Below are 57,671 nucleotides of genomic sequence, written 5' to 3'. Positions count from 1 at the left end.
GCCGTGCCTCGCTCTCGCGCAAGGCCGCCAGGGCGCGGTGGCGCTCGGTGACGTCGGCGAGATAGACCACCAGATATTCGGAATCACGAAAGCGCAGAAAACTCAGCGACAGCTCCACCGGCAGCACGCTGTGATCGGCCCGCCGGCACTGCGCCTCGAACTGGCCGGTACCCCCTGCCCCCGTACGCGCGCCCTTCCACAGCTCCAGCCAGCGGTCCATGTTCAGGCTTGGTTCGAAGGTACTCAGCGGCCGCTCCAGCAGCTCGCCCTCGGCATAACCCAGCATGCGCTCGGCAGCGTGGTTGGCGTAGCGCACGTGGCTGTCCCAATTGACCCAAAGGATACCCACCGTACTCTGGTCGATGGCGAACTGGCTCAAGCGCAACGCCTCTTCGCGCACCTGCCGTTCCACAAGGCTTTCTCGCGTGGCCAACAGGCTACGCTCCAGCTGGCGCTGCTGCCGGCGTTGCCATAGCAATGTGGCCAACGCGCACAGCAGCAGCATGCCGAACAACAAGGCCAGGTTCTGCCAGAAGCCCGGCGATTCACTCAGCCGTGGGTATTTGGGCTGTAACCAACGCTGGTGCAGTTGTTCCAGCTCCTTGGCTGGCAGCGCTTGCAAGCCACGCTCCAATACATCGGCCAACAGTGGCCAGTCGCGCCGTGAACCAATGCGCAGCAATTGCGGCAGGCCGATATCGCCGACCACTGCCAGCTCACTGAACTCGCTTTCGCGTGACAGACGGCTGAGCTGCGCTTCATCCAGCACCGCAAAGGCGGCCTGGCCGCCTACCACCAGTTGCAGGGCCTCACGCTCGTTGGGCACCCCCTGCAGGTTGAGGTTGCTGTAGTTGGCGCGCAGGTAGTCCGCCAGCTGGCTGGGCATGCGCACGGCCACCCGCTGTTCGGCTTCGAGTTTTTCCAGCTCCACGGCCATGGCCCCGGTGCGCGGCCCCACCACCAGTTGCGGCACACGCATGTATGGGTCGCTGAACAACCACAGGCGCAGGCTGGCCGGCGTCTGCGTAAGCCCAGGGGCGAAGTCGATTTCGCCGCTCTGCAGGGCATGTTCCAGGCTGGCCTGGTCGCTGAAGTTGCGCCAGGTGAGGTCCAGCCGCAGCGCCTGCGCCAGGCTGCTCACCAGCTCTACGTTGGCCCCGTACAGTTGCTGCAAGCGCCGGTCGAACTGGGCGTACGGCACCTGCAGCACCAGGCCCACCCGCAGGCTGCGGTGGGTATCCAGCCACTGCTGCTGAGCGGGTTCCAATACCACGGCGGGCGGCGCCTCGGGCCTGGCCAATGCAATCAAGGGCAGCCACAAACAGCCGATAACCAACAGGCGACGCACTCGCTTCATCTACACGCTCGTCTTGGCAAAGGCGGCCATGCAGCATGGCCGTCACGGGCAAATACTATTAGGCTGCCGGTATCATTCTGGCCTTGGGTTGACGCATGTCCACACTTTATCGCACGGGGCTGGCAGTGTGCTGCCTGGCTTCGCTCCTTCCACTCGGGGCCTTGGCCGCCGACGCCGAAAAACCACGCGCGACTACCGCGACGCCTGCTGCCGAGCCCCCACGCCCGCCCTTGCTGGAGCGCAGCCAGGAGGATGCCCAGGCGCTCGAAAGGCTGGTGCCCAAGGCCGAACAGCAGACCCTGCAGGCGGGCGCCGACAGCTTCCTGGCCCTGTGGAAGCCGGCCAACGACAGCGACCCGCAAGGGGCGGTGATCATTGTTCCCGGTGCTGGCGAAACGGCCGACTGGCCCAATGCAGTTGGCCCGCTGCGGCAAAAATTCCCTGATGTCGGCTGGCACAGCCTGAGCGTCAGCCTGCCAGATCTGCTCGCCGACAGCCCCCAGGCGAGGGTCGAAGCCAAACCCGCTGCCGAGCCAGAAAAAGCCAAGGGCGAAAGTGCGCCGGCCAAGGATGTACCTGCCGACGCCAATGCCAATATCGCCCAAGCCACCGCGGCCGATGCCGACGCGGCGCAATACACTGACGCCGAACAGGCCAGCGAACAGGCCGACCCAGCCGACGCCGAGCGCATTTTCGCCCGCCTGGACGCCGCAGTGGCGTTTGCCCAGCAGCACAACGCACGCAGCATCGCGCTGATCGGCCATGGCAGCGGCGCGTACTGGGCGGCCCGCTACCTGAGCGAGAAGCAACCGCCGCAGGTACAGAAACTGGTGATGGTCGCCGCACAGACACCGGCTCGCGTGGAGCATGACCTGGAGAGCCTGGCGCCAACCTTGAAGGTGCCGACTGCCGATATCTACTACGTTACCCGCAGCCAGGACCGCAATGCAGCCGAGCAGCGCCTGCAGGCCAGCAAACGGCAGAAAGACAGCCAGTACCGGCAGTTGTCGCTGATTGCCATGCCGGGCAACAAGGCTGCGGAGCAAGAGCAGTTGTTCCGCCGCGTGCGAGGATGGATGAGCCCGCAGGGTTGAGCTGAAATCGACGGGGGTGCTTCGCCCCCCTTTCGCGGCGCGAGGCCGCACAAGTGTGGGAGCGGCCTTGTGTCGCGATGGGCGGCAAAGCGGCCCCGTTTTTACAGCCCCCGCCGCTTGCGGATCATGGCATACGCCTGATGCAACTCACGGGTACGCTCGGTCGCTTCACGCACCTGCGCGTCGCTGGCACCGGTACCCGCCAGTTTGTCCGGGTGATGCCGACTGACAAGCCGACGATACGCCTGCTTGACCTTGTCACTATCGGTATCCGCCTCCACCGCCAGCAAGCGCAACGCTGCCGCATAGGTCATGGGGACGCCTTCGGCTGCCGTCGCCTTGCGCGGCTCGTACTCCAGCGACATGGCCTGCACCTGGCGCCTGCTCATGCCCAGCTTCTGCCCCCAGTCCAGCAACAACTCACGCTCCTTGTTGCCCATCTTGCCGTCGGCCCAAACCATGCGCCAACAGGCACGCAAGGTGCCTTCCGCGGCATGCGGCTGCTGGCGGATACGCCGCAGGTGCCCGCCCAGCCGGTCCTTGCCTGCCTTGCCGCGGTTGAACGCATTGATAGCGCGCAGCCGGGCTGCCTCGGCCAGGTCCAGGCGCACCATTTCCTGACGCGCCTGCTGGATATGCAGCTCACCCACCCGACCATCGCACTTGGCCAGGCGCCCGAGCATCACGAACAGCAACTCGTCGTCGCGCAAGGCCGAGCGCCCGCCCAAGCGTTCGCGCATATCGTCCCAGCCTTGCAAGCGCAGCCGGCGGTCCATGGCCTGCCCAAGCAGCGCACCGAGCAAGGCACCCGGTATGCTCGCAACAGCAAAGCCGGCACCCACACCAATCACCGTGCCTGGCCACCACATGTCAGGCGCGCTCGCCAATCAAACGCTCAACCTCGGCCAGGCGTTCGAGCGTACCGACATCCACCCAGTGCCCACGGTAGTGTTCGCCAGAGACCTTGCCGGCCGTCATGGCCTGGCGCAGCAACGGTGCCAGCTTGAAGGCGCCCGCCTGGCAACCATCGAACAACGCCGGGTGCAGCAGCGAAATGCCACTGAACGTCAAGGTGCCCGGCGCGTCGTCACCATCGACCACCCGCTCACCCACCAGACGGAAGTCACCGCGCCCGTGATGGCCAGGGTTGTCGACCAGCACCAGGTGAGCCAGGCCTTGCAGGGGAGCCTGCAGACGCGCGAAATCGTAATCGGTCCAGACATCACCGTTCACCAACAGGAAAGGCGCATCACCCAGCAAAGGCAGTGCCTTGAAGATACCGCCGCCGGTTTCCAGCGGCTCACCTTCAGGTGAATAGCGGATGTTCAGGCCGAAGCGGCTGCCGTCACCCAGATGGTCTTCGATCTGCTGGCCGAGCCAGGCGTGGTTTATCACCACGTCAGTGACGCCCGCTGCCGCCAGGGCGCGCAGGTGGTATTCGATCAGCGGCTGGCCGGCGACCGGGACCAACGGTTTGGGGGTGTGCAGGGTCAGCGGGCGCATGCGCTCGCCCTTGCCCGCTGCCAGGATCATTGCCTTCATGCACGCGCTCCGGCCTGCAACTGCGCAATCAGCTCACCCAGCTCCGCCAATTCGGGCCGGCGACCGATCACTTCATTTATATAGGCGAAGAAACGCGGCACGTCGCCCAGGTAACGCGGTTTGCCGTCGCGGTGGCAGATACGGGCGAAGATGCCGATCACCTTCAGGTGGCGCTGCACGCCCATCAGGTCACTGGCGCGCTGGAAAGCTTCGAACTCAGCGTGCACCGGGATGCCGGCAACCTGCGCCTGCTGCCAGTAGTCACGCAGCCAGGTCTCGACCCGCGCCTGCGGCCAACTGACAAAGGCGTCCTTGAACAGGCAGGTGATGTCGTAGGTGACCGGGCCATACACCGCATCCTGGAAATCCAGCACACCGGGGTTTGGGGTGCTCTGCATCAGGTTGCGCGGCATGTAGTCACGGTGCACCAGCACCTTGGGCTGGGCCAGGGCACTGTCGATCAGCAGCTGGCTGACGCGCTGCCAGGTGGCTTTCTGCGCTTCGCTCAAGGCCAGGCCAAGCTCACGCCCCACGTACCATTCGGGGAACAGCTCCACTTCGCGGCGCAGCAGGGCATCGTCGTAGCTGGGCAGCGGGGCGTCCATCGGCAAACGCTGGAATTTCAAAAGCGCATCGATGGCATCGGCGAACAGGCCATCGGCGTTGTCGGCATTGATGATGTCAAGGTATGTCTGAGTGCCGAGATCCCCAAGCAGCAGGAAGCCACGTTCCAGGTCCTGGGCGTGGATCAGCGGCACATGCACGTCGGCGCTGGCCAGCAGGTGGTCAATGGCGACGAACGGTCGGCAGTTTTCCTGCGGGGGTGGCGCATCCATGATCACGAAACTGTGGCCAGCCCCCTGCCAGCGGAAGTAGCGGCGAAAGCTCGCGTCGCTGCTGGCAGACGTCAAGCTGCCTGCAGGCACTTCGCCCCAGGCATTGTTGCGGAAAAGTTCATTGAGCTGCTCTTCGAGCCAGACCGTCAGTTGTTGCAGGCGTACATCGTGTTCAGGCATTACAAGGGTCTCCGACGGCCCTAGCCGTCAAGCGGGTCATGCTTTATTATCCAGCATCTTTTTCAGACCATCGAGAGGCGTGCGGCCCCACACGCGGGCAGATGGCACGCAGGAAGCCCGGACTAATAAGATGGCATTGAAATCCCCCGCGTTTCGTAGAAAGTTTCCGTTGCTGGTAACCGGCGGTCTGCTGGCCCTGCAACCTCTGGCCACCTCATATGCAGTGGCAGCCGAACAGTTCGACTGCCAAGTGTCCGCCGCCGGTGGCTGGGACTGCAAGCCCAAGGCCCCAGTCAACAACCTGCCGCCACGCCCGGTGCACGAAGGTGCGGCCGTCAGCTCCGGCACTGAAGCCGCCAGCGAAGGCGAAACCGCGGACCGGCCGATGCTGGTTACCGAGGCCAAGGGCCGTGCCCTGAAGTCGCGCAGCGAAGACTACAGCCACCTGGACTGGGTGCCGCGTGAAAAGCTCACCGCCGCGCAGCTGGCCGAAACCGGCCCGTACTGCGGTGGCGCCTATGTCGAGCCAACCCGCCCGGGCATGGCCGACACCACGCCGAAGGATGAGTCGCCGACCTACATCAACGCCAAGGTATCCAAGTACCAGCAGGAGCAGCAGATCGCTACCCTCGCCGGTGACGTGGTGATGCGCCAGGGCAGCATGCAGGCCGAGGCCGACGAGGCCAACCTCTACCAGACCGAAAACCGTGGCGAGCTCAAAGGCAACGTCAAGATCCGTGACAACGGGTCGTTGGTGGTCGGTGACGAGGCGCAAATCCAGCTCGACACCGGCGAAGCCCAGGTAGACAACGCCGAATACGTGATGCACAAGTCGCACATCCGCGGCAGTGCCCTGTACGCCAAGCGTGGCGAAAACGCCATCATCCGCCTCAAGGACGGTACGTACACCACCTGCGAACCGGGCAGCAACGCCTGGCAGCTGAAGGGCAACAACATCACCCTGAACCCGGCCACCGGCTTCGGTACCGCGACCAACGTTACGCTGCGGGTCAAGGATTTCCCGGTGTTCTACACACCGTACATCTACTTCCCGATCGACGACCGTCGCCAGTCCGGCTTCCTGCCGCCATCGTTCAGCACCAGCAGCGACACCGGCTTCATGCTGGTCACGCCGTACTACTTCAACCTGGCGCCGAACTACGACGCCACGTTGTACCCGCGTTACATGGCCAAGCGCGGCCTGCTGATGGAAGGCGAATTCCGCTACCTGACGCCTTCGAGCGAAGGCCAGTTCGGCGGTGCGTACCTGAACGACAAGGACGATGATCGTAAACTCCAGACGGATTACGAAGATCAGCGCTGGATGGTCAACTGGCAGCACAAGGGTGGCCTGGACGAGCGCCTGATGGCCGAGGTCGACTACACCGACATCAGCGACCCGTTCTACTTCCAGGACCTGGAGTCTGATCAGATCGGTGTGGAAAGCCGTGACCTGCTGAACCAGCAGGGTGCTTTGACCTATCGTGGCGACAGCTACACCGCGCGTTTGAACGTGCATGCCTACGAAATGGCCACTATCTCGCAGATCACGCCGTATGATCGTCTGCCGCAAGTCACCCTCAACGGTATGCTGCCGTACCACCCGGGTGGTTTCGACTTCAGTTACGACACCGAAGCCGTGCGCTTTGATCGCGACTTGAAGACTGGTCCGGTCTTCAACAAGGATGGGGTGCTTGACACCACCGCTGGTACCAATGGCCAACGTCTTGATGAGAACATCTTCGGTCTCGCAAGGGCTAACGGTACCCGCCTCAACGTTGCACCTTCCATCAGCTTACCGATGGATGCCAGCTATGGTTACCTCAAGCCTAAGCTGACTTACATGTACACCCATTACGATCTGGACCTGGATAGCGAAGGCAAAAGCGACCTGGCCAATGCCTCGCAAGCCACCCGCGACCTACGCGGTGATTTCTCGAGCACCCAGAACCGCGATATCCCGATCTTCAGTGTCGACAGCGGCTTGTACTTTGACCGCAACACATCTCTGTTCGGTACGAACTACAAGCAGACCCTCGAACCGCGCCTGTTCTATCTCTATGTTCCGTACAAGGATCAGATGGACATTCCGCTGTTCGACTCAGGCGAAAGTCTGTTCAGCTATGACTCGTTGTTCCGCGAGAACCGCTTCAGTGGCACAGACCGCATCGGGGACGAGAACAAACTTTCGCTGGGGGTAACCACCCGCTGGATCGAAGAAAACGGCTTCGAACGCCAGAACTTCAGCATTGGCCAGGCGTACTACTTCAAGGACCGCAAGGTCCAGCTGCCAGGTATCGACTACCGTACCCGCAAAGACTCGCAGTCCGACGTTTCTCCATACGCGCTGATGTACAACTACTTCTTCAACCGCGACTGGCGCTTCAACTCGGACTTCAACTGGGACCCAGACAGCCGCAGCACCCGCTCGGGCAGCGCGATGTTCCACTACCAGCCTGAAGACAACCCGAACAAGGTGGTCAACCTCGGTTATCGCTACCGTAACGACACCATTGCCTACGACTCCCAGACCGGTACTTGGAAAGTGGGCGGTGGCGACTACGGCACCCCAGGTAGCCCGAACTACATCAAGGACTACTACAAGATCCAGCAGCATGACTTCTCGGTCATCTGGCCGATCGTTCCGCAGTGGAGCGTCATCGCTCGCTGGCAGCATGACTACAACCGCAACCGCACCCTGGAAGCCATGGGCGGTTTCGAGTACGACAACTGCTGCTGGAAGCTGCGCCTGATCAACCGCTACTGGATCGATTACGACGACTTCAGCCAAGCCCTCCCGGCGAACGAAAAAGGCGACCACGGTGTCTTCCTTCAGATCGTCCTGAAAGGCCTCGGTGGCGTAGTTGGCAACAAGGTCGAGTCTTTCCTCGACCAAGGCATTCAAGGTTACCGTGAACGTGAAGACCAAGCTTATTGATCGTCTGCGCCCAGTGTTGCTGGGCGCCGCTTTGCTGAGTGGCGCGGTGCATGCCGCGGTACAACCTCTTGATCGCGTGGTGGCCATCGTCGACAACGACGTGGTCATGCAAAGCCAGCTGGACCAGCGCGTCCACGAGGTGCAGCAAACCATCGCCAAGCGTGGCGGCGGCGTGCCACCCACTGGCGCCCTGGAACAGCAGGTACTGGAACGCCTGATCGTCGAGAACCTGCAACTGCAGATCGGCGAGCGCTCCGGTATCCGCATCACCGACGAGGAACTGAACCAGGCCATCGGCACCATCGCCCAGCGCAATGGCATGTCGCTGGACCAGTTCCGCGCCGCCCTGGCCCATGACGGCCTGTCGTTCGACGACGCTCGCGAGCAGGTCAAGCGCGAGATGATCATCAGCCGTGTACGCCAGCGCCGCGTGGCCGAGCGTATCCAGGTGTCGGAGCAGGAAGTGAAGAACTTCCTCAACTCCGACATGGGCAAGATGCAGATGTCGGAAGAGTACCGCCTGGCGAACATCCTCATCCCTACCCCGGAAGCCGCCAACTCGGATGATATCCAGAAGGCTGCGCGCAAGGTCGGTGACGTGTACCAGCAGCTGCGCCAGGGCGCTGACTTCGGCCAGATGGCGATTGCCAACTCGGCCAGCGAAAACGCCCTGGAAGGCGGCGAGATGGGCTGGCGTAAAGCCGGCCAGCTGCCACCTGACTTCGCCAAGATGCTCAGCAGCATGCCGGTGGGTGAGATCACCCAGCCCATTCGTATCCCCAACGGCTTCATCATCCTCAAGCTGGAGGAGAAGCGCGGTGGCAGCGAGAACGTGCTGCGTGACGAAGTGCATGTACGCCACATCCTGATCAAGCCAAGCGAGATCCGCAGCGAAGCAGCCACCGAGCAACTGGCCGAGCGCCTGTACGACCGCATCAAGAACGGCGAAGATTTCGGCGAGCTGGCCAAGAGCTTCTCGGAAGACCCAGGTTCTGCGCTCAACGGCGGCGACCTCAACTGGGTAGACCCGAACAGCCTGGTACCGGAGTTCCGTGAACAGATGGCCAACGCCCAGCAAGGCGTCGTGACCAAACCGTTCAAAACCCAGTACGGCTGGCACGTTCTGGAAGTGCTGGGCCGCCGCGCCACCGACAGCACTGAGCAGGCACGTGAGCAACAGGCCCTGAGCGTACTGCGCAACCGCAAGTACGACGAAGAGCTGCAAACCTGGCTGCGCCAGATTCGCGACGAAGCCTACGTTGAAATCAAGCTGCCTGGCGCTGACCAGGCCGCCCAGTGAAGCCCCTGCGCTTCGCCGTCACGCCCGGCGAGCCGGCCGGCATAGGTCCCGACCTGTGCCTGCTGCTCGCCGCAGACGCCCAGCCTCATCCCCTGATCGCCATCACCAGCCGTGACCTGCTCGCCGAGCGGGCCACGCAGCTGGGGCTGGCCGTCAACCTGCTGTCAGTAGCCCCAGGCCAATGGCCTGAGCAGCCGGCGCCAGCCGGTAGCCTGTACGTTTGGGATACCCCCCTGGCAGCGCCCGTAACATCAGGCCAGCTCGACAAAGCCAACGCCGCGTTCGTGCTGGAAACCCTGACCCGCGCGGGCCAAGGCTGCCTGGACGGGCACTTCGCCGGGATGATCACCGCCCCGGTGCACAAGGGTGTGATCAATGAAAGCGGTATCGCCTTTTCCGGGCATACCGAGTTCCTTGCCGAACTGACCCATACCGCGCAAGTGGTGATGATGCTGGCGACCCGTGGCCTGCGCGTGGCGCTTGTAACCACGCACCTGCCGCTGCGTGATATTGCCGACGCCATCACAGCCGAGCGCATCGAACGTGTAACCCGTATCCTGCATGCCGACATGCGCGACAAGTTCGGCATTGCCAACCCGCGTATTCTGGTGTGTGGCCTCAACCCGCATGCGGGCGAGGGCGGCCACCTGGGCCGCGAGGAAATCGACATCATCGAGCCGACCCTGGCCCGCCTGCGCACCGAAGGCATGGACCTGCGCGGGCCGCTGCCGGCCGATACCCTGTTTACCCCCAAATATCTGGAGCACTGCGATGCGGTGCTGGCGATGTACCACGACCAGGGCCTGCCCGTACTCAAGTACAAAGGCTTCGGCGCTGCAGTGAACGTGACCCTGGGCCTGCCGATCATCCGTACATCGGTCGATCACGGCACCGCCCTGGACCTGGCCGGCACCGGCAAGGTCGACACCGGCAGCCTTCGCGTCGCGCTGGAAACCGCCTACCAGATGGCCGAGAACCGACCATGAACGAGCAATACCAACACCGGGCGCGCAAGCGCTTCGGCCAGAACTTCCTGCACGACGCCGGCGTCATCGACCGCATCCTGCGTGCCATCAACGCCAAGGCCGGCGAACACCTGCTGGAAATCGGCCCAGGCCAGGGCGCCCTGACCGAAGGCCTGCTGGGCAGCGGCGCACAACTGGACGTGGTGGAGCTGGACAAGGACCTGGTACCGATCCTGCAGCACAAGTTCGCTGATCGCGGCAACTTCCGCCTGCACCAGGGCGACGCCCTGAAGTTCGACTTCAACCAGCTGGGCGTGCCGCCACGCAGCCTCAAGGTAGTGGGCAACCTGCCCTACAACATCTCCACCCCGCTGATCTTCCACCTGCTCAGCCATGCCGGGCTTATCCGCGACATGCACTTCATGCTGCAGAAGGAAGTGGTCGAGCGCATGGCAGCCGGCCCTGGCGGGGGTGACTGGGGGCGCCTGTCGATCATGGTGCAGTACCACTGCCGCGTGGAGCACCTGTTCAATGTCGGCCCTGGCGCCTTCAACCCACCGCCAAAAGTCGATTCAGCCATCGTCCGCCTGGTGCCGCACGAAGTGCTGCCCCACCCGGCCAAGGATGCGAAGCTGCTGGAGCAGGTGGTACGCGAGGCGTTCAACCAGCGTCGCAAAACCCTGCGCAACACCATGAAGGGCCTGCTCGACAGCGCGGCCATCGAGGCCGCTGGTGTGGATGGCAGCCTGCGTCCTGAACAGCTGGACCTGGCAGCCTTCGTGCGCCTGGCCGACCAACTGGCTGATCAGCAAGCCTGATATCACCTGTACCGAGCTCTTCGCGGTTAAACCCGCGAAGAGACCGGCACCGACAACAGAAAACCCCAAGCCCCTGCACCGCTGGCCCTCGCCCCTCCCAATGGCCTAGACTGCGTTATTGCGTCAGTTCGCCCAAGGCCCTTGCATGTCCGACCCCCGCTATCAAATCGACGTCAGCGTCGTGACCCGCTACCTGAAAGAACAATCCGACCCCGAAAACAGTCGTTTCGCTTTCGCCTACACCATTACCGTGCAGAACAACGGCTCGCTCAAAGCCAAGCTGCTGTCACGCCACTGGCTGATCACCAACGGTGACGGCGAAGTCGAGGAAGTGCGCGGTGCCGGCGTGGTCGGCCAACAGCCCAACATCGACCCGGGCCAGAGCCACACCTACAGCAGCGGCGCCGTCATCAGTACCCGCGTGGGCACCATGCAGGGCAGCTACCAGATGTTTGCCGAAGACGGTAAACGCTTCGACGCCGAGATCGCCCCGTTCCGCCTGGCGGTACCGGGGGCGCTGCACTGATGGCCACTTACGCCGTCGGCGACCTGCAGGGCTGCCTGCAGCCACTCAAGTGCCTGCTCGAGCGCGTCAGCTTCAACCCCGCCGTCGACCGCCTGTGGCTGGTCGGCGACCTGGTCAACCGCGGCCCTGAGTCACTGGAAACCCTGCGCTTCCTCTACTCGATCCGCCAGTCACTGGTCTGCGTGCTGGGCAACCATGACCTGCATCTGCTGGCCGCCTGGCACAACGTAGAGCGCCTCAAGAAAAGCGACACCCTGCGCGAAATCATCGAAGCGCCGGACGCCGACCCGCTGTTCGACTGGCTGCGCCAGCAGAAGCTGCTGCATTACGACGAGGCACGCGGCATCGCCATGGCCCACGCCGGCATTCCACCACAGTGGACGCTCGGCCAGGCCCTTGGCTATGCGGCCGAGGTGGAAGAAGCGCTACGCGATGATAGCCGCCTGAAGCTCTACCTGGACGGCATGTACGGTAACGAGCCGAACAAGTGGAGCAAGAACCTCACCGGTGTCGAGCGCCTGCGGGTCATCACCAACTACCTCACGCGCATGCGCTTCTGCACCGCCGAGGGCAAGCTTGACCTCAAGAGCAAGGAAGGCCTGGGTACCGCGCCCAAGGGTTACAAGCCCTGGTTTGCACACAAGGGCCGTCGCTCGCGGCACGTGACAATCATCTTCGGCCACTGGGCCGCCCTCGAAGGCCGCGTCGACGAACCGGGCATCATTGCCCTGGACACCGGCTGCGTGTGGGGCGGCGCCATGACCCTGTACAACGTCGACAGTGGCGAATACCACCGCTGCGATTGCGCCGACGACGGCACCCTGCGCCAACCGGCACAACCCACTACACTCAACGACCACACCTGAAGGAAGTAGTACCCATGAGCGAATTCAAGCGCATCCCTCCCGAGCAGGCCTTGGAGCTTCGCAAGCAAGAAGGTGCGGTTGTCGTCGACATTCGCGACGCACAAGCCTTCGCTGCCGGCCATATCACCGGTGCCCGGCACCTGGATAACCATTCGGTCGCCGATTTCATCCGCGGCGCCGACCTCGACGCCCCGACCCTGGTGGTCTGCTATCACGGCAATTCCAGCCAGAGCGCTGCCGCCTACCTGGTCGGCCAGGGCTTCTCCGACGTTTACAGCGTGGACGGCGGCTTCGAACTGTGGCGCGCCACCTACCCGGCCGAGACCGCCCAAGGCGCCGCCGAATAATTTTTTCATTTTTCCCGCAGCCCGCGCCCCGTGCGGGCTGGCGGGTTATCTGACGAACGGTAGTTGGTAACTTCTGCCCTCCTCGCCCCTTGACCTTGCAGATAACCAACTACGCTTAAGCTCAGGCCATCCAAAAAAGGGGAGAGCCGGTACACCGGCGTGCGGGTCATCGGTAGCGTTACAGGGTGTTCTGGGGGGTATACAGCAATCGGCGAACCCGGTTGCATGCCAGCATCAGCTGACTGATCCGGCGTCGTCTCCACGTATCGAGCGAGGTGACGTCATGAGTATTTTTAGCCACTTCCAACAACGTTTCGAGTCTACGCGCCAGGAAGAACTCTCGCTGCAGGAGTACCTCGAGCTGTGCAAAGGGGATCGCAGTGCCTACGCATCGGCGGCCGAACGGCTGTTGCTGGCCATCGGTGAGCCAGAGCTGATCGACACCTCTACCAACTCCAGGCTGTCGCGAATCTTCTCCAACAAGGTTATCCGCCGCTATCCGGCCTTTGCCGACTTCCATGGCATGGAAGAGTGCATCGACCAGATCGTGTCGTACTTCCGCCACGCCGCCCAAGGCCTGGAAGAGAAGAAACAAATCCTCTATCTGCTGGGCCCGGTAGGCGGCGGCAAGTCGTCGCTGGCGGAAAAGCTCAAGCAGCTGATGGAAAAGGTGCCGTTCTATGCGATCAAGGGCTCGCCGGTATTCGAGTCACCGCTGGGACTGTTCAACGCTACCGAAGATGGGGCCATTCTCGAGGAAGAGTTCGGTATCCCACGGCGCTACCTGAATACCATCATGTCGCCTTGGGCCACCAAGCGCCTGCAGGAGTTCGGCGGCGATATCTCCAAGTTCAAGGTGGTGAAACTCTACCCGTCGATTCTCAACCAGATCGCCATTGCCAAGACCGAACCCGGCGACGAGAACAACCAGGACATCTCTGCCCTGGTCGGTAAGGTGGATATCCGCAAGCTTGAAGAATACCCACAGAACGACGCCGATGCTTACAGCTACTCGGGCGCACTGTGCCGGGCCAACCAGGGCCTGATGGAATTCGTCGAAATGTTCAAGGCGCCGATCAAGGTGCTGCACCCCTTGCTCACCGCTACCCAGGAAGGCAACTACAACAGCACCGAGGGCCTGGGGGCGATTCCCTATACCGGCATCCTGTTGGCGCACTCCAACGAATCGGAGTGGCATACCTTCCGCAACAACAAGAACAACGAAGCGTTCATCGACCGTATCTACATCGTCAAGGTGCCGTACTGCCTGCGCGTCAGCGATGAAATCAAGATCTACGACAAACTGCTGGTCAACAGCTCGCTGTCCAAGGCTCATTGCGCACCGGATACGCTCAAGATGCTGGCCCAGTTCACGGTGCTTTCACGCCTGAAAGAGCCAGAGAACTCCAACATCTACTCGAAGATGCGTGTCTACGACGGAGAAAACCTCAAGGATACCGATCCGAAGGCCAAGTCGATCCAGGAATACCGCGACTCGGCAGGCGTTGACGAGGGCATGAACGGCCTTTCCACTCGCTTCGCCTTCAAGATCCTCTCCAAGGTGTTCAACTTCGACCCACACGAAATTGCCGCCAACCCAGTGCACCTGCTGTACGTGCTGGAGCAGCAGATCGAGCAGGAACAGTTCCCGGCCGAGGTGCGCGAACGCTACCTGCGCTACCTGAAGGAATACCTGGCGCCGCGCTACATCGAGTTTATCGGCAAGGAAATCCAGACAGCCTACCTGGAGTCCTACAGCGAATACGGCCAGAACATCTTCGACCGCTACGTGCTGTATGCCGACTTCTGGATCCAGGACCAGGAATACCGCGACCCGGAAACCGGCGAGATCCTCAACCGTATCGCCCTCAACGAGGAGCTGGAGAAGATCGAGAAACCGGCCGGCATCAGCAACCCGAAAGACTTCCGCAACGAGATCGTCAACTTCGTACTGCGCGCACGCGCCAACAACAACGGCAAGAATCCAAGCTGGCTGAGCTATGAAAAGCTGCGGGTGGTGATCGAGAAGAAAATGTTCTCCAACACCGAAGACCTGCTGCCTGTCATCAGCTTCAACGCCAAGGCCAGCAAAGAGGATCAGAAGAAACACAACGACTTCGTCACCCGGATGGTGGAGCGTGGTTACACCGACAAACAGGTACGTCTGCTGTCGGAATGGTACCTGCGGGTCAGGAAATCGCAATAAAGCGGCAAGCTACAAGCCGCAAGCTTCAAGCTGCCTAGCGCCGAGCGCAAGCCCGGCGCTGTAGCTTGCAGCAGCGGTGGCTGCTCTTTCCTGCAGCCAGAAGCTTGTGGCTTGCAGCTGCTCCCAGCTACCGGAGGGACCATGAGCTACGTTATAGACCGACGCCTGAACGGCAAGAACAAGAGCACGGTCAACCGCCAACGCTTCCTGCGGCGGTACCGCGAACACATCAAGAAAGCCGTCGAAGAGGCGGTGAGCCGCCGTTCCATCATGGACATGGAACACGGCGAGCAAATCAGCATTCCCGGCCGCGACATCGACGAGCCGGTGCTGCACCATGGTCGCGGGGGCAAACAGACCATCGTGCACCCTGGCAACAAGGAATTCACCGCCGGTGAACACATCCCGCGCCCGCAAGGCGGTGGAGGTGGCGGCGGCGGTCGCGGTAAAGCGGGCAACTCCGGCGAGGGCATGGACGAATTCGTCTTCCAGATCACTCAGGAAGAGTTTCTCGAATTCATGTTCGAGGACCTCGAGCTGCCCAACCTGGTCAAGCGTCACCTGACGGGCGCCGACACCTTCAAGACCGTGCGCGCCGGTATCGCCAACGAAGGCAACCCGTCGCGTATCAACATCGTGCGCACCCTGCGTTCGGCCCACGCCCGGCGCATCGCCCTGACCGGCAGCAGCCGCGCCCTGTTGCGTGAAGCGCAAAAGGAACTGGACCGCCTGCGGGTCGAAGAGCCAGACAACTTCACCGATATCCAGGAAGTCGAACAGGAAATCGAACGCTTGAAGGCGCGCATCAACCGCCTGCCCTTCCTCGATACCTTCGACCTCAAGTACAACCTGCTGGTCAAACAACCCAACCCCAGCTCGAAGGCGGTGATGTTCTGCCTGATGGACGTATCCGGCTCGATGACCCAGGCCACCAAGGACATCGCCAAGCGCTTCTTCATCCTGCTGTACCTGTTCCTCAAGCGTAACTACGACCGCATCGAAGTGGTGTTCATTCGCCATCACACCAGTGCCCGTGAAGTCGATGAGGAAGAGTTCTTCTACTCGCGGGAAACCGGCGGCACCATCGTCTCCAGCGCCCTGAAGTTGATGCAGGAGATCATGGCCGAACGCTACCCGGCCAGCGACTGGAACATCTACGCCGCACAAGCCTCCGACGGCGACAACTGGAACGACGACTCGCCGATCTGCCGCGACATCCTCTCCAAGCAGATCATGCCGCATGTGCAGTACTACACTTACGTTGAGATCACCCCCCGTGAACACCAGGCGCTGTGGTATGAATACGAGCGCATCGGCGAAGCCTACCCCGACACGTTCGCCCAGCAGCAGCTGGTATCGGCCGGCGACATCTACCCGGTCTTCCGTGAACTCTTCCAGCGCAGGTTAGCCACATGACCGCCAGAGCACAGAGACGCCAACCCATTTCCACCGGGTCCGAGTGGACGTTCGAGCTGATCCAGACCTACGACCGGGAAATCAGCCGCCTGGCCGAGCGTTACGCCCTGGACACCTACCCCAACCAGATCGAGGTCATCACTGCCGAGCAGATGATGGACGCCTACGCCTCGGTCGGCATGCCGCTGGGCTATCACCACTGGTCCTACGGCAAGCAGTTCCTCAGTACCGAAAAGTCCTACAGTCGCGGCCAGATGGGCCTGGCCTACGAGATCGTGATCAACTCCGACCCGTGCATCGCCTACCTGATGGAAGAAAACACCATGTGCATGCAAGCACTGGTGATCGCTCACGCCTGCTATGGCCACAACAGTTTTTTCAAAGGCAATTACCTGTTCCGCACCTGGACTGACGCCAGTTCGATCATCGACTACCTGGTGTTCGCCAAGCAGTACATCGCCCAATGCGAAGAGCGCCACGGCATCGATGCGGTGGAAGACCTGATTGACTCCTGCCACGCGCTGATGAACTACGGCGTCGACCGCTACAAGCGGCCTTACCCTATTTCCGCCGAGGAGGAGCGGCGCCGGCAACAGGAGCGCGAAGAACACCTTCAGCGCCAGATCAACGACCTGTGGCGGACGATTCCGAAAAGCGCGGAAAAGGGCAACGACCGCGATGATGGGCGCTTCCCCGCCGAACCGCAGGAAAACATCCTGTACTTCATCGAAAAGAACGCGCCGTTGCTCGAACCTTGGCAGCGTGAAGTGGTGCGCATCGTGCGCAAGATCGCCCAGTACTTCTACCCGCAGCGCCAGACCCAGGTGATGAACGAAGGCTGGGCAACCTTCTGGCATTACACCCTGATGAACGACCTGTACGACGAGGGGCTTATCACCGAAGGCTTCATGATGGAGTTTTTGCAGTCGCACACCAGCGTGGTGTTCCAGCCCGGTTTCGACAGCCCCTACTACAGCGGCATCAACCCCTATGCGCTGGGATTCGCGATGTACACCGACATCCGCCGCATGTGCGAAAACCCGACCGAGGAAGATCGCCACTGGTTCCCCGACATTGCCGGCAGTGACTGGCTTTCTACCATCAAGTTCGCCATGAGCAGCTTCAAGGACGAGAGCTTCATCCTGCAGTACCTGTCGCCCAAGGTAATGCGCGACCTGAAGCTGTTCAGCATCCTCGATGACGACCAGCGCGACGACCTACTGGTGCCTGCCATTCATGACGAAGCCGGCTACCGGGTGATTCGTGAGCAGCTGGCAGCACAATACAACCTAGGCAACCGTGAGCCGAACGTGCAGATCTGGAGCGTCGACCGTCGCGGCGACCGCTCACTGACCCTGCGCCACCAGCAACATAACCGCAAACCACTGGGCGACTCGACCGATGAAGTGCTCAAGCACCTGCATCGCTTGTGGGGCTTCGATATTCACCTGGAGACCGTACAGGGCGAGCAAGTGATGAAAACCCACCACATGCCCCCGCGCGGCGAGCACGGCGAAAGCGCCGACTATGGCCGCATGGACCTGGCCGTTATCCACCATCTCTGATGCAACCCCATAACTGCCGACAGGTTATCCTGTCGGCAGTTATGGAGAGCTGCACATGCACATCTACAAAGTCGGCGGCGCCGTGCGCGACCGCCTGCTCGGCCGCCCGGTCAGCGATATCGACTGGCTGGTGGTTGGCGCTACCGTCGAAGAAATGCTTGCCAAGGGCTACCGGCCGGTCGGTGCCGATTTCCCGGTGTTCCTGCACCCGAAAACCGGCGAGGAGTACGCCCTGGCGCGCACCGAGCGCAAGAGTGGGCGCGGCTACGGTGGGTTTACCTTTCATGCCAGTCCCGACGTCACCCTGGAAGAAGACCTGATCCGCCGCGACCTCACCATCAATGCGATGGCTGAAGATGAAGCGGGCACGGTGTACGACCCCTACCATGGCAAGGACGATCTCGATCAACGCCTTTTGCGCCATGTTTCCCGGCATTCGCCGAAGATCCTCTGCGCGTACTACGCGTCGCGCGCTTTGCTGCTCGTTATGCGCCTCTGGGTTTCCGGGTTGCCGACGAGACCCTGGAACTGATGCGCCAGATCAGTGCCTCAGGCGAACTGCAGGCACTGACCGCCGAGCGCAGCTGGAAGGAAATCGAGCGCGCGCTGATGGAGGCTCGCCCCCAGGTGTTCTTCCAAGTGCTGGGCGCTTGCGGCGCCCTGCACGAGCTACTGCCTGAGCTTGTCGACGATACACAGGCCCTGGCGGCGCTGGAGCAAGCCGCAGCGCACGAACAACCGCTGCACGTGCGCTGGGCCTGCCTGTTGCGAGGGCTGGCACCGGCGCCGATCAAAACCGTCAACCAGCGCCTCAAGGCACCACGGGAATGCCAGGAACTGGCCTTACTTACCGGAGAGTGCCTGGCGCAGGGTAACCAGGCGCAGGAGCTACCAGCCACGGCACTGCTGGAGCTGTTGCAGAAATTCGATGTGTACCGGCGACCGCAGCGGTTCGAGGATTTCATTGTCGTGTGCGAGATGGCGGCGCTGGGCGATGGCAAGTCGAGTTATCCACAAGCCGATTATCTGCGTGGCGCAGCAGCGGCGCGAGCGGTGGATGTGAAGCCGCTGGTGCAAGCCGGGCTGACGGGCCAGGCGCTGGGCGAAGCGCTCAAGCGTGAGCGGCTGAAGGCTGTCGAGGCTTACAAACGCAGTTGACCAGCGCGGTACCTGTGGGAGCGGGCGCGCCCGCGAAGAACCCAATGCGGTGGATGGCACCGGCTATGCCGGTGTTCGCGGGCACGCCCGCTCTCACAATGACCGCGAAAGCCGTTAGTTAGATAGGCGTCAGCTGCAACCCGCGCCACTCGAAGGCTACCGGAGCCAGCACCTGATCGATCTGCGCCTCCTGCCATAACTGCGCCATGCCCTTGCCCGCCCCCGGATGTACCAGTTCGGGGGCCAGCAGCGACAGCGGCCACAACACAAAAGCGTTTTTCAAGATCTCGGCGCGAGGCAGCACCAGTCCGTCGAAAGTACCGTGCAAATCGTCATACATCAGCACGTCGATATCCAGTGGCAAGCCTTTGCGGTCCGGGGCATAGCGGCCGTTGTCGGCCTCGATGAACTTCAGTCGACGGTCCAGCTCGATCAACGGCAACGCGGTTTTGCCGGTCACCACGAAGTTGATGAACGGCCCGCTCTTGATCCCCACCGCCTGGCTTTCGAACGCCGGCGAGCAATGCATGTCCGTCAGGATACCGGCCAACGCATCGAGCCCGGCGCACAAATGCGCTTCACGGTCGATGTTGCTGCCGAGCCCCAGGTAAACCGTGCTCAGAGACATCCGCGCTCGATCTCCACGCCTACACCACCACGGGCCGCCGGCACCGCACCCGGTTTGGTCAGCTTCAACCGTACCCAAGGGATGTGGAATTCCTCCATCAGCGTTGCCACCAGGCGCTCGGCAAAGGTTTCCACCAGCTCGAAACGGGCCTGCTCGGCGAACGCCTGGATGCGTGCCGAGACACTGGCGTAGTCCAGCGCCAGGTTCAGGTCGTCACCGGCGGCAGCCGGGCGGTTGTCCCAGGCAAAGCTCAGGTCCAGGCGCAAGCACTGGCGAATATCCCGCTCCCAGTCATAGGCACCGATGACGGTATCGACTTCCAGGCCTTCGATGAACACTCTGTCCAAGCACTTCTCTCCACAGCACGACAAGGGCGACTGGCGCCGTTAGAATCAGGGCGTCCTCGCCCGGAATAGTTAGCATGTTTTGGTTACTGGCGTTGCTCGCCTACCTGCTCGGCTCGCTGTCCTTCGCCATTGTCCTCAGCCGCCTTTCAGGCAGCCCGGACCCGCGTTCCAGCGGCTCAGGCAATGCCGGCGCCACCAATATGCTACGCCTGGCAGGCCGTAAACTGGCGATCCTGACCCTGCTTGGCGACCTGTGCAAGGGCCTTTTGCCGGTATTGCTCGCCCGCGCTGCCGGGCTGGACCTGCATGCGCAGGCCTGGGTGGGCGCGTGCGCGGTGCTGGGCCATCTGTTCCCCCTGTACTTCCGTTTCCAGGGCGGCAAAGGCGTGGCGACAGCTGCCGGCATGCTCATGGGCCTGTATTTCCCGGCCGCACTGCTGGCTATCGGTGCCTGGCTGCTGACCTTCTACCTCACCCGCACCAGCTCGCTGGCGGCACTGATCGCCACACCACTGACGTTGCCATTGCTGGCCTGGCGCGAGCCCGAGGCCCTGCTGCCGATCACCGTGCTGACAGCGATGATCGTGTGGCGCCACCGTAAAAATCTGCGCGACCTGTTTGCAGGGCGCGAACGGCACTTCTGAACCTTCGGCGGTAAACCTTACAGTGGTGGCAACTGCTCCATCGGCCAGCGTGCCTGCACGCTGATCGCCAGGTCCTGCTGCTGCCCGGCCAACAGTCGCTGGCAACCGGCATAGGCGATCATCGCGCCATTGTCGGTACAGAACTGTGGGCGCGCGTAGTACACATTGCCCTTCATTCCGGCCAGCATCTCTTCCAGCGAGGCACGCAGCGCTTTGTTGGCACTCACGCCACCAGCGATGACCAGGCGCTTGAGGCCAGTCTGCTTGAGGGCTCGCTTGCACTTGATGGTCAAAGTTTCCACCACCGCCTGCTGGAATGCCAGGGACACGTCGCAACGGGTTTGCTCACCGTCGTCGCCAGCATTCTTGCATTGCTGCCAGGTGTTGAGGGCGAAGGTCTTGAGGCCGCTGAAGCTGAACTCAAGACCCGGACGATCGGTCATCGGCCTTGGGAAAACGAAGCGGCCAGGTACGCCCTGCTCTGCGAGGCGCGCGATTTCCGGGCCGCCTGGGTAATTGAGGCCGATCAACTTGGCGGTCTTGTCGAACGCCTCGCCGGCAGCGTCGTCCAGGCTCTCGCCCAGCAGTTCGTACTGGCCGATGCCATCGACCCGAACCAACTGCGTGTGACCACCGGAAACCAACAAAGCGACGAACGGAAACTCGGGTGGGTTTTCTTCCAGCATGGGCGCCAGCAGGTGGCCTTCCATGTGGTGCACACCTATCGCCGGGATGTCCCAGGCAAAGGCCAACGCCTGGGCGCAGGAAGCCCCGACCAGCAAGGCACCGACCAGGCCAGGGCCCGCGGTATAGGCGATGGCGTCGATCTCGGTGGCGACGCAGCCAGCCTCGTCCAGCACCTGGCGAATGAGCGGCAGCATGCGCTTGACGTGATCACGCGAGGCAAGCTCGGGCACTACGCCGCCGAACACGCGGTGCAGGTCGATCTGGCTGAACAGTGCGTCGGCCAACAAACCGCGTTCACTGTCGTATAATGCGACGCCAGTTTCGTCGCAGGATGTTTCCAATCCCAGTACTAGCATGGGTTCGTCCCTTGTGGGGGCTGAATTCGAAGCCGCGCATGATAGTCCCGTGTCGGATGCCGACCAGCGGTTTTCGATCAGAGGCTTTGCATTCCTGCTTGCTAAGGGTTAACATCCGCAACCCTTGAAAACCGACGTTCTCCAGCACACCTTTGTTTTGCCAGGAGCACGTCTACCCCGGTAATGAATTAAGGTAGCCCTGGATGCCAGCCGTCAAAGTTAAAGAGAACGAACCCTTCGACGTAGCTCTGCGTCGTTTCAAGCGCTCCTGCGAAAAAGCCGGTGTACTGGCTGAAGTTCGTAGCCGCGAGTTTTACGAGAAGCCGACCGCCGAGCGTAAGCGTAAAGCAGCTGCTGCTGTTAAGCGTCACGCCAAGAAAGTTCAGCGCGAACAGCGCCGCGCCGTTCGTCTGTACTAATACAGGCGTTCAACGCAAAGCTTCTGCCCTGCCCGGCTAACCGCCGGGCGATGGCAGTGGTCGCTTCACACTTGAGCAGCTAGCTCAAGGCCCTGCACAAGCTTCATGCGAACTGCTCATGGGCAACCTGCCTGAAACGTCAGAGCTGGTCCTTCTTGCTGTATGACCAGACGTGCACGTCCGACTGACGGGCCCTTAGGGGCTGGCGACGAGCACACACCCCCTCGCACTTCCCCAAGCAACACTCGCCCCATTCGGCGCGTGAGCGATTAGACTTGCCAGTTGCCAGATGACGAGACTGCCATGGCCGGGCTGATTCCCCAGAGCTTCATTGACGACCTTATCAACCGCCTCGACATTGTCGACGTGGTGAGTTCGCGCGTCCAACTGAAAAAAACCGGCAAGAACTACTCCGCCTGCTGCCCGTTCCACAAGGAAAAGACCCCTTCCTTCACGGTCAGCCCCGACAAGCAGTTCTACTACTGCTTCGGCTGCGGCGCCGGTGGCAACGCCCTGGGTTTCGTCATGGACCACGACAACCTGGACTTCCCGCAGGCCGTCGAGGAGCTGGCCCGCGCCGCTGGCATGGAAGTGCCCCGCGAACAAGGCCGCCGCGACCAGAAGCCGCGCCAGCCCACCGATTCGCCGCTGTACCCGCTGCTGGACGCCGCCTCGGAGTTCTACCGCCAGGCCCTGCGCAACCACCCGACCCGCAAGGCGGCGGTGGATTACCTCAAGGGCCGCGGCCTGTCCGGCGAGATTGCCCGCGATTTCGGCCTGGGTTTTGCCCCGCCCGGCTGGGACAACCTGCTCAAGCACCTGGGTGCCGACACCCTGCAGCAGAAAGTGATGATCGATGCCGGCCTGCTGATCGAGAACGCCGAAAGCGGCAAGCGCTACGACCGTTTCCGCGACCGGGTGATGTTCCCGATCCGCGACAGCCGCGGGCGCATCATCGCCTTCGGCGGCCGGGTACTCGGCGACGACAAGCCCAAGTACTTGAACTCCCCTGAAACCCCGGTGTTCCACAAGGGCCAGGAGCTGTACGGGCTGTACGAGGCACGCAAGCACAACCGCAACCTCGACGAGATCATCGTCGTCGAGGGCTACATGGACGTCATCGCCCTGGCCCAGCAAGGCCTGCGCAATGCCGTGGCCACCCTCGGCACCGCCACCAGCGAAGAGCACCTCAAGCGCCTGTTCCGCGTGGTGCCCAGCGTGTTGTTCTGCTTCGACGGCGACCAGGCCGGGCGCAAGGCCGCCTGGCGCGCACTGGAATCGGCCTTGCCGAACCTGCAAGATGGCCGCCGCGCACGTTTTCTGTTCCTGCCCGAAGGCGAGGACCCGGACAGCCTGGTACGCGCCGAAGGCACCGACGCTTTCATGGCCCGTATCAACCAGCACGCCCAGCCGCTGGCCGATTACTTCTTCGAGCAACTGAGCGTCGAAGCCGACCCACGCTCGCTGGAAGGCAAGGCACACATGGCGACCCTGGCGGCACCGTTGATCGAAAAGATCCCTGGCGCCAACCTGCGCCAGCTCATGCGCAACCGCCTGAAGGAAATCACCGGCCTCGACCCGCAGCAGGTCGAGCAACTGGCGCAACAAGCACCCACGGTTAGCAGCGTGCCGGACTACGGCCCTGGCTACGACTACGACGCCATGGCCAGCTACACCCCCGATTACGGCGACATGCCGCAACACGACTTCGCCCCCGTTCATCAGGAGCAGGCCTGGAAGCCCAACAAGAACGGCGGTAAGAAGCCATGGAGCGACAAGCCCTGGGACAAGAACCGCAAGGGTGGCAAGCCGTGGCAACAACGTGACGAAGCGCCACCCCGCGTGCCGGCGCCGGTCGAGCCACCAACCCTGGCCGCCCTGCGCACCCTGCTGCACCACCCGCTGCTGGCCGGCAGGGTAGAAGATGCCAGCCACTTCGCCGACGAAGAACACCTGTACAGCCAGCTGCTGGTGGCATTGATCGAAGCCGCACAGAAAAATCCTGGGCTAAGCTCAATGCAGTTGATCGCACGCTGGCATGGCACCGAGCAGGGTCGCCTGTTGCGGGCCCTGGCGGAAAAGGAATGGCTGATCGTGGCCGACAACCTTGAACAACAGTTTTTCGACACTATAACTAGCTTGTCCGCCCGCCAACGCGAGCGCAGCCTGGAACAACTGCTCAGGAAATCACGTCAAAGCGAATTGACCAGCGAGGAAAAAACCCAGCTCCTCGCCCTGCTGAGCCGGAATGTTCCCGCACAAACGCCGACCTCATCTGGCGCGTGAGGCCCATGCTCGGGTATAATCCTCGGCTTGTTTTTTGCCCGCCAAGACCTTCAGTGGATAGGGTGTTATGTCCGGAAAAGCGCAACAGCAGTCTCGTATCAAAGAGTTGATCACCCGCGGTCGTGAGCAGGGCTACCTGACTTACGCGGAGGTCAACGACCACCTGCCTGAGGATATTTCAGATCCGGAACAGGTGGAAGACATCATCCGCATGATCAACGACATGGGGATCAACGTATTCGAGAGTGCTCCGGATGCGGATGCCCTTCTGTTGGCGGAAGCCGACACCGACGAAGCCGCGGCCGAAGAAGCCGCTGCTGCGTTGGCGGCCGTTGAAACCGATATCGGCCGCACGACCGACCCGGTGCGCATGTACATGCGCGAAATGGGTACTGTCGAACTGCTGACCCGTGAAGGCGAGATCGAAATCGCCAAGCGTATCGAGGAAGGCATTCGTGAAGTCATGGGCGCCATCGCCCACTTCCCGGGCACTGTCGATTACATTCTCGGCGAATATGACCGCGTCACCACCGAGGGTGGCCGCCTGTCGGACGTACTCAGCGGCTACATCGACCCTGACGACAACATTGCCGCGCCGACCGAAGAAGTGCCGATCCCAGGCACCAAGGCCGCTGCTGCGAAGGAAGAGTCCGACGACGAAGAGGAAGAGTCCGAAAGCGGTGACGACGAGGAAGAGGCCGAGAGCGGCCCGGACCCGGTAGTCGCGGCTCAACGCTTCGGTGCGGTATCCGATCAACTTCAGGCAACCTCCAAGGTCCTGAAGAAAAACGGTCGTGGCCACAAGGAAAGCATCGAGGCCCTTCAGGCCCTGGCTGACCTGTTCATGCCGATCAAGCTTGTACCGAAGCAGTTCGAGGTACTGGTCGAGCGTGTACGTGACGCCCTGAACCGTCTGCGCCAGCAAGAACGCGCCATCATGCAGCTGTGCGTCCGTGACGCCCGCATGCCGCGTGCCGACTTCCTGCGCATGTTCCCGAGCAACGAAACCGACCAGACCTGGAGCGGTGACCTGGCCAAGCGCAACACCAAGTGGGCTGCTGCCCTGGGTGAAAAGGACGCTGCCATTGTCGCTTGCCAGCAGAAACTGATCGACCTTGAGACCGAAACCGGCTTGACCGTTGCCGAGATCAAGGAAATCAACCGTCGCATGTCGATCGGTGAAGCCAAGGCCCGCCGCGCCAAGAAAGAAATGGTCGAGGCGAACCTGCGTCTGGTGATCTCCATCGCCAAGAAGTACACCAACCGTGGCCTGCAGTTCCTCGACCTGATCCAGGAAGGCAACATCGGCTTGATGAAAGCGGTGGACAAGTTCGAATACCGCCGCGGCTACAAGTTCTCGACCTATGCCACCTGGTGGATCCGTCAGGCGATCACCCGCTCGATCGCCGACCAGGCACGCACCATCCGTATTCCGGTGCACATGATCGAGACGATCAACAAGCTCAACCGTATTTCCCGCCAGATGCTGCAGGAAATGGGTCGCGAACCGACCCGGAAGAGCTGGGCGAGCGCATGGAAATGCCTGAGGACAAGATCCGCAAGGTACTGAAGATCGCCAAAGAGCCGATCTCCATGGAAACCCCGATCGGTGACGACGAAGATTCGCACCTGGGCGACTTCATCGAGGACTCGACCATGCAGTCCCCGATTGACGTGGCCACGGTCGAAAGCCTCAAGGAAGCCACCCGCGACGTGCTCTCGGGCCTGACCGCACGCGAAGCCAAGGTGCTGCGCATGCGTTTCGGTATCGACATGAACACCGACCACACCCTCGAAGAGGTGGGCAAGCAGTTTGACGTAACCCGTGAGCGGATTCGTCAGATCGAAGCGAAGGCGTTGCGCAAACTGCGCCACCCGACTCGCAGCGAGCACCTGCGCTCCTTCCTCGACGAGTGATGACAAAACCCCGGCCCAGGCCGGGTTTTTTCTTTAGCGGCCCGTAACATAAAGCCCGCCTTCCACAGCACACCTGCCGCAATGCCCGTCTACACTCGACTTCAGACCACCTGAATGCGAGGCTGCCATGCCCTTGAAGCCGGCCATTCTGTTGCTGCTCCTGATTTTATGGAACACAACGGCCGGCGCCCTGACCCTGACAGATGAGGAGAAAGCCTGGCTGGCTGCTCACCCGCAGTTGAGCCTGGGCGTAGACGCCTCTTGGCCACCGTTCGAGTTTCGCGACCAGGAGGGCCGGTACCAGGGATTGGCCGCCGATTACATCGCCACGATCCAGCAGCGCCTGGGCGTGACACTCAAACCGGTCGAACCCAGCAGCTGGACCGAGGTACTGGCACAGGCACGGGAAAGCCGCATCGACCTGCTGCCCGGCATCATGTCCACCCCCGAACGCCAGGGCTATCTGGCCTTCACCCGCCCGTACCTCGACTTCCCCATTGTCATCCTGGCCCACAAAGGCGGCGCACAACCACGCAAGCTGGATGACCTGTACGGCCTGAAAATCGCCGTGGTCGAGAACTACGCCCCGCACGAGCTGCTGCGCACCCACCACCCCGACCTCAACCTGGTGGCGCTGCCCAATGTCAGCTCCACGCTGCAGGCCCTGGCCACCGACCAGGTGGACGCCGTGGTCGGCGACCTGGCCTCCAGTATCTGGAGCCTGCGCCAGCTCAAACTCGACGGCCTGTACGTCAGCGGCGAAACACCCTACCGCTACCAGCTGGCGATGGCCGTCCCCCGCGACAAGGCCGTGCTGGTCGGTATTCTCGACAAAGTGATGGCCGACATGAGCAGCAGCGAAATCAGCCAGATCCAGCAGCGCTGGGTGGGCAATGTAGTCGACCAGCGGATGTTCTGGTCTGACCTGCTGGTATATGGCTTGCCAACGGTGCTGTTGCTGATGGCCGTGCTGGCCGTGGTCATCCGCATCAACCGCCGCCTCAGCTCGGAAATTTCCAGGCGCATCGCCCTGGAGCAAGAGCTGCGCAGCAGCGAATACCACTACCGAGGCCTTGTAGAGAGCCTGTCAGCCATCGCCTGGGAAGCCGATGCCAACGACTTCACCTACAGCTACGTTTCACCGCATGCCGAAGACCTGCTCGGCTACCCCTTGAGTGACTGGCTCCGGCCCGGCTTCTGGCGCAGCATCCTGCACCCGGAGGACGCCCTCTGGGCCCAGGCGTACTGCGACAGCGAAACCGCAGCGGGACGCGACCACAGCCTGGACTACCGAGTGATCCGCGCCGACGGCCAGCCCCTTTGGGTACGCAACATCGTCAGCATGATCGAACACGGCCACCAACCGGTGATGCGCGGCCTGATGATCGACATCAGCGAAACCAAGCACACCGAGGACGCCCTGCGCCTGTCCGAGCAGAAGTTCGCCTCGGTGTTCCAGCAATGCCCAGACATCCTGCTGATCGCCCGCCACAGCGATGGCTGCCTTCTGGAGGTGAACGAAGCCTTCGAAGAGCAGATCGGCCTGACCCAAAGCCAGGTGATTGGCCGTACCGCCACCGACCTGAACCTGTGGGGCGTCGAAGGCAGCGGCCTACGAGTGCTCGAACACCTGCACCAGGGCGGCATCCGTAACCTGGAAATGAGTTTCCGCCGCAGCAATGGCCAGCTGTTCACCGGCCTGACCTCGGCCGAAACCTTCGAACTCGACGGCACCCCCGCGCTGGTAGTGGCGGTGCGCGACATCAGCCAGCTCAAGGAAACCCAGCAACAGTTGCAAACCTCGGAAGAGAAATTCGCCAAAGCCTTCCACGCCTCCCCCGACGGCCTGCTGCTGTCGCGCCAGAGCGACGGTCTGCTGCTGGAGGTGAACGAGGGCTTCTGCCGCCTGACCGGCTATGACCTCAACCCGACCATCGACCAGACCTCGCTGGACCTGGGCATCTGGGTAGACCTCAACGAGCGCAAGCGCCTGGTCGAGCAGCTCAACCGCGACGGCTTCGTGCGTGATTTCACCTGCCACATCCGCCGCAGCGACGGGCAGATCCGCCTTTGCGAGCTGTCCGCCCGGCCCCTGCCGATTACCGGCGTCGACTGCATGCTGACCATCGCCCGCGACATCACCGAGCGCCACCTGATGCAGGAAAAACTGCAGTTGGCCGCCACCGTGTTCGAAAACACTGCCGAAGGCGTACTGATCACCGACATTGACCAGCACATCAGTGCTGTCAACCGCGCCTTCAGCGAAATCACCGGCTACAGCGAAATCGAAGCCCTCGGCCAGACCCCGCGTCTGCTCGCGTCCGGCCAGCACGACAGCGCCTTCTATGCGGCCATGTGGCACCAGCTGACCGACGAAGGGCACTGGCAGGGCGAGATCTACAACAAGCGCAAGAACGGCGAGCTTTACCCAAGCTGGCTGACCATCAGCGCCGTGCGCAACAGTGAACGCGAGATCACTCACTTCGTGGCGGTTTTCGCAGACATCTCCAGCATCAAGCACGCCCAGGCCAAACTCGACTATCAGGCCCACCATGACCCGCTGACCGGCTTGCCCAACCGCGCCCTGTTCGAGAACCGCCTGCAGGCTGTACTCACCTGCGCGCAAGTCTCCAACCGCCAGGGCGCGGTACTGTTCCTCGACCTCGACCGTTTCAAGCACATCAACGACAGCCTCGGCCACCCAGTCGGCGACCTGCTGCTTAAAGGCATCGCCCAGCGCCTGAAGGAGCAGGTGCGCGACGTCGACACCGTGGCCCGACTGGGCGGCGACGAGTTCATCATCCTGCTACCCGGCCTGCACAAGCCCAGCGACGCCAGTACCATCGCCAACAAGCTGCTGGCCTGTTTCGCCGCGCCGTTCCAGGCCGGTGAACACGAGTTCTTCACCAGCGCCAGCATCGGCATCAGCCTGTATCCACAGGACGGCACTGACGTTGCCACACTGATCCGCAACGCCGACGCCGCCATGTACCGCTCCAAGGCCAAAGGCCGCAACCGCGTCGAAGCCTACACCCGCGACCTCACCGCCCAGGCCAGCGAGCGCATCGCCTTGGAGCATGAACTGCGCCGCGCCGTCGAACGCAACGAAATGAGCCTGTGCTTCCAGCCCAAGCTCAGCCTCAAGACCCAGAAGCTGGTAGGCGCCGAGGCGCTGATCCGCTGGAGCCACCCAACCTTTGGGGAGGTGCCACCAGAGCACTTCATCCACCTGGCGGAAGAGAATGGCACCATTCTCCAGCTCGGTGACTGGGTTCTGGAGCAAGCCTGCCGACAGATGCAGGCCTGGAAACAGCACTACCAACCCTTCGGCCCGCTGTCGATCAACCTTGCCGGCGCCCAGCTGCGCCACCCGCACCTGGCCCGGCGCATCGAACAGTTGCTAAAGCACTACCAGCTAAAGGCCGGTGACCTACAGCTGGAAATTACCGAGAACTTCATCATGAGCCAGGCAGAAGAGGCCCTGGCCGTGCTGTACCAGTTGAAGAAACTGGGCGTGCAACTGGCTATCGATGACTTCGGCACCGGCTATTCCTCGCTGAGCTACCTCAAGCGCCTGCCGCTGGATATTCTCAAGATCGACAAGTCCTTCATCCGCGGCCTGCCCGACGACCCACACGATGCCGCCATCGCCCGCGCGATCATTGCCCTTGGCCGCAGCATGCAGCTGACGATCATTGCCGAAGGCGTGGAAAACCAGGCCCAGCAGCGTTTTCTGGCAGCGGAAGGGTGTGAGCAGATCCAGGGCTACATCGTCAGCCTGCCGCTGCCACCAGACGAGTTCGCGGCCGCGTTCCTTCGCATAGCACTATCAGATCTTTCAGATGGCACAGGTGCGAAACCCTCGTTATAATCCGGCCACTTACTGAGGGCCTATAGCTCAGTCGGTTAGAGCAGAGGACTCATAATCCTTTGGTCCACGGTTCGAGTCCGTGTGGGCCCACCAACCTTGAAGCCGCGTACTACGCGGCTTTCGTGTTTTGGTGGAACCACCTCAGTACAGTCCTATGGTCTAAAGGTACAAATTAGGTACAGTGCGGCTTCGCTTGCACGCCTTTGGAGTCCTTCAGATGGCTACAATCGTCAAAACCCCTGCCGGCACCTGGAAGGCTGTCATCCGCAAAACCGGATGGCCGACCAACGCCAAAACCTTCCGCACCAAACGCGACGCCGAGGATTGGTCACGGCGCACCGAAGATGAAATGGTGCGGGGTGTGTATATCCAGCGCAGCGGGTCCGAGCGGCTGACACTCGAAAATGCGCTGCAGCGACATCTGCGCGAAGTCAGCCCTACCAAGAAGCCCACCGCGCAAAAGGCCGAGGCGACCAGGGAAAATATTCGCTCGCAGCTCTATCATCCGAGGTGATCGCCAACTATCGCGATACACGCCTGGGCTCCCTGAGGCTCGTAGGAATGAGAAACGCTATCGGGCACGGAGCGTCTTTCACAGCCTCAGGCAGTCGCGAATTGAACGAGCTAATTGATTACACAAGGTCGTTAATAACACAATATGCGGAATTAGTTATCGACCAGCTAAATACTTATGCTCTTCCTGATCCAGAACCAGAACCAGAACAAAACTAATTAATATCAAATTTAAATCCTCAGCTGACACTGGTAGAACACTCGAATGGTTAGGGAAAACTTGATAGATGCCTTCGTACAAGAACTGCTCGCAAAGAAAAACATGTCACCATCTGAAAGGTGCTCATACGAGGTTTCTCAAATATTAAACAGCGCCGCGACCGAATGGGTTGATATAATGGATTTTGTCTGGAAAAGCCATTATACCATTACGCATGAGCAAGCTATTGAAGCAGAAAAAGTCACTCACTACTTTCCTGACATCGAAAAGCATGCAGAAATAATCGCCGCACGCGCGGCGATTCATAAGCGTCGATGGGACAACACCTATCCATATATGATTTCATCTGGCAACCTATTTTCTACGCTTTCACTATTCGAAGCTTATATTTTGCGGCTTGCAATCGCAACTGAACAAGCATCCGAAATCCAACTGTCATCCATAAATGGCGCGGGCGTCGAAAAAATATTCAATTACTTCAGGAAGCTAGGAATACCTCTTGAAACCATTGCAGTGCACGAGCCTATCAAGTGCGCACAGAAGATTCGAAATTGTCTAATGCATGCAGGCGGACTGCTTCAGCTATCAAAAGACGCCGACACAATTAGAACCATAGTAGAGCGGAAATCTTATCTCTGCAGTGAAGACAGAGGTCGTTACACAAAAAGCAGCGAAACAGAACTAGTGTCAATTAGATTTTACTTTGTTGGCGAGAAAGTCTCAATCGAGCATGATTATCCTCACCTGCTCTGCAATTACATCTCCCGCTACATCCAAATCTTAGGTGAAAAAATTCTGATTTGGCTGGAAGCTCAGAGAGCCTAGGCACGAACAGCTCAATACGGGCTGCAGGCCGTCGTGCTAGCTAATCCCTGGGAGGGCTTCGAGGTACAATGGAGGTACACTGAAAAGATTCGTTGACTTACCTTAAATTTCGCTCAAACATCGCTGCGATGCTGGCTTAATGTTACTGTACCTTTTCTTGCTTACAGTAGATTTCTGCTACTATCACATGTAGCAAGCTAACTCTGATCCTTTAGTCCACGATTCAAGTTCGTGTGGGCCCACCAGATACGACAAAGCCGCGCAGTTGCACGGCTTTTTTGTGCCAGACATCAATCTGCCCCGCAAATCACCAAGGCATCTTCAACCCGGCAACTCACGCGCTGCCCATCGTAGCCCCAATAGGTAGAAGGCAGCGGCCCACTTCCCACCGAGCTGCCATCCTCTTCGTACACATTGATGACTGCGTTCCACAAACTGGTCCGAGGCGTTTCGCTTGCGGGGTCCAGACAGAGGATGTGAGTCAGCTGGAAACCATCCTCATCTTCATAACCTTGGTAACCCACTACCATCATCCAGTGCCCACCGCCGCCACTGAAGCGAACACCGACAATCGGAGCGCACTGGCTATCGATGGCATGCTCAACCTGCTCTACGATTTCCTTTTTACTGCCACTCACATACTCGGCACCGACACCGAGACCACTGAAGCAATCGACGAGCCGAATCATGTCTTTATGATCGGTACCACCAGAGACCAACGCCCCTAGATTGCGAATTTCGTTCCGAAACCGCCCTTCTCGACTGTTGCCATGCCACTGGTGCATTTCTGTAGCTTCGTCATACCGCATTACGCCCAACGTGATAAGCGCCATGACAACACTGTAGGGCCCACAAGCGCCATCCAGGCCGCCTTGGCGTAGATGCACCTGTTGGTCGTCATCGAAAGCACAGGTGACCGGCCCATCAGGCGAGACCATCAACCAGGGGCTTACCATCATCTTGTTCATTGCGAGTCCTTGTGCGAGAGCGTTCCCGGGTGGGTGGCGGCGGCAAAGATATCAACCAGCCACCATAGCGTCCAGGCGCCATCCGCCTCGCTAGCCAGTGCTAGAAGAACCCTTGGGAGCACTCCCACTCTGCCCCAACATCCACGGCGCCCACCGCTGCAAAAACTTTAAGCTGATAACTACTGCGCACTCGGCCGCATCACTACCTGCCGCTGGTTGTAGAAGGTCATGCCAGCCGGAATATCCCGCGTAACCAGCGACATAGCGCCAATCACCACGTCGTCGCCAATATCGATGCGATCGGCAACAATGCAGCTATTGGCGCCCATGCTCACATTGTCGCCAATGCGCAGCGCGTATTCCTCTAGGCCAAGGGTCTTGATGCCGATCGAGCAGTTCTGCCGGATGAAGAAATTGCGCCCGATGCGCACGTGCCGGGTGATCACTACCCCCGGTAGGTGCGCGATGCGCAGGCCGGGCGCGATGTGTGCACCTATATCGATGTCCACGGCGTACTTGAGGTTTAGCCGCTGTTGCATGCGCCGGGCGTGACGCCGTGCCAGGCCACCATGGGCGTCGAGGTACTGGGCCAGGCGGTAGGCAAAGAGAAAACGCAGTTTGTTGTCCTTGCGGGCGCGGCGCAGCACGTTGAACAGCAAACTGATTCGGCGTCCGGGCCTTTTCTTGTTGGAGACTTCCAGTCGCCAGCATTCGAGCAGGTGGTCGAGGTTCACGCTGAGGTTCTCGTTGGACTAGCGCTTCATCATGCCGAAGGCAAAGTCATCGGGCCAGCGTGGTCAGCTGTGACGGCCCTTGCCCTCATCGGCATTGGCTGGCTAGGCTAGCGGGCCAACCGCAGAGACTCGCCATGTCGGATTCCCGCTCCATCACGCTGGATGAAATCGATCGCCAGCTGATCGCCCTGTTGCAGATCAACGCCCGCGAAAGCGTCGCCACCCTCGCCCGCCAGCTGGGCATTGCCCGTACCACCGTCAACTCACGCCTGGAGCGGCTGGAGAAGAACAAAGTCATCTCCGGTTATGGCGTGCGCCTGGGCCAGAGTGTGATAGGCGGCGGGCTGCAGGCGTACGTGGGGATCAAAGTACAGCCGCGTTCCGGCAAGGAAGTTGTGCGGCGCCTGAGTGCCATGGGGCAGGTGCAGCAGCTGTGTGCGGTAAGCGGAGAATTCGACTACGTGGCCTGGCTGCGTACGGACTCGCCCGAACAGCTTGACCAGTTGCTTGACCAGATCGGCAGTGTCGACGGCGTGGAGAAGACCACCACGTCGATCATTCTCAGTAGCAAGGTAGATCGCGGGCAGCCGCTCTGATTTCTAAGTCGTCGTAATGTATATGACGCATGTTATTCCGACGAAACAAACTACATTCAGACACCACTCTGCGCCTTAATTACGAAAACCCCACGCCCTAAAATGACCCCCAGGCATCTCCTATACTCAGGCTCCGCTCCCCGCGCAGCCTCTCTGGCAAGGTCACTTCATGAACAAGAAAAACCGCCACCCCGCCGACGGCAAGAAGCCGATCACCATCTTCGGCCCGGACTTCCCGTTCGCTTTCGACGACTGGTTGGAGCACCCCGCGGGCCTGGGCAGCATTCCGGTTGATCGCCAGGGTGAAGAAGTAGCCATCATAGGTGCCGGTATCGCCGGCCTGGTGGCGGCCTACGAGTTGATGAAGCTGGGCCTCAAACCGGTGGTGTACGAGGCTTCCAAGCTGGGTGGCCGGCTGCGCTCGCAAGCCTTCAACGGCACCGATGGGATCATCGCCGAATTGGGTGGCATGCGCTTCCCGGTGTCGTCCACGGCCTTCTATCACTACGTGGACAAGCTGGGCCTGGAAACCAAGCCTTTCCCCAACCCGCTGACCCCGGCCTCGGGCAGCACGGTGATCGACCTGGAAGGCCAGACCTACTACGCCGAAAAAACCAGCGACCTGCCCAAGCTGTTTCATGAAGTGGCCGATGCCTGGGCTGATGCGCTGGAAAGCGGCGCCCAGTTCGCCGAAATCCAGCAAGCCATCCGCGACCGCGACGTACCGCGCCTGAAGGCACTGTGGAACAAGCTGGTGCCGCTGTGGGACGACCGCACCTTCTACGACTTCGTCGCCACCTCGCGCTCGTTTGCCAAGCTGAGCTTCCAGCACCGCGAAGTGTTCGGCCAGGTCGGTTTCGGCACCGGTGGCTGGGATTCGGACTTCCCCAACTCGATGCTGGAAATTTTCCGCGTGGTGATGACCAACTGCGACGACCACCAGCACCTGGTGGTCGGCGGTGTGGAACAAGTGCCGCAAGGCATCTGGCGCCATGTACCGGAGCGCTGCGTGCATTGGCCGCAGGGCACCAGCCTGAGCACGTTGCACGGCGGCGCGCCGCGTACCGGGGTCAAGCGCATTGCCCGCGCTTCCGATGGACGCCTGGCGGTCACCGACAACTGGGGCGACACCCGCCACTACAGCGCGGTACTCGCCACCTGCCAGACCTGGCTGCTGACCACCCAGATCGACTGCGAGGAATCGCTGTTCTCGCAAAAAATGTGGATGGCTCTGGACCGCACCCGCTACATGCAGTCGTCGAAGACCTTCGTCATGGTCGACCGGCCGTTCTGGAAGGACAAGGACCCGGAAACCGGCCGCGACCTGATGAGCATGACCCTCACCGACCGGCTTACCCGCGGCACTTACCTGTTCGACAACGGTGACGACAAGCCGGGGGTGATCTGCCTGTCCTACGCCTGGATGAGCGATGCGCTGAAGATGCTGCCGCACCCGGTGGAAAAGCGCGTGCAGCTGGCCCTGGATGCGCTGAAGAAGATCTACCCGAAAACCGACATCGCAGGGCACATCATCGGCGACCCGATCACCATTTCCTGGGAAGCCGACCCGCACTTCCTTGGCGCTTTCAAGGGGGCGCTGCCGGGCCACTACCGCTACAACCAGCGCATGTACGCGCACTTCATGCAGCAGGACATGCCCGCCGAGCAGCGCGGCATCTTCATTGCCGGTGACGACGTGTCGTGGACCCGGCCTGGGTGGAAGGCGCGGTGCAAACGTCGCTGAATGCGGTGTGGGGTATCATGAACCACTTCGGTGGCCACACCCACCCGGACAACCCCGGCCCAGGCGACGTGTTCGACGAAATCGGCCCGATCGCCCTGGCAGACTGAGACAAGGAGGCACCATGCGCATCGCTCTGTTCCAGGGTGCACCCAAGCCACTGGACGTGCCCGGCAACCTGCAACGGCTGCGCCACCAGGCGCAGCTGGCGGCCGAACGCGGCGCACAGTTGCTGGTGTGTCCGGAAATGTTCCTGACGGGCTACAACATCGGCCTGGCCCAGGTCGAGCGCCTGGCTGAAGCCGACGATGGCCCGACGGCGATGGCGGTGGTGGAGATCGCCCAGGCGCAGCGCATCGCTATCGTCTATGGCTACCCCGAGCGCGGCGACGACGGGGCAATCTACAACAGCGTACAGTTGATCGATGCGCATGGCCGCAGCCTCAGCAACTACCGCAAGACCCACCTGTTCGGTGACCTGGACCGCTCGATGTTCAGCCCAGGCGCCGACCTGTCCCCGGTGGTGGAATTTGACGGTTGGAAAGTCGGCCTGCTGATCTGCTACGACATCGAGTTCCCGGAGAACGCTCGGCGCCTGGCGCTCGATGGCGCAGAGCTGATACTGGTGCCGACCGCGAACATGACGCCGTACGACTTTACCTGCCAGGTGACCGTGAGGGCGCGGGCGCAGGAGAACCAGTGTTACCTGGTGTATGCCAATTATTGCGGTGCGGAAGACGAGATTCACTACTGCGGGCAGAGCAGCCTCATCGGGCCGGATGGCAGTGTGCTAGCCATGGCCGGGCAGGATGAATGCCAGTTGTTGGCGGAGCTTGAACATGATCAGGTGGTGCAGGGGCGCTTGGCGTTTCCTTATCTGAACGATTTGCGCCAGGAGCTTCACCTGCGTAAAGGCTGATAGCCCTTTCGCGGGCCCGCTACACAAATGGGTTAGCATGGACAGCAGCAACCGGAGCCCCCATGCCTGACGCCACCCGCCACCTCACCCTCGCCAACGGCCTGCAGCTTACCCTGCGCCATGCCCCGCGCCTGAAGCGCGCGGCCGCCGCATTGCGGGTGCACGCGGGTAGCCATGACGCGCCGGGAAAATGGCCAGGGCTGGCCCACTTCCTCGAGCACCTGTTCTTCCTCGGCACCCCGCGCTTCCCCCTGGACGATGGCCTGATGCGCTACGTGCAGGCCCTCGGTGGCCAGGTCAACGCCAGTACCCGTGAACGCACCACCGATTTTTTCTTCGAAGTCCCGCCTAATGCCTTGGCCGCAGGCCTCGAGCGCCTGTGCCAGATGCTGGCCGAGCCTGACCTGGGCATCGCGCGCCAACGCCGCGAGCGCGAAGTGATTCACGCCGAGTTCATCGCCTGGTCGCGCAACCCACAGGCCCAGCAGCAATTCGCCTTGCTGCAGACGCTGTCGCCCGCTCATCCGCTGAGCGCTTTTCATGCCGGCAACCGATACACCCTGGCCCTGCAGGACCCGGCCTTCCAGCAAGCGCTTGGGGGCTTTCACCGGCGCTTTTACCAAGGCGGCCAGATCGTCTTGAGCCTGTGCGGCCCGCAACCGCTGGTTGAACTGGAGCAACTGGGCCGGCAGCATGCTCAGCAGTTCGCCACGGGCACGCGAGTACCGCACCTTCAGCCACCGCCCCTGTCGGCGGCGACTATGCCACTGGCTTTTATCCACGAGCACCTTCCGGCAGGTGCCGAGCAGGCGCTGGAACTGCTGATTGCCTGCCTGAATGACAGCCGCCCAGGTACCTGGCTGGGTACACTGCGCGAGCGTGGCTGGCTGCAAGGTTTCAAGGCCGAAAAGCTGTATGCCTTCGCCGGGCAGTTGCTGTGGCACCTGGACCTGAAGCTCAGCTCCGACGCCTGCCCAGATGAAGCCAATGACCTGCTGCACGGTTGGTTCAATTTCATCCGACAAGCCGATCTCGCACAGCTGAACCGTGACTTCGGCTTGCTGCAGCACAGCGGCGAACGCAGTGCCAGCGCACTTGAACTGGCCCGCCGGGACAGTACCGGGTTGCCGTTCAGCCAGTTGGATACACAAGGTTTGCAGGCCCTTCGTGCCCTGCTGGATGACCTGCCATGCAGCAATCATGGGCAATGGCAGATACCCACGGTCGAGCCGTTGCTGATGGCTGACTTACCCACCGCCATGGCGCAGCCTCTACCGAACGCACTGACGATCAGTGACCAGCTCCCCGGCACCCGCCAATATGCGGCACTCTACTTACGCTGGCACGTGCCTTCGGCTGTGCGCCAGCGCTTGCAGGGCGTGCTTGAACAGGCCCTCGCGCCGCTGCAGGAGCGATGTGAACGCGCCTCGGTGCAACTGCAATACACCACCGCAGGGGAATACTGGCAGTTGCGCTGCGCCGGGCTGCCGGCCGCGGTGCTGCGCGCAGTGCCGCAGGCCTTGGCTTTGATGCTCACCCCCCCTTCCAGTTGCTGGCTGCCCAGCGCGGCGCCGCCCCCGGCACTGATCCCTATCAGGGCCTTGCTCAAGCAACTGCCAGACACGGTGCTGCATACCCCGCCCACAGCGGCACCGGCCGGCACGCTGAAACAGCAGCAACTCGACAGCCTGTGGCAGCACGCAAATTGGCATGGCCTGGCTGCGGGCTTCGACGATGCCGCGCTGAACGCCTTGGCTACCGCGTTGCAGCACTGCCCCGGGCAAGGCGCACGGCCTGGCTCCCTGCCCACATGGGCCAACCGTCGCTGGCAGCATGCCGAAGTGGCTGGCAGCGAATATGCCCTGCTGCTGTTCTGCCCGCTGCCTCCCGCCAGCGAAGCCGCAGGCCGCCTGCTAGCGCAACTGCTGCAGGGGCCGGTTTACCAACGCCTGCGGGTAGAGTTGCAACTCGGCTACGCGGTGTTCAGCGCCTTTCGTCAGGTCGAGGGGGTCGGCGGTCTACTGTTCGGCGTGCAGTCCCCCCATACCGGCCAAGCGCAGGTCCTCGACCACCTGCTCGCCCTGTTGCGCCAGGGTGTCACCCTGGACCCGGCCGCCCGCCAAGCCCTGGCCGAGCAATTCGACGAGCCCGCCATGGCCAATGCCGACGTCGCCGAATGGGCGTGGCAGACACACCTGGCTACACAACCCGGCAGGCTGGATGCACTGCGCAGGGCTATCCTGAACACGTGGCAGACGGATCTGGACCACCTGCTGAGCAACCTGCTCGACACAGGTTCCACTTGGCTATGCCTGGCCAACGCTGCCGCGCCAAACCCTTCCTGGCAAGGCGCTGCACGATGATTGTTACGCGAACTGCAACGGCGCTTTTCGAATAATTAACCTTTCGGTACAAATTTTTCTTGTAAGATAGCGCAATCCCAGTTTCAGGGAACTGCCGACGCGTGGCGGTACCCAAGTAGTAGCTGAGCATCCCAACCCTCATCCGGAAGGAGTAATTCCATGTGGACCAAACCTGCATACACTGATCTGCGTATCGGCTTCGAAGTCACCATGTACTTCGCTAACCGCTAAGCCCGGCTTAGGGTTTCACGCCTCGGCCTGCCGGGGCGTTTTCGTTTTTCCGATCCGGTTTTTTGCATAGAGAGTGGCCATGTACATCCAGGTTCTCGGCTCCGCCGCCGGTGGCGGGTTCCCACAGTGGAACTGCAACTGCGTCAACTGCAAGGGCTACCGTGACGGCACCCTGCGCGCCACGGCACGCACCCAGTCGTCCATCGCCCTGTCCGACGACGGCGTGCATTGGGTTCTGTGCAATGCCTCGCCCGACATCCGCGCCCAACTGCAGGCCTTTGCGCCCATGCAACCGGCCCGGGCCCTGCGCGACACCGGCATCAACGCCATCGTCCTGCTGGACAGCCAGATCGACCACACCACTGGCCTGCTCAGCCTGCGCGAAGGTTGCCCGCACCAAGTGTGGTGCACCGACATGGTCCACCAGGACCTGACCACCGGTTTCCCGCTGTTCAACATGCTCAGCCACTGGAACGGTGGCCTGCAGTGGAACCGCATCGAGCTGGAAGGCAGCTTCGTCATCGAGGCCTGCCCCAACCTCAAGTTCACCCCCTTCCCCCTGCGCAGCGCTGCACCGCCGTACTCGCCGCACCGTTTCGACCCGCACCCAGGCGACAACCTGGGCCTGTTGGTCGAGGACACTCGTACCGGCGGCAAGCTGTTCTACGCCCAGGCCTGGGCCAGGTCGACGGCAAGCTGTTGGCGATGATGCACGACGCCGACTGCCTGCTGGTCGACGGCACCCTGTGGGAGGACGATGAAATGCAGCGCCGTGGTGTCGGCACCCGCACCGGCCGCGAGATGGGCCACCTGGCGCAAAATGGCCCTGGCGGCATGCTCGAAGTGCTGGACGGCTTCTCGCGCCAGCGCAAAGTGCTTATCCACATCAACAACACCAACCCGATTCTCGATGAAGACTCCCCCGAGCGCGCCGAAGTCCTGCGCCGCGGTGTGGAAGTTGCCTTCGACGGCATGAGCATCGAGTTGTAAGGAGGCCCGATGAGCGACGCACTGCCCATGTCCCCTGCCGAATTCGAGCAGGCTCTGCGCGCCAAAGGCGCCTATTACCACATCCATCACCCGTACCATGTGGCGATGTACCAAGGCCGCGCCACCCGCGAGCAGATCCAGGGCTGGGTGGCCAACCGTTTCTACTACCAGGTCAACATCCCGATGAAGGATGCCGCGATCCTGGCCAACTGCCCGGACCGCGAAGTGCGCCGAGAGTGGATCCAGCGCCTGCTCGACCACGACGGCGCACCCGGCGAGGACGGTGGCATCGAAGCCTGGCTGCGCCTGGGCCAGGCCGTCGGCCTCGACCCCGACCAGCTGCGCTCCCAGGAGCTGGTACTGCCCGGCGTACGCTTTGCCGTGGACGCCTACGTCAACTTCGCCCGCCGCGCCAGCTGGCAGGAAGCCGCCAGCAGCTCGCTGACCGAACTGTTTGCCCCACAAATCCACCAGTCGCGGCTGGACAGTTGGCCACAGCACTACCCGTGGATCGACCCGGCCGGCTACGAGTACTTCCGCACCCGCCTTGGCCAGGCCCGGCGCGACGTGGAGCACGGCCTGGCGATTACCCTGCAGCACTACACCACCCGCGCGGGCCAGGAGCGTATGCTGGAGATCCTGCAGTTCAAGCTGGATATCCTCTGGAGCATGCTCGACGCCATGAGCATGGCCTACGAGCTGAACCGCCCGCCTTATCACTCCGTCACCCAGGACCGGGTGTGGCACAAGGGGATCACCCTATGAGTCTTGATCGCAATCAAGTGCCGAACTGGCGCCCCGGCTACCGCTTCCAGTACGAGCCGGCGCAAAAGGGCCATGTGTTGCTGTACCCCGAGGGCATGATCAAGCTCAACGAAAGCGCCAGCCTGATCGGTGGCCTGATCGACGGCCAGCGTGACGTGGCAGCGATCATCAGCGAACTCGAACAGCAATTCCCCGATGTCCCGGAAGTGGCCGATGACATCGAGCAATTCATGGAGGTGGCCCGTGCCGAACACTGGATCGTCCTCGCCTGAGTTGCCGCCTACGCCTGCGGTCGGCCTGCCGCTGTGGCTGCTGGCCGAGCTCACCTACCGCTGCCCGCTGCAGTGCCCGTACTGTTCCAACCCGCTGGACTTCGCCGCCCAGGGCCAAGAGCTGAGCACCGAACAGTGGTTCAAGGTGATGGCTGAAGCACGGGAAATGGGCGCCGCGCAAATCGGCTTCTCTGGCGGTGAACCGCTGGTGCGCCAGGACCTTGCCGAGCTGATTGGCGAGGCTCGCAGGCTGGGTTACTACACCAACCTGATCACCTCGGGCATTGGCCTGACCGAGGCGCGCATCGCCGATTTCAAGAAGGCCGGCCTGGACCATATCCAGATCAGCTTCCAGGCCAGCGACGAGCAGGTGAACAACCTGCTGGCTGGCTCGAAGAAGGCCTTTGCACAAAAGCTGGAAATGGCCCGCGCGGTGAAAGCCCACGGTTACCCGATGGTGCTCAACTTCGTCACCCATCGGCACAACATCGACAAGATCGACCGCATCATCGAGCTGTGCATTGCCCTGGAGGCCGACTTCGTCGAGCTTGCCACCTGCCAGTTCTACGGCTGGGCGCACCTCAACCGCCTGGGCCTGCTACCGACTCGCGTGCAGCTCGAGCGGGCAGAACGCATCACCAACGAATACCGGGACAAACTCAAGGCCGAGGGCAACCCGTGCAAGCTGATCTTCGTTACCCCGGACTACTACGAAGAACGCCCCAAAGCCTGCATGAATGGTTGGGGCAACCTGTTCCTCACCATCACCCCGGACGGCACCGCCCTGCCCTGCCACGGCGCGCGCCAGCTGCCGGTGCAATTCCCCAATGTGCGCGAGCATGACTTGCACCATATCTGGTACGAGTCGTTCGGCTTCAATCGCTTCCGTGGTTATGAGTGGATGCGCGAACCGTGCCGCTCCTGCGACGAGAAAGAAAAGGACTTCGGCGGCTGTCGCTGCCAGGCCTTCATGCTGACCGGCGATGCCAGCAACGCCGACCCGGTATGCGCCAAGTCGGCCGACCACGGCATCATCCTCAAGGCCCGCGAGGAGGCAGAAACCGCCCAGCTCGCCATTGAACAGATGACCTTCCGCAATGATCGAAACTCACGTGTCATCGCCCGCGGCTGAATTCAGCGCGGCCCAGGCGGTGGCCGCCGGCACCGACTTCGCCGAACTCAAAGTCAGTGCCGACGGGCTGTTCTGGATCGAATTTCGCCCGGCCGATGGTGCTTGCCGTATCTGGCACTGGCTGCACTACCAGGCCCGCTGCCTGACGCCAGATGGTTTCAGCGTGCGCAGCCGGGCCTACGAGTATGGCGGTGGCAGCTTCTGCCTGGGTGGCGACGGGTTGGTGTTCGTCAACGAAAAGGACCAGCAGGTCTACACCCAGCCGCTGGACGATTTGCTACCGCGTGCTCTGACCCGCGATGCCAGCTGCCGCTATGGCGATGTGCAGTGGCACGACAGCCAGGTGCTGGCCGTCGAGGAGCGCCATGCCGAGCAGGTGGAGCATCGCCTCGTCGCTTTGGGCGAAAGCCGCCGTGAGGTACTCGCCGAGGGTGCCGATTTCTACGCCGCACCCACCGTGAGTGCCGATGGCCAACGCCTGGCGTGGATCGAATGGGACCGCCCTGCACAGCCCTGGACCGTGACCCGCCTGATGAGCCGCACACGGGATGCCAGCGGCCACTGGGGGCCGCCGCAGTGTGTAGCCGCCGCTGACGAATCGCTGCAACAACCACGCTTCGATGCCGAAGGCCGGCTCTACTGCCTATCCGACCGCAACGGCTTCTGGCAGCCCTGGGGAGAGGTCGAGGGTCACTGGCAAGCCTTGCCCGCCAAGTCGGCGGACCATGCAGCAGCGCCTTGGCAGTTGGGCACCTGCACCTGGCTGCCACTGGGGCCGCAAAGCTACCTGGCCAGCTGGTTCCAGGATGGCTTCGGGCAATTGGGGCTGCGTGGCGAAGATGGCCGCATGGCGCGGTTTGCCAGTGCTTATACTCGTTTTCGCAACCTGGCCATGGATGCCGAACACCTCTATGCCATTGCCGCCTCGCCTATCAGCCCGCCGGCAGTGATTGCCATCGACCGCGGCAACCACGAGGTCCGTGTGCTGGCCGGTGGTGCCGAGGTGCTACCGGCAGGGCGCATCAGCCTGCCGCAGCCCATCCACTATGGCAGTGACGGCGAGCAGGCCCATGGCTTCTTCTACCCGCCAGTGCAGTCGCAAGGCGCCGCACCGCTGGTGGTGTTCGTCCACGGTGGGCCGACTTCGGCCTGTTACCCCGTGCTCGACCCACGCATCCAGTACTGGACCCAGCGCGGCTTTGCCGTGGCCGACCTGAACTACCGGGGCAGCACCGGCTATGGCCGGGAGTACCGCCAGGCACTGCACCTGCGCTGGGGCGAAAGCGATGTGGCCGATGCCTGCGCAGCGGTCGAATACCTGGCGGCTCAGGGTTGGGTCGACAAACACAAGGCGTTCATCCGCGGCGGCAGCGCCGGTGGCTATACCACCTTGTGCGCCCTGGCATTCCATGATGTGTTCCGTGCCGGCGCCAGCCTGTACGGGGTCAGCGACCCGGTGGCCCTGGGCCGTGCCACCCACAAGTTCGAGGGCGACTACCTGGACTGGCTGATCGGCGACCCGCAGCAGGACGCCGAGCGTTATCGCCAGCGCACGCCTTTGCTGCATGCAGGGCAGATCAAGGTGCCGGTGATTTTCTTCCAGGGCGAGCTGGATGCGGTGGTGGTGCCGGAACAGACCCGCGCGATGCTGGCGGCGTTGCAGGCTAACGGGATCGAGGCTGAGGGGCACTTCTATGCCGGAGAGCGGCATGGGTTCCGCAAAGCGGAGAACCTGGCGCATGCATTGGAAGAAGAGTGGAAATTCTATTGCCGGGTGTTGAAGCACTGAGAGTTTGGGGCCGCTTTGCGGCCCCGGAAAACCTCATCGCTTGGCGATGATATAGACCGCGTGCACGATCCCCGGAATGTAACCCAGCAAGGTCAGCAGGATATTCAGCCAGAATGCTCCGCCGAACCCCACCTGCAGAAACACACCCAGCGGTGGCAGAAGGATGGCGATAATGATGCGGATAAAGTCCATGCGAGTCTCTCCTGAAGGGTTACATCAAAGACTAGCCGCGCGCCACAGAGGTTCCACAGGCAAAAAAAAACGCCCCGGGCCGAATGAAACAGGCCAGGGGCGATGCGCAGGAACGCCAGACGGTTCGTAGAATTCTCGGTCTTGCTAAACAGCTACGCCGGCATCTCGCGGCGGGCCTGCTGCTGGGCATGCAGGCGGGCAAAGGCGCGGGCCAGGCGCAACAGCATTTCATCGATGTTGCCCTTGCTCACAGTCAGCGCTGGCGAAAAACGCACTACATCCGCTTGCGGTGCGTTCAGCAGCAGGCCTTCGTACAGGGCGGCCGCCACCAGTTCGCGGGCCAGGTTTTCTTTCAGTTGCAAGGCCCACAGCAGGCCTTGCCCGCGTACTTCGCCCTGGCCATAACGCCCAGCCAGGCGGCTTAAGCCTTCACGCAGGTGGCGGCCGTTGTCCTGCACCTGAGCGAAGAAGCCAGGCTCCAGCACGGTGCCCAGCACAGCCAGGCCGGCGGCGCACATCAGCGCATTGCCGTGGTGGCTGCCTTCCAGTTCACCAGGCTCGGCGCAGCACGCCGTGCCCCGGGCCAGCAAGGCGGCCAGCGGCACGCCACCGCCCAGGCCCTTGCCCAGGGTGATGATGTCGGCGCGCACGCCATAGGTCTCTTCTGCCAGCAGCGCACCACAGCGGCCAATACCGGTCTGCACCTCATCGAGGATCAGCAGGATGCCCAGTTCGCGGCAGAGCGTTTCCACGCCCTTGAGGTATTCCTGGGTAGCCGGAATAACGCCCGCCTCGCCCTGGATCGGCTCCAGCATGATTGCCACGGTGCGCGAGTCCACCGCCGCGTGCAGCGCCGCCAAGTCATTGAACGGCACCTTGCTGAAACCGGGCAGGCCCGGTTCGCAGCGATTGCACGGCAGCGGGTCGGATGCTGACAGCGCACCCAGGCTGCGGCCATGGCAGGCCTGGCTGGCGGTGATGATGTGATAGGCACCGTTGCGGTGCAGCTGGCCCCACTTGCGCGCCAGCTTGATCGCACCTTCGCAGGCCTCGGCACCGCTGTTGAGCAGGTAGGCCTGGTCACTGCCGGTGCTTTGGCACAGGCGATTGACCAGGTCCAAAAGGCCGCGGCTGTGGAAACCCGAGCCTGGGTTGATCAGCGCCTGGGCCTGGTTACCCAATGCCTTTACCAGCACACTGGGGCTATGGCCCAGGCTGTTGACCGCGCCGCCTTGGGTGAAGTCCAGGTAGGCGTGCCCTTCGTTGTCCCACAACCAGGAGCCCTGGCCACGCACGAATACCTGCGCCGCACGCTCGGCACTGGGCATCAGGCGATCACGCGACAGCTCGGAAGCTTGCGGCACGATCACCGGCGCACGCTTAGGCTCGGCGACGGCGGCAGGGGCCGAGCGGCGCAGGTTGAACAGGTTCATCAGGGCTCCAACCAATCACGGTAAAGGGCGGCACGGTGCGGTCTTGTCGCCGACACTCGATATTTTGCCTTGCCTATCAAAAGTGTTTTTCATCCGGGGTAACAATCGACCTATTCATCGCTGTAACCCTTTGGAATACGGCGATAGACTAGGCTTCACAAGGGTTTTCGACCATTTCGTTTTTCCAGTATTTTTGATAAGCGTTACTTATGGATTTCCGCCAACTGCGTTATTTCGTCGCGGTGTATGAAGAAGGCCACGTGGGCCGTGCCGCCGAACGCCTGTCGCTGTCCCAGCCTGCGCTTTCCCAACAGATCCGTCAGCTGGAGCACAGCCTCGACCTGAGCCTGTTCGAGCGCAGCAACAAGCGCCTGCTACCGACCCTGGCCGCCCACACCCTGTACAACCATGCCTTGCCGTTGCTCGACGGCCTGCAGCGTGCTCACGAGGCCATGCGCAATTTCAAAGGCCAGTCGCTGCGTACCTTGGCCATCGGTGTGCTGCAAACCGTGCGCCCCAGCCTGGTACCGCAGCTGCTTGAACGGCTGCGCAAGGCTCAGCCTCATCTGGTGGTGCAGATTTACGAATTGTCAGGGCTGGAGATCGAGCGGCGCTTGCTCAACGGCAGCCTGGACATCGGTATCAGCTACCTGCCGCCGCGCCAGCCAGGGCTGCATGGCCTGCTGCTGTACGAAGATGAGTTGCAACTGGTGATCCCCGATACCCACCCATTGAAGGACTTCAAGAAGGTGTCCATCCGCCAGGCCGCCGAGCTGCCCATGCTGATGTTGGGCGAGGAGTTCCAGATCCGACAGATCTGGCAGGCGCAGCTGGCCAGTCAGGGCCGACGGCCGCAGGTACAGGCCGAGATGAACAACATGGCGGGGATTCTCGACAGCCTGGCGCACACGGCGCTGGCCACTATTCTGCCGGGGCGGGCCAAGGAGGCCGCCGAAGATGACCAGGGGCTGCTGTGGAAGCCGTTGAGCGAGCCGCGCGTGCCGCTGAAGGTTGGCCTGGTGTTCCGCGATGCCCAGCGCCAGCAGGCCTCTGTGGAGTTGTTGCGCACGCTGCTGGAGGAAGAGACCGATGCCCGCCTTTTGGGGGCGTCACCGCTGGATGTGCTGGCCTGAAAAAACGCGCACAAAGAAAACCCCGCCGAAGCGGGGTTTTCCAGACTGTTTCCCTGTGACATCCGTATCGCCCCGCCATCCTGGCAGGTGGTCCTTCGTCGTCTTCCTTGATCTGTCCTTTGCGCTTCCTGCGCAACGTCCATGTGGTAAAGATTAACCGTGGATCCAATCTGAGACCAGTGGTGAAAAGTCACCACGTCGTGTAGGAAAAAGCTTACAAAGAGGACCTATTCCCAGACACACCGGGAATTGGGGCTGCTGCGCAGCCCATCGCGACACAAGGCCGCTCCTACAAGGACCGCATAAGCCTTGCGCCCTGTAGGAGCGGCCTTGCGTCGCGATGGGCCGCAAAGCGGCCCCAAGATCTGTCAGAACTGCTCAGCATCCAGCAGGTACAGCGACTCACTCCCCGCCTTCACCGAAGCCACCAGCGAATCCACCCGTGGCAGCAAGCGCGCAAAGTAGAACCGCGCAGTCCCCAGCTTGCCCGAGTAGAACGCCTCATCGCCCTCACCCGCCTTGGCCGCCCGCGCCATCAGTGCCCACATGTAGCCATACGCGACATAGCCAAAAGCATGCAGGTACTCGACCGAAGCCGCGCCAATTTCATTCGGGTTACCTTTGGCCTGTTCCAGCACCCATTCGGTCAACCCGTCGAGCTGGTCGAGGCAGACCGCCAAAGGCTTGGCAAATTCGTCTAGTGCGCCATCTGCGCTGGCAATGAACTGGCGAATCTCGTCGGAGAACAAGCGGTAGTACGCCCCACCGCTGGCCACCACCTTGCGCCCCATCAGGTCCAACGCCTGGATACCGTTGGTGCCTTCGTAGATCTGCGTAATACGCACATCACGCACCAGCTGCTCCTGGCCCCACTCACGGATATAGCCATGCCCGCCGAATACCTGCTGGCCGTGCACCGCGCACTCCAGGCCCAGGTCGGTGAGGAACGCCTTGGCCACCGGCGTCAGCAGTGCCACCAGCTCTTCGCTGCGTTTGCGTACGTTGGCGTCTTCGCTGTACTTGGCACTGTCCAGCTGCATGGCCACGTAGGTGGAGAAGGCGCGGCCACCCTCGATCAGCGCCTTCATGGTCAACAGCATGCGGCGCACGTCTGGATGGACAATGATCGGGTCGGCGGCCTTGTCCTTGGCTTGCGGGCCGGTCGGGGCGCGGCTCTGCAGGCGGTCGCGGGCGTACTCCACGGCGTTCTGGTAGGAGCGTTCGGCCGAGGCCAGGCCCTGGATGCCAACACCCAGGCGCTCGTAGTTCATCATGGTGAACATGGCCGCCAGGCCCTTGTTCGGCTCACCGACGATGTAGCCGACCGCCTCGTCGAAGTTCATCACGCAGGTAGCCGAGGCCTGGATGCCCATCTTGTGCTCGATCGAACCGCAGGTGGCCGGGTTGCGCGCGCCGAGGCTGCCGTCCTCATTGACCAGGAACTTCGGCACCAGGAACAGCGAAATGCCTTTTGGCCCCGCCGGTGCATCTGGCAGCTTGGCCAACACCAGGTGGATGATGTTCTCGGTCAGGTCGTGCTCGCCACCAGTGATGAAGATCTTGGTGCCGCTGACCTTGTAGCTGCCATCAGCCTGGGGCTCGGCCTTGGTGCGGATGATGCCCAGGTCGGTACCGGCATGTGGCTCGGTCAGGCACATGGAACCTGCCCACACACCGGCGTACATGTTCGGCAGGTATTTTTCCTTCAAGGCTTCGCTGGCGTGGGCGTTGATCGACAGGCAGGCGCCAGCGGTCAGCATCGGGTACAGGCCGAAGGCCAGGCTGGAAGCGTTGACCATTTCCTCGACCTGCGCCGAGATGGCCTTGGGCATGCCCATGCCACCGAACAGCGGGTCGCCGCCCACGCCCACCCAGCCGCCTTCGGCATAGGTGTTGTAGGCCTCGATGAAGCCAGCTGGGGTGCGCACTGCACCATTGTCCCAGTGGCAGCCCTCTTCATCGGCGGCGCGGCTAAGCGGCGCGATGGTTTTGGCGGTGACTTTGCCGGCTTCTTCCAGCACGGCCATGGCCGTGTCGGCGTCGACAACCTCGGCCAGCGCGGGCAATTGCGCCCACTGCTCGGCCACGTTGAAGACTTCATTCAGTACGAAGCGCATGTCGCGCAGGGGCGCTTTATAGTCAGCCATGACAACCTCTCGCTAGTCGGGTCGGGGCGGTCTCGGGGAACCGCGACACTGGGGTTACTGGCAGTGTAACCGAACAACTTTTACGAGACATAGGGTCATCACTCGACCATACAGTCTTATTCGGTCACGCCGTCCGCACGGCCCCACGCTGCGATTGTTGCCCATGCACCATGACACAATTGCGCCCCGCACCTTTGGCGCTGTATAGCGCCTGGTCGGCGGATTTGAGCACCGCCTCGGGGTTGCGATGATCGGCATGGCGCTCGGCCACGCCAATACTGATGGTGACCGAGACCGTGCCGCCGCCACTGCCAGCGCGGCGCTGACGCCCGGCCGTATCGTCCTGCGGGCGGTTATGCTGGTCGCGCAGATGCATCACGTAGTTGGCGATGACTTCACGCACGGCTTCCACATGCGGTACGCATTCTTCGGCGGTCTTGCCAGCGAAGACCAGGGCGAACTCCTCGCCACCATAACGGTAGGCGCGACCACCGCCGGTGACCTTGGACAAGCGGCTGGCGACCAGGCGCAGCACCTGGTCGCCCACATCGTGGCCGTGGGTGTCGTTGAATTTCTTGAAGTGGTCGACATCGGTCATGGCGATCACATAGTTGCGTCCCAGGCGCTGCATGCGTTCGTTCAGCGCACGACGCCCCGGCAGGCCGGTCAGCTCATCACGAAAAGCCATCTGATAAGCCTCGTGCGCCACGGCTGCGGCGATCATCAGCATCACCTGGCTGCACATGATGTTCAGGGTAAACGGCAGGATGAAGGTTTGCGGCAGCATCCAGAAAATGCCCAGCAGGCCCGTTATCAACGCGGCGTGCAGCGGCCGCGGTGCGCGCAGGTATTGCACCACCAGCAGGATGAACACGCCGATGAACAGGGGGTATACCATCTGAATCAGGCTCATCCACTGGCCATGCAAGGCCGGCCAGCGAATTTCAGCCAACCAGGTCAGCAACGCCTCGGGGTAACTTTGCTCCAGGGCTACCGCCACGCTGCCCACGGCAAACAGCACGGCACCACGGGCCACCAGGTCCTGCAGCAGGTGAGTGCGTTCCTGCCAGGCGCCATACAGCCCGAACAGCGCCGGCAGCAGCAGGCACACCAGGTGGAAGATTACCGCTGCGTCCTCGCGCACGCGGCCATGGTCACGGTAGAAGTCGGTCTGGGTGTCGAGCAGGAAGTAGGCGATGTACACCGTAAGCATCATGAACAGCTCACGCTGGCGGCGGTACACCGCGCAGTAGGCGCCGCCCAGCAGCAGAACCAAGGTAGGCAAGACATTGAACAGCGATGTGAAAAAGACGCTGAGGTCTCTCACATAGGCTGCGGCGAGCCCTGCCAGCAACAGGAACAGCGAAGGCAGGAAGTGGCTTGCGCGAACAGCGTTAAGACGAAACAAGGGTAATCTCCAACCCGGCAGATCAATAATGGCATTGTGCCCCTACTTCATCGGCAGTGCACATGAACAGTTGAATTCAGTTCAGACACAAGGCCACGCCTACACAGGATTCGCAGTAGCACCCCAAAAGCAAAAAACCCGCCTGCCGGTGAAGGCAGGCGGGTTTTTGGTACAGCCGATGGATCAGTACGACAAGCCGAAGTGCTCTTCGTCCATTGCCATCAGGTTGTTGGCACCCGACAGCATGGTCGCCACATGGGTACGGGTACGCGGCAGGATGCGCTGGAAGTAGAAGCGCGCAGTCTGCAGCTTGGCCGTGTAGAACGCCTCTTCGCTGGTGCCTGCAGCCAGTTTCTCAGCCGCCAGGCGGGCGATGTCGGCCCAGAAGTAGGCCAGGCAGGCGTAGCCGGAATACATCAGGTAATCGACCGAGGCCGCACCGACTTCTTCGCGGTCCTTCATGGCGGCCATGCCCACTTTCATGGTCAGCTCGCCCCACTCCTTGTTGATGGCCGCCAGCGGTTCGACGAACTCTTTGACCGCTTCGTTGCCTTCCTGCGCCTGGCAGAACTTGTGCACGATCTTGGTGAAACCCTTCAGTGCTTCACCCTGGGTCATCAGCACTTTACGGCCCAGCAGGTCGAGGGCCTGAATACCGGTGGTGCCTTCGTACAACATGGAGATACGGCTGTCGCGCACGTTCTGCTCCATGCCCCACTCGGCGATGAAGCCGTGGCCGCCGTAGATCTGCACGCCGTGGTTGGCGGCTTCGAAGCCGACTTCGGTCATGAACGCCTTGGCGATCGGGGTCAGGAACGCCAGCAGGGCATCGGCCTTCTTGCGCTCTTCTTCGTCCTGGCTGTACTTGACGATGTCCACCTGCTTGGCAGTGAAGTACACCATGGCGCGGTTGCCTTCGGCGAAGGCCTTCATGGTCAGCAGCATGCGGCGCACGTCCGGGTGGACGATGATCGGGTCGGCAGCCTTGTCCGGTGCTTTCGGGCCGGTCAGGGAGCGCATCTGCAGGCGCTCGCGGGCGTACTTCAGGCCACCCTGGAACGCCACTTCGGCGTGGGCCAGGCCTTGCAGCGCGGTACCCAGGCGAGCCGTGTTCATGAAGGTGAACATGCAGTTCAGGCCTTTGTTGGCCGGGCCGATCAGGTAGCCCGTGGCAGCATCGAAGTTCATCACGCAGGTAGCGTTACCGTGGATGCCCATTTTGTGTTCGATGGAGCCGCAGCTCACGCCGTTGCGCTCACCCACGCCGCCTTCGGCGTTAGGCAGGAACTTCGGCACGATGAACAGCGAAATGCCTTTGGTGCCAGCCGGTGCGTCCGGCAGGCGGGCCAGGACGATATGGACGATGTTGTCGGCCATGTCGTGTTCACCGGCCGAAATGAAGATCTTGGTGCCCGACACTTTGTAGCTGCCGTCGGCCTGTGGTTCGGCCTTGGTGCGCAGCATGCCCAGGTCGGTACCGCAGTGGGGTTCGGTCAGGCACATGGTGCCGGTCCACTCACCGGACACCAGCTTGGTCAGGTAGGTCTCTTGCTGCTCATGGGTGCCATGCGCAGAAATGGTGTTCATCGCGCCATGCGAAAGGCCTGGGTACATGCCCCACGACCAGTTCGAACCACCGACCATTTCGCTCAGGGCCAGGCCCAGCGATTCCGGCAGGCCCTGGCCGCCATGTTCTACGTCATGCGCCAGGCTCGGCCAGCCGCCTTCGACGAACTGCTCGTAGGCCGCTTTGAAGCCGGTCGGGGTTTTAACGCCCGATTCGCTCCAGGTACAGCCTTCCTGGTCACCCACACGGTTCAGCGGCGACAGCACTTGTTCACAGAACTTCGCACCTTCTTCGAGGATCGCGTCGACCATGTCGGGCGTGGCGTCCTGGCAGCCCGGCAGGCTCTGATAGTGCGCCTCATAGCCAAGCAGCTCGTCGCGAACGAAGCGGATATCACGCAAGGGGGCTTTGTAATCAGGCATTGCGATGAACCTCTGGGTCAGTTCTGTGGGGGTGACCAGCTCTTGGCGGCCGTCTATCAAACAGTTGTTTGAAACTTACGTTTAGCACCGCGTTCTGTCAAGGTTGGACTATGGTGCCATTTACGCCGCGAAAAATGGCAAATATGCCATCGCATGACAAAAACCCCTGTGGGAGCGGGTTTACCCGCGAATAGGCCCGCCCAGAAAACAGAGGTATCTGGTCAAACGCATTCGTGGGCAAACTCGCTCCCACAGGGGTGGGTCGCGATGCAGGGGAAACGCCGAGAATTCAGGCGTAGGTGTCGATGATCCGGCCGAGCATTTCGTCGGATGCCTTGACCACTTTTGCGCCAAGTTCGACTTCGGTTTTGCCCACTGCCTGTTGCACGATGCTGGTGGCCATGTCCATCTGCTGGCTGCGGTCGACCGCGCGCAGGCGTTCGGCCTGAAAATCGCTGGACTGGCTGGTGGCGGTACGTTCGGCGGTGGTGTTGGCGATCTGGGCGGCGGCCTGATCGACGCGGCTCTGGCCGGCCTGGATTGCGCTCAGGCCCGCGTAATAAGCGGAGCTACCGGTGATTTCCATGTCAGGACTCCATTGACGCTGGATGACGAACAGCCCCAATTAAAGCAGGCCAGGCGTGAAAAGGCCCGTTTAAATCCCTAATGGCCTGGTGCCAGTCGATAGGCCTGGGGTATTCCCGCAAAAGAACCAGGCCTGGAAACGGCTAATCCAGCAGGTCCAACTGCAAATGCTCAGCCACCATATCGGCGCTGGCCTGCTTCAACTTGGGCACCCGCCCCAGGCAAGGCGCCGGCAAGCGTTCAGCCAGACTGGCCAGGTTTTCTTCCAGCCGTGAAGTACGCGGCTCGATGATGTTTGCCACCCAACCCGCCAGCTGCAACCCGTCACGTTCTATGGCCTCGGCGCTGAGCAAGGCATGGCTGATGCAACCCAAGCGCACGCCTACCACCAGAATCACCGGCAACTGCAGGGCAATGGCAAGGTCGGACAGATTCTCCAGGCCCGACAGCGGCACGCGCCAGCCACCGGCCCCTTCCACCAAGGTGAAATCGGCATGCTGTTGCAGCACATTACGCATAGCCGCCAACAGCTCTGGCACCGCCAGCGTCACCCCCGCCTCGCGCGCGGCCACATGTGGGGCAATTGCAGGCTCGAAGGCAAACGGGTTGACCTGCTCGTAGGGCAACTTGATCGTGCTTTCGTCGATCAGCGCCTGGGCATCGCTATTGCGCAAGCCTTTGGGCGTCATCGTGCAGCCAGAGGCCACCGGTTTGGCGCCCAACGTGCTCATGCCCTGCAAGCGCGCCGCATGCAACAGCCCGGCGGCGATGGTGGTCTTGCCGACATCGGTGTCGGTGCCGGCAATGAAATAGGCCTGGCTCATCGTGTTCCCCTTACGCCTGTGGCTTGCGCAACACACCATAGACCACTTGATAGGTAGCTGGCAGCCCCGCAGGCTGGCGAAATGCCTCATAGGCTTGCAACAAGCCCTGCATGCGCGCCCTGCCGGTGAGGCCGGAAGGGCGCCCAGGGTTCAGATTGTGTGCCCCTAAAGCCTTCAGCTCGTGGGTCAGGCTACGAACGTCCGGGTAATGCAGCACATGCGGGCGGCGCTGCAGCTCAAGCTGTTCGAAGCCGCTGGCCGCGCACAGGCGTTGGTAGTCTTCGAACCGGCGGAAGCGGTTCACATGCACCAGCCCATCTACCGCTTGCCAACTGGCGCGCAGTTCGTCGAGGGTGCCCACGCACAAGCTGCTGAAGGCCAGCACACCGCCTGGGCGCAGCACGCGCTGCGCCTCGGCCAGCACACTGGCGAACTGGTCGCACCACTGCACCGCCAGGCTGGAAAACACCAGGTCGACACTGCCATCACGCAGCGGCAGGCGCTCGGCGTCGCCAGCCACGTGATACTGCGCCCCGCCCTGTTCATGGCGGGCATGGCGCAGCATGCCTTCGGCGATATCCACCGCCACGCCGCTGGCCTGGGCGAAACGCTCAGCAAGCATGCGGCTGAAGTGGCCGGTGCCGCTGCCCAGGTCCAGCCAATGCAACGGCTGCAGGCCTGCAGGCAACTGCTCCAGCAGGTTCGCACCTACCGCACGCTGCAAGGCAGCCACGCTGTCGTAACTGGCTGCCGCGCGGGAGAACGAAGCCGCTACCTGGCGTTTGTCGGGCAATGCACCGGGTAGGGTCGGACGGGAAAGATCAGTCATCGCCACTCTCATGCAGGAAACTCTTGATGCCCGCCGCCAACTCCTGCGGGTACTCCAACAGGAAGGCGTGGGAACTGTCTTCGACCAGGCCCACTTCCACATCGGGCAACAGCTCGCTCAAGGCCTTCGCCGCCTCTGCCGGCACCAGCGCATCGCTGCCGGCGAACAGGTGCAACTGCGGGCCGCCATAGGCCTGCAGGGCTTCGCGAGTGTCCAGCTTGGCCAGCACCTCAAGGCCGGTGGCCAGGTACAGCGGGTCGGTGTCCGGCACGCCGACACCCAGTTGGCGCAGCAAGGTGCGTGGTTGCAGGGCGCCATCGCTGCACAAGGTACGGAAGCGCTTGAGGGTGACCTGGGTATGGCTGCGGCAGCCGTCGAGGAAGGTGCCGAAGGTGTCTTCGGCCATGCCATGCGGCCAGTCCGCGCGGGCCACGAAACAGGGGTTGCTGGCCAGGGTCAGCAGGCCGCAGCAGTGGTCGCCACGCTTGTGCGCGAGGGCGCTGGCGAGCATGCCGCCTAACGACCAGCCGCCCAGCCAGACATCCGCCGGCAACTTGCGGTCGAGGTGGTCAAGCCAGCCCTCCACATCGCTGTGAGGCAATTCCGGCAAGGGCATCAGCTCTACCTGCAGGCGGGCGTCCTGGGCGCGCAGGCTGGCTGCCAGCGGCTCAAGGGCAGCAATGCCCAGGCCCCAACCAGGCAGCAGAACAAGTCGATTACGCATCGGCGTTCTCCAGTTGTGGATAACACTCGGCCAATGCATTCAACAATAGCTGCACCTGCGCCTCGCTGTGCGCGGCGCTCAAGGTTACCCGCAGACGGGCGCTACCCGCCGGCACGGTAGGCGGACGGATAGCCGTCACCAGCAAGCCGCGCTCGCGCAGCATGCGTGACAGGCGCAAGGCCTGCGCACTGTCGCCGATCACGATGGGCTGGATCGGCGTCGGGCTGTCCATCAGTTGCAGCCCGATCTGCTGCGCGCCTTCGCGGAACTGGCGAATCAACGCGGCCAGGTGCTCACGGCGCCAGGTTTCGCGGCGCAGCAGCTCCAGGCTTTTGAGCGTAGCGCAGGCCAGCGCCGGTGGCTGGCTGGTGGTGTAGATGTAGGGCCGGGCGAACTGCACCAGTGCCTCGATCAGATCTTCGCTGCCGGCAACAAAGGCACCTGCGGTACCGCAGGCCTTGCCCAGCGTGCCGATCAAGACCGGTACATCAGCCACGCCCAGGCCGAAGTGCTCGACGATACCGCCGCCTTGTGCGCCCAAGGTACCCAGGCCATGGGCATCGTCGACCATCAACCAGGCGCCACGGCCACGGGCGACATCGGCCAGCGCCGGCAGGTCGGCCAGGTCGCCGTCCATGCTGAACACACCATCAGTCACCACCAGGGTATTGCCGACGGCCTTGTCCAGGCGGCTGGCCAGGCTCGCTGAGTCGTTGTGCAAGTAGCGGTTGAAGCGCGCACCGCTGAGCAACCCGCCATCCAACAGCGAGGCATGATTCAGTCGGTCTTGCAGCACCGTGTCACCCTGCCCCACCAGCGCGGTGATGGCGCCCAGGTTGGCCATGTAGCCGGTAGAGAACAACAGCGCGCGCGGACGCCCGGTCAGTTCGGCCAGCGCCTCTTCAACCTGGTGGTGCGGCGTGCTGTGGCCGACCACCAGGTGCGAGGCACCGCCGCCCACACCCCAGCGCTCGGCGCCGGCCTGCCAGGCAGAGATAACCTCGGGGTGGTTGGCCAAACCCAGGTAGTCATTGCTACAGAAGGCCAGCAGGCGTTGGCCATCGACCACTACTTCCGGCCCCTGTGGGCTTTCCAATAGTGGCCGCTGCCGATACAGGTCTGCGGCGCGCCGTTCGGCCAGGCGCGCTGCCAGGTCGAAGGCCATATCAGGCCGATGCAGCGTTGTAGAACATCTCGCTGCTGCGCTGTTCGACCAGCGCCTGCTCGATGGCCGCCTGATGCACTTCATCGGCGTGCTCTTCCCGCGCTTCGGGCTTGATGCCCAGGCGTGCGAACAGTTGCATGTCCTTGTCGGCCTGCGGGTTGGCGGTAGTCAGCAGTTTTTCGCCGTAGAAAATCGAGTTGGCGCCAGCCATGAAGGCCAAGGCCTGCATCTGCTCGTTCATCTGCTCGCGGCCTGCGGACAGACGCACGTGCGACTTGGGCATGAGGATACGGGCCACGGCCAGCATGCGAATGAAGTCGAACGGGTCGACGTCTTCTTCCTCGGCCAGCGGTGTGCCGGCCACCTTGACCAGCATGTTGATCGGTACCGATTCCGGGTGCTCGGGCAGGTTGGCCAGCTGGATCAGCAGGCCGGCGCGGTCGTCCAGCGACTCGCCCATGCCCAGGATGCCACCGGAGCAGATCTTCATTCCAGCATCGCGCACGTAGGCCAGGGTCTGCAGGCGCTCGCCATAGGTGCGGGTGGTGATGATGCTGCCGTAGAACTCCGGCGAGGTGTCGAGGTTGTGGTTGTAGTAGTCCAGGCCAGCCTGGGCCAGGGCCAGGGTCTGATCCTGGTCGAGCTTGCCGAGGGTCATGCAGGTTTCCAGGCCCATGGCCTTCACACCTTTGACCATCTCCAACACGTAGGGCATGTCTTTGGCCGACGGGTGCTTCCAAGCCGCGCCCATGCAGAAGCGGGTAGAACCGATGGCTTTGGCCCGGGCGGCCTCTTCCAGCACCTTCTGCACTTCCATCAGTTTCTGTTTTTCCAGCCCGGTGTTGTAGTGGCCGGACTGGGGACAATATTTGCAATCTTCCGGGCAGGCACCGGTCTTGATCGACAGCAAAGTCG

At 62.1% G+C, this 57,671-nt stretch carries 45 protein-coding genes, 1 tRNA gene and 5 pseudogenes (2 of these 51 cut by a window edge); 31 read left to right on the top strand and 20 right to left on the bottom strand.

The genetic code is table 11. The annotated features are described in order from the left end of the window. Positions 1-1,357 carry the 5' portion of a transporter substrate-binding domain-containing protein gene (locus AB5975_12280; GenBank protein XDR22511.1) on the bottom strand. 1,031 nt of this gene lie to the left of the window's left edge, so only the first 1,357 of its 2,388 coding nucleotides appear in the window; the start codon lies at positions 1,355-1,357; its stop codon lies beyond the left edge, outside the window. Between the two features lie 95 nt (positions 1,358-1,452). Between AB5975_12280 and AB5975_12275 the strand changes: the two genes are divergently transcribed. Then, positions 1,453-2,451 carry an alpha/beta hydrolase family protein gene (locus AB5975_12275; GenBank protein ID XDR22510.1) on the top strand — a complete coding sequence of 333 codons (999 nt, stop codon included), beginning with the start codon at positions 1,453-1,455 and terminating at the stop codon, positions 2,449-2,451. 101 nt (positions 2,452-2,552) lie between these two features. Here the strand turns inward: AB5975_12275 and AB5975_12270 are convergent, their stop codons facing one another. The 3 genes from AB5975_12270 to AB5975_12260 are packed head-to-tail and all read right to left on the bottom strand — an operon-like array spanning position 2,553 to position 5,009. Continuing rightward, positions 2,553-3,320 carry a TerB family tellurite resistance protein gene (locus AB5975_12270; GenBank protein ID XDR22964.1) on the bottom strand — a complete coding sequence of 256 codons (768 nt, stop codon included), beginning with the start codon at positions 3,318-3,320 and terminating at the stop codon, positions 2,553-2,555. A 1-nt stretch (position 3,321) separates the two neighbouring features. Further along, on the bottom strand, positions 3,322-3,993 hold the full coding sequence (gene murU / locus AB5975_12265; GenBank protein XDR22509.1) for an N-acetylmuramate alpha-1-phosphate uridylyltransferase MurU: 672 nt from the start codon (positions 3,991-3,993) through the stop codon (positions 3,322-3,324). Next, on the bottom strand, positions 3,990-5,009 hold the full coding sequence (locus tag AB5975_12260) for an aminoglycoside phosphotransferase family protein (GenBank protein ID XDR22508.1): 1,020 nt from the start codon (positions 5,007-5,009) through the stop codon (positions 3,990-3,992). Before AB5975_12260 ends, murU begins: the two co-directional genes overlap by 4 nt. 130 nt (positions 5,010-5,139) lie before the next feature. On the opposite strand from AB5975_12260, the gene AB5975_12255 reads away from it, so the two are divergent. The 11 genes and pseudogenes from AB5975_12255 (at position 5,140) to AB5975_12205 (ending at position 19,114) form a co-directional block, all read left to right on the top strand. Further along, a complete protein-coding gene (locus tag AB5975_12255) occupies positions 5,140-7,947 on the top strand; it encodes an LPS-assembly protein LptD (GenBank protein ID XDR22507.1) in 2,808 nt (935 codons plus the stop codon). Next, positions 7,922-9,247 carry a peptidylprolyl isomerase SurA gene (gene surA / locus AB5975_12250; protein ID XDR22506.1) on the top strand — a complete coding sequence of 442 codons (1,326 nt, stop codon included), beginning with the start codon at positions 7,922-7,924 and terminating at the stop codon, positions 9,245-9,247. Before AB5975_12255 ends, surA begins: the two co-directional genes overlap by 26 nt. Beyond that, a complete protein-coding gene (pdxA, locus tag AB5975_12245) occupies positions 9,244-10,233 on the top strand; it encodes a 4-hydroxythreonine-4-phosphate dehydrogenase PdxA (GenBank protein ID XDR22505.1) in 990 nt (329 codons plus the stop codon). The genes surA and pdxA overlap by 4 nt, the downstream gene beginning before the upstream one ends. Beyond that, positions 10,230-11,030 carry a 16S rRNA (adenine(1518)-N(6)/adenine(1519)-N(6))-dimethyltransferase RsmA gene (gene rsmA / locus AB5975_12240; GenBank protein ID XDR22504.1) on the top strand — a complete coding sequence of 267 codons (801 nt, stop codon included), beginning with the start codon at positions 10,230-10,232 and terminating at the stop codon, positions 11,028-11,030. Before pdxA ends, rsmA begins: the two co-directional genes overlap by 4 nt. A gap of 145 nt (positions 11,031-11,175) precedes the next feature. Continuing rightward, the gene (gene apaG / locus AB5975_12235; GenBank protein ID XDR22503.1) at positions 11,176-11,556 is read left to right on the top strand and encodes a Co2+/Mg2+ efflux protein ApaG; all 381 of its coding nucleotides are present in this window, start codon (positions 11,176-11,178) and stop codon (positions 11,554-11,556) included. Further along, a complete protein-coding gene (locus AB5975_12230) occupies positions 11,556-12,422 on the top strand; it encodes a symmetrical bis(5'-nucleosyl)-tetraphosphatase (GenBank protein XDR22502.1) in 867 nt (288 codons plus the stop codon). The genes apaG and AB5975_12230 overlap by 1 nt, the downstream gene beginning before the upstream one ends. 14 nt (positions 12,423-12,436) lie before the next feature. Continuing rightward, positions 12,437-12,769: a thiosulfate sulfurtransferase GlpE gene (gene glpE, locus AB5975_12225; protein ID XDR22501.1), complete on the top strand. Its 333-nt coding sequence runs from the start codon at positions 12,437-12,439 to the stop codon at positions 12,767-12,769. Between the two features lie 283 nt (positions 12,770-13,052). Then, positions 13,053-14,975: a PrkA family serine protein kinase gene (locus AB5975_12220; GenBank protein XDR22500.1), complete on the top strand. Its 1,923-nt coding sequence runs from the start codon at positions 13,053-13,055 to the stop codon at positions 14,973-14,975. A 141-nt stretch (positions 14,976-15,116) separates the two neighbouring features. Then, complete coding sequence (locus tag AB5975_12215) at positions 15,117-16,391, top strand: YeaH/YhbH family protein (protein ID XDR22499.1); 1,275 nt, start codon at positions 15,117-15,119, stop codon at positions 16,389-16,391. Then, positions 16,388-17,956: a SpoVR family protein gene (locus AB5975_12210; protein XDR22498.1), complete on the top strand. Its 1,569-nt coding sequence runs from the start codon at positions 16,388-16,390 to the stop codon at positions 17,954-17,956. The genes AB5975_12215 and AB5975_12210 overlap by 4 nt, the downstream gene beginning before the upstream one ends. A 55-nt stretch (positions 17,957-18,011) precedes the next feature. Then, positions 18,012-19,114: pseudogene (locus tag AB5975_12205) on the top strand (multifunctional CCA addition/repair protein). A gap of 118 nt (positions 19,115-19,232) precedes the next feature. Here the strand turns inward: AB5975_12205 and folK are convergent. Both folK and folB read right to left on the bottom strand, forming a co-directional pair. Beyond that, complete coding sequence (folK, locus tag AB5975_12200; GenBank protein XDR22497.1) at positions 19,233-19,742, bottom strand: 2-amino-4-hydroxy-6-hydroxymethyldihydropteridine diphosphokinase; 510 nt, start codon at positions 19,740-19,742, stop codon at positions 19,233-19,235. Further along, positions 19,733-20,089 carry a dihydroneopterin aldolase gene (gene folB, locus AB5975_12195; GenBank protein XDR22496.1) on the bottom strand — a complete coding sequence of 119 codons (357 nt, stop codon included), beginning with the start codon at positions 20,087-20,089 and terminating at the stop codon, positions 19,733-19,735. Before folB ends, folK begins: the two co-directional genes overlap by 10 nt. Before the next feature lie 74 nt (positions 20,090-20,163). Between folB and plsY the strand changes: the two genes are divergently transcribed. After that, on the top strand, positions 20,164-20,733 hold the full coding sequence (gene plsY / locus AB5975_12190; protein XDR22495.1) for a glycerol-3-phosphate 1-O-acyltransferase PlsY: 570 nt from the start codon (positions 20,164-20,166) through the stop codon (positions 20,731-20,733). Positions 20,734-20,750: 17 nt separating this feature from the next. Here plsY and tsaD read toward each other — a convergent pair whose 3' ends face one another. Continuing rightward, positions 20,751-21,776, bottom strand: coding sequence for a tRNA (adenosine(37)-N6)-threonylcarbamoyltransferase complex transferase subunit TsaD (tsaD, locus tag AB5975_12185; GenBank protein XDR22494.1), 1,026 nt, complete (start codon positions 21,774-21,776; stop codon positions 20,751-20,753). 203 nt (positions 21,777-21,979) lie between these two features. On the opposite strand from tsaD, the gene rpsU reads away from it, so the two are divergent. From rpsU to AB5975_12150, 7 genes and pseudogenes are all read left to right on the top strand, one after another. Then, positions 21,980-22,195 (top strand): 30S ribosomal protein S21, encoded by a 216-nt coding sequence (gene rpsU, locus AB5975_12180; GenBank protein ID XDR22493.1) that lies wholly within the window; start codon positions 21,980-21,982, stop codon positions 22,193-22,195. Between the two features lie 303 nt (positions 22,196-22,498). After that, a complete protein-coding gene (dnaG, locus tag AB5975_12175; GenBank protein XDR22492.1) occupies positions 22,499-24,481 on the top strand; it encodes a DNA primase in 1,983 nt (660 codons plus the stop codon). Between the two features lie 67 nt (positions 24,482-24,548). After that, positions 24,549-26,398: pseudogene (gene rpoD / locus AB5975_12170) on the top strand (RNA polymerase sigma factor RpoD). Between the two features lie 127 nt (positions 26,399-26,525). Then, positions 26,526-30,269, top strand: a complete 3,744-nt coding sequence (locus AB5975_12165) for an EAL domain-containing protein (protein ID XDR22491.1) — start codon at positions 26,526-26,528, stop codon at positions 30,267-30,269. A 16-nt stretch (positions 30,270-30,285) separates the two neighbouring features. After that, positions 30,286-30,362, top strand: a tRNA-Ile gene (locus AB5975_12160). 124 nt (positions 30,363-30,486) lie between these two features. Continuing rightward, positions 30,487-30,809, top strand: a pseudogene (locus tag AB5975_12155) (site-specific integrase). A 253-nt stretch (positions 30,810-31,062) separates the two neighbouring features. Continuing rightward, positions 31,063-31,827, top strand: a complete 765-nt coding sequence (locus tag AB5975_12150) for a hypothetical protein (GenBank protein XDR22490.1) — start codon at positions 31,063-31,065, stop codon at positions 31,825-31,827. A gap of 290 nt (positions 31,828-32,117) precedes the next feature. On the opposite strand, the gene AB5975_12145 is transcribed toward AB5975_12150, so the two are convergent. Both AB5975_12145 and AB5975_12140 read right to left on the bottom strand, forming a co-directional pair. Beyond that, positions 32,118-32,795, bottom strand: coding sequence for a hypothetical protein (locus AB5975_12145; protein ID XDR22489.1), 678 nt, complete (start codon positions 32,793-32,795; stop codon positions 32,118-32,120). Positions 32,796-32,974: 179 nt separating this feature from the next. Beyond that, on the bottom strand, positions 32,975-33,529 hold the full coding sequence (locus AB5975_12140; protein ID XDR22488.1) for a serine acetyltransferase: 555 nt from the start codon (positions 33,527-33,529) through the stop codon (positions 32,975-32,977). Positions 33,530-33,663: 134 nt separating this feature from the next. On the opposite strand from AB5975_12140, the gene AB5975_12135 reads away from it, so the two are divergent. From AB5975_12135 to AB5975_12090, 10 genes and pseudogenes are all read left to right on the top strand, one after another. After that, on the top strand, positions 33,664-34,125 hold the full coding sequence (locus tag AB5975_12135; GenBank protein XDR22487.1) for an Lrp/AsnC family transcriptional regulator: 462 nt from the start codon (positions 33,664-33,666) through the stop codon (positions 34,123-34,125). A 169-nt stretch (positions 34,126-34,294) separates the two neighbouring features. After that, positions 34,295-35,976 (top strand): annotated as a pseudogene (locus tag AB5975_12130) (flavin monoamine oxidase family protein). Positions 35,977-35,990: 14 nt separating this feature from the next. Next, positions 35,991-36,785: a carbon-nitrogen hydrolase family protein gene (locus AB5975_12125; GenBank protein ID XDR22486.1), complete on the top strand. Its 795-nt coding sequence runs from the start codon at positions 35,991-35,993 to the stop codon at positions 36,783-36,785. Between the two features lie 62 nt (positions 36,786-36,847). Continuing rightward, a complete protein-coding gene (pqqF, locus tag AB5975_12120; protein XDR22485.1) occupies positions 36,848-39,148 on the top strand; it encodes a pyrroloquinoline quinone biosynthesis protein PqqF in 2,301 nt (766 codons plus the stop codon). 159 nt (positions 39,149-39,307) lie between these two features. Next, a complete protein-coding gene (gene pqqA, locus AB5975_12115; protein XDR22963.1) occupies positions 39,308-39,379 on the top strand; it encodes a pyrroloquinoline quinone precursor peptide PqqA in 72 nt (23 codons plus the stop codon). A 79-nt stretch (positions 39,380-39,458) separates the two neighbouring features. After that, positions 39,459-40,369: pseudogene (pqqB, locus tag AB5975_12110) on the top strand (pyrroloquinoline quinone biosynthesis protein PqqB). 9 nt (positions 40,370-40,378) lie between these two features. Beyond that, positions 40,379-41,134, top strand: a complete 756-nt coding sequence (gene pqqC, locus AB5975_12105) for a pyrroloquinoline-quinone synthase PqqC (protein ID XDR22484.1) — start codon at positions 40,379-40,381, stop codon at positions 41,132-41,134. Further along, positions 41,131-41,406, top strand: coding sequence for a pyrroloquinoline quinone biosynthesis peptide chaperone PqqD (gene pqqD / locus AB5975_12100; GenBank protein ID XDR22483.1), 276 nt, complete (start codon positions 41,131-41,133; stop codon positions 41,404-41,406). Before pqqC ends, pqqD begins: the two co-directional genes overlap by 4 nt. Next, positions 41,378-42,538 carry a pyrroloquinoline quinone biosynthesis protein PqqE gene (gene pqqE, locus AB5975_12095; protein ID XDR22482.1) on the top strand — a complete coding sequence of 387 codons (1,161 nt, stop codon included), beginning with the start codon at positions 41,378-41,380 and terminating at the stop codon, positions 42,536-42,538. The genes pqqD and pqqE overlap by 29 nt, the downstream gene beginning before the upstream one ends. Continuing rightward, positions 42,504-44,327, top strand: coding sequence for a prolyl oligopeptidase family serine peptidase (locus AB5975_12090; protein XDR22481.1), 1,824 nt, complete (start codon positions 42,504-42,506; stop codon positions 44,325-44,327). Before pqqE ends, AB5975_12090 begins: the two co-directional genes overlap by 35 nt. 33 nt (positions 44,328-44,360) lie before the next feature. On the opposite strand, the gene AB5975_12085 is transcribed toward AB5975_12090, so the two are convergent. Together AB5975_12085 and AB5975_12080 are read right to left on the bottom strand one after the other, a co-directional pair. Further along, positions 44,361-44,519 (bottom strand): YqaE/Pmp3 family membrane protein, encoded by a 159-nt coding sequence (locus AB5975_12085; protein XDR22480.1) that lies wholly within the window; start codon positions 44,517-44,519, stop codon positions 44,361-44,363. A gap of 152 nt (positions 44,520-44,671) precedes the next feature. Continuing rightward, positions 44,672-45,952 (bottom strand): aspartate aminotransferase family protein, encoded by a 1,281-nt coding sequence (locus AB5975_12080; protein ID XDR22479.1) that lies wholly within the window; start codon positions 45,950-45,952, stop codon positions 44,672-44,674. A 209-nt stretch (positions 45,953-46,161) separates the two neighbouring features. Between AB5975_12080 and AB5975_12075 the strand changes: the two genes are divergently transcribed. After that, a complete protein-coding gene (locus AB5975_12075) occupies positions 46,162-47,085 on the top strand; it encodes a LysR family transcriptional regulator (protein XDR22478.1) in 924 nt (307 codons plus the stop codon). 368 nt (positions 47,086-47,453) lie between these two features. Here the strand turns inward: AB5975_12075 and AB5975_12070 are convergent, their stop codons facing one another. The 9 genes from AB5975_12070 to bioB all read right to left on the bottom strand — a co-directional run. Further along, complete coding sequence (locus AB5975_12070) at positions 47,454-49,232, bottom strand: acyl-CoA dehydrogenase C-terminal domain-containing protein (protein XDR22477.1); 1,779 nt, start codon at positions 49,230-49,232, stop codon at positions 47,454-47,456. A gap of 124 nt (positions 49,233-49,356) precedes the next feature. Continuing rightward, positions 49,357-50,640, bottom strand: coding sequence for a diguanylate cyclase (locus AB5975_12065; GenBank protein ID XDR22476.1), 1,284 nt, complete (start codon positions 50,638-50,640; stop codon positions 49,357-49,359). Between the two features lie 183 nt (positions 50,641-50,823). Further along, positions 50,824-52,629, bottom strand: coding sequence for a phenylacyl-CoA dehydrogenase (locus AB5975_12060; protein ID XDR22475.1), 1,806 nt, complete (start codon positions 52,627-52,629; stop codon positions 50,824-50,826). A gap of 289 nt (positions 52,630-52,918) precedes the next feature. Then, on the bottom strand, positions 52,919-53,215 hold the full coding sequence (locus tag AB5975_12055; protein ID XDR22474.1) for a pyrroloquinoline quinone biosynthesis protein PqqE: 297 nt from the start codon (positions 53,213-53,215) through the stop codon (positions 52,919-52,921). A 142-nt stretch (positions 53,216-53,357) separates the two neighbouring features. Continuing rightward, positions 53,358-54,038 (bottom strand): dethiobiotin synthase, encoded by a 681-nt coding sequence (bioD, locus tag AB5975_12050; protein XDR22473.1) that lies wholly within the window; start codon positions 54,036-54,038, stop codon positions 53,358-53,360. Between the two features lie 10 nt (positions 54,039-54,048). Next, positions 54,049-54,867: a malonyl-ACP O-methyltransferase BioC gene (bioC, locus tag AB5975_12045; GenBank protein XDR22472.1), complete on the bottom strand. Its 819-nt coding sequence runs from the start codon at positions 54,865-54,867 to the stop codon at positions 54,049-54,051. Beyond that, positions 54,860-55,591, bottom strand: coding sequence for an alpha/beta fold hydrolase (locus AB5975_12040; protein XDR22471.1), 732 nt, complete (start codon positions 55,589-55,591; stop codon positions 54,860-54,862). The genes bioC and AB5975_12040 overlap by 8 nt, the downstream gene beginning before the upstream one ends. Beyond that, positions 55,584-56,756 (bottom strand): 8-amino-7-oxononanoate synthase, encoded by a 1,173-nt coding sequence (gene bioF, locus AB5975_12035; protein XDR22470.1) that lies wholly within the window; start codon positions 56,754-56,756, stop codon positions 55,584-55,586. The genes AB5975_12040 and bioF overlap by 8 nt, the downstream gene beginning before the upstream one ends. 1 nt (position 56,757) lies before the next feature. Further along, positions 56,758-57,671 carry the 3' portion of a biotin synthase BioB gene (gene bioB / locus AB5975_12030; protein XDR22469.1) on the bottom strand. 145 nt of this gene lie beyond the right edge of the window, so 914 of the gene's 1,059 nt are visible here — the last part of the coding sequence; its start codon lies beyond the right edge, outside the window — the gene reads right to left on this strand; the stop codon is at positions 56,758-56,760.

Origin of the sequence: Pseudomonas putida, from assembly GCA_041071465.1 — a bacterium.
Classification (GTDB): Bacteria; Pseudomonadota; Gammaproteobacteria; order Pseudomonadales; family Pseudomonadaceae; genus Aquipseudomonas; species Aquipseudomonas putida_P.
The sequence above is the reverse complement of the archived record's forward strand: the minus strand, read 5'-3'. Positions and strand labels throughout refer to the sequence as shown.

Bases quoted from the DNA above. Each gene is read 5' to 3' on its own strand.
- apaG (XDR22503.1), top strand. From the start codon at position 11,176: ATGTCCGACCCCCGCTATCAAATCGACGTCAGCGTCGTGACCCGCTAC.
- plsY (XDR22495.1), top strand. From the start codon at position 20,164: ATGTTTTGGTTACTGGCGTTGCTCGCCTACCTGCTCGGCTCGCTGTCC.
- AB5975_12085 (XDR22480.1), bottom strand. From the start codon at position 44,519: ATGGACTTTATCCGCATCATTATCGCCATCCTTCTGCCACCGCTGGGT.
- murU (XDR22509.1), bottom strand. From the start codon at position 3,993: ATGAAGGCAATGATCCTGGCAGCGGGCAAGGGCGAGCGCATGCGCCCG.
- AB5975_12260 (XDR22508.1), bottom strand. From the start codon at position 5,009: ATGCCTGAACACGATGTACGCCTGCAACAACTGACGGTCTGGCTCGAA.
- AB5975_12075 (XDR22478.1), top strand. From the start codon at position 46,162: ATGGATTTCCGCCAACTGCGTTATTTCGTCGCGGTGTATGAAGAAGGC.
- folK (XDR22497.1), bottom strand. From the start codon at position 19,742: ATGTCTCTGAGCACGGTTTACCTGGGGCTCGGCAGCAACATCGACCGT.
- AB5975_12135 (XDR22487.1), top strand. From the start codon at position 33,664: ATGTCGGATTCCCGCTCCATCACGCTGGATGAAATCGATCGCCAGCTG.
- AB5975_12220 (XDR22500.1), top strand. From the start codon at position 13,053: ATGAGTATTTTTAGCCACTTCCAACAACGTTTCGAGTCTACGCGCCAG.
- pqqF (XDR22485.1), top strand. From the start codon at position 36,848: ATGCCTGACGCCACCCGCCACCTCACCCTCGCCAACGGCCTGCAGCTT.
- bioF (XDR22470.1), bottom strand. From the start codon at position 56,756: ATGGCCTTCGACCTGGCAGCGCGCCTGGCCGAACGGCGCGCCGCAGAC.
- AB5975_12040 (XDR22471.1), bottom strand. From the start codon at position 55,591: ATGCGTAATCGACTTGTTCTGCTGCCTGGTTGGGGCCTGGGCATTGCT.
- glpE (XDR22501.1), top strand. From the start codon at position 12,437: ATGAGCGAATTCAAGCGCATCCCTCCCGAGCAGGCCTTGGAGCTTCGC.
- bioD (XDR22473.1), bottom strand. From the start codon at position 54,038: ATGAGCCAGGCCTATTTCATTGCCGGCACCGACACCGATGTCGGCAAG.
- AB5975_12090 (XDR22481.1), top strand. From the start codon at position 42,504: ATGATCGAAACTCACGTGTCATCGCCCGCGGCTGAATTCAGCGCGGCC.
- AB5975_12070 (XDR22477.1), bottom strand. From the start codon at position 49,232: ATGGCTGACTATAAAGCGCCCCTGCGCGACATGCGCTTCGTACTGAAT.
- AB5975_12165 (XDR22491.1), top strand. From the start codon at position 26,526: ATGCCCTTGAAGCCGGCCATTCTGTTGCTGCTCCTGATTTTATGGAAC.
- dnaG (XDR22492.1), top strand. From the start codon at position 22,499: ATGGCCGGGCTGATTCCCCAGAGCTTCATTGACGACCTTATCAACCGC.
- tsaD (XDR22494.1), bottom strand. From the start codon at position 21,776: ATGCTAGTACTGGGATTGGAAACATCCTGCGACGAAACTGGCGTCGCA.
- rpsU (XDR22493.1), top strand. From the start codon at position 21,980: ATGCCAGCCGTCAAAGTTAAAGAGAACGAACCCTTCGACGTAGCTCTG.
- AB5975_12270 (XDR22964.1), bottom strand. From the start codon at position 3,320: ATGTGGTGGCCAGGCACGGTGATTGGTGTGGGTGCCGGCTTTGCTGTT.
- AB5975_12275 (XDR22510.1), top strand. From the start codon at position 1,453: ATGTCCACACTTTATCGCACGGGGCTGGCAGTGTGCTGCCTGGCTTCG.
- AB5975_12080 (XDR22479.1), bottom strand. From the start codon at position 45,952: ATGAACCTGTTCAACCTGCGCCGCTCGGCCCCTGCCGCCGTCGCCGAG.
- AB5975_12060 (XDR22475.1), bottom strand. From the start codon at position 52,629: ATGCCTGATTACAAAGCCCCCTTGCGTGATATCCGCTTCGTTCGCGAC.
- pqqC (XDR22484.1), top strand. From the start codon at position 40,379: ATGAGCGACGCACTGCCCATGTCCCCTGCCGAATTCGAGCAGGCTCTG.
- AB5975_12145 (XDR22489.1), bottom strand. From the start codon at position 32,795: ATGAACAAGATGATGGTAAGCCCCTGGTTGATGGTCTCGCCTGATGGG.
- AB5975_12230 (XDR22502.1), top strand. From the start codon at position 11,556: ATGGCCACTTACGCCGTCGGCGACCTGCAGGGCTGCCTGCAGCCACTC.
- AB5975_12125 (XDR22486.1), top strand. From the start codon at position 35,991: ATGCGCATCGCTCTGTTCCAGGGTGCACCCAAGCCACTGGACGTGCCC.
- AB5975_12055 (XDR22474.1), bottom strand. From the start codon at position 53,215: ATGGAAATCACCGGTAGCTCCGCTTATTACGCGGGCCTGAGCGCAATC.
- AB5975_12255 (XDR22507.1), top strand. From the start codon at position 5,140: ATGGCATTGAAATCCCCCGCGTTTCGTAGAAAGTTTCCGTTGCTGGTA.
- AB5975_12210 (XDR22498.1), top strand. From the start codon at position 16,388: ATGACCGCCAGAGCACAGAGACGCCAACCCATTTCCACCGGGTCCGAG.
- bioC (XDR22472.1), bottom strand. From the start codon at position 54,867: ATGACTGATCTTTCCCGTCCGACCCTACCCGGTGCATTGCCCGACAAA.
- pqqD (XDR22483.1), top strand. From the start codon at position 41,131: ATGAGTCTTGATCGCAATCAAGTGCCGAACTGGCGCCCCGGCTACCGC.
- AB5975_12215 (XDR22499.1), top strand. From the start codon at position 15,117: ATGAGCTACGTTATAGACCGACGCCTGAACGGCAAGAACAAGAGCACG.
- rsmA (XDR22504.1), top strand. From the start codon at position 10,230: ATGAACGAGCAATACCAACACCGGGCGCGCAAGCGCTTCGGCCAGAAC.